This is a genomic window from Nocardioides proteolyticus (genome assembly GCF_051280635.3).
Lineage (GTDB): Bacteria > Actinomycetota > Actinomycetes > Propionibacteriales > Nocardioidaceae > Nocardioides.
This window is the reverse complement of the sequence record NZ_JBNBPO030000006.1, coordinates 1-55,859: the sequence shown is the minus strand read 5'-3', so window position 1 is coordinate 55,859 and position 55,859 is coordinate 1. Positions and strand designations below refer to the sequence as shown.

The 55,859-nt window shown below is 71.6% G+C and carries 58 protein-coding genes and 1 riboswitch (1 of these 59 running past the window's edge); of the genes, 31 read left to right on the top strand and 27 right to left on the bottom strand.

Annotated features, from left to right (window positions below; translation table 11 throughout):
* The 10 genes from ACPOLA_RS05185 to ACPOLA_RS05140 all read left to right on the top strand — a co-directional run.
* Positions 1–998, top strand: partial view of an AMP-dependent synthetase/ligase gene (locus ACPOLA_RS05185; RefSeq protein WP_435769332.1) — the 3' portion only. 793 nt of this gene lie to the left of the window's left edge; the window shows 998 of its 1,791 coding nt (coding positions 794–1,791); its start codon lies off the left edge, out of view; it ends in the stop codon at positions 996–998.
* Positions 999–1,216: 218 nt separating this feature from the next.
* Complete coding sequence (gene cpaB / locus ACPOLA_RS05180; protein ID WP_435769331.1) at positions 1,217–1,906, top strand: Flp pilus assembly protein CpaB; 690 nt, start codon at positions 1,217–1,219, stop codon at positions 1,904–1,906.
* 6 nt (positions 1,907–1,912) lie between these two features.
* A complete protein-coding gene (locus ACPOLA_RS05175; protein WP_435769330.1) occupies positions 1,913–3,100 on the top strand; it encodes a CpaE/TadZ family protein in 1,188 nt (395 codons plus the stop codon).
* Positions 3,100–4,626, top strand: coding sequence for a TadA family conjugal transfer-associated ATPase (locus ACPOLA_RS05170; RefSeq protein ID WP_435769329.1), 1,527 nt, complete (start codon positions 3,100–3,102; stop codon positions 4,624–4,626). Before ACPOLA_RS05175 ends, ACPOLA_RS05170 begins: the two co-directional genes overlap by 1 nt.
* The gene (locus tag ACPOLA_RS05165) at positions 4,626–6,545 is read left to right on the top strand and encodes a type II secretion system F family protein (protein ID WP_435769328.1); all 1,920 of its coding nucleotides are present in this window, start codon (positions 4,626–4,628) and stop codon (positions 6,543–6,545) included. The genes ACPOLA_RS05170 and ACPOLA_RS05165 overlap by 1 nt, the downstream gene beginning before the upstream one ends.
* Positions 6,545–7,465, top strand: coding sequence for a type II secretion system F family protein (locus tag ACPOLA_RS05160; protein WP_435769327.1), 921 nt, complete (start codon positions 6,545–6,547; stop codon positions 7,463–7,465). The genes ACPOLA_RS05165 and ACPOLA_RS05160 overlap by 1 nt, the downstream gene beginning before the upstream one ends.
* A gap of 18 nt (positions 7,466–7,483) precedes the next feature.
* On the top strand, positions 7,484–9,055 hold the full coding sequence (locus ACPOLA_RS05155; protein ID WP_435769326.1) for a sensor histidine kinase: 1,572 nt from the start codon (positions 7,484–7,486) through the stop codon (positions 9,053–9,055).
* Positions 9,052–9,702, top strand: coding sequence for a response regulator transcription factor (locus tag ACPOLA_RS05150; protein ID WP_435769325.1), 651 nt, complete (start codon positions 9,052–9,054; stop codon positions 9,700–9,702). The genes ACPOLA_RS05155 and ACPOLA_RS05150 overlap by 4 nt, the downstream gene beginning before the upstream one ends.
* 161 nt (positions 9,703–9,863) lie before the next feature.
* Positions 9,864–10,058, top strand: coding sequence for a Flp family type IVb pilin (locus ACPOLA_RS05145; protein ID WP_435769324.1), 195 nt, complete (start codon positions 9,864–9,866; stop codon positions 10,056–10,058).
* Between the two features lie 71 nt (positions 10,059–10,129).
* Positions 10,130–10,291, top strand: a complete 162-nt coding sequence (locus tag ACPOLA_RS05140; protein ID WP_435769323.1) for a Flp family type IVb pilin — start codon at positions 10,130–10,132, stop codon at positions 10,289–10,291.
* Positions 10,292–10,300: 9 nt separating this feature from the next.
* On the opposite strand, the gene ACPOLA_RS05135 is transcribed toward ACPOLA_RS05140, so the two are convergent.
* The 4 genes from ACPOLA_RS05135 to ACPOLA_RS05120 form a co-directional block, all read right to left on the bottom strand.
* Complete coding sequence (locus ACPOLA_RS05135) at positions 10,301–11,557, bottom strand: M48 family metallopeptidase (protein WP_435769322.1); 1,257 nt, start codon at positions 11,555–11,557, stop codon at positions 10,301–10,303.
* Complete coding sequence (locus ACPOLA_RS05130) at positions 11,554–12,777, bottom strand: hypothetical protein (protein ID WP_435769321.1); 1,224 nt, start codon at positions 12,775–12,777, stop codon at positions 11,554–11,556. The genes ACPOLA_RS05135 and ACPOLA_RS05130 overlap by 4 nt, the downstream gene beginning before the upstream one ends.
* Positions 12,774–13,772 carry a C40 family peptidase gene (locus ACPOLA_RS05125; protein WP_435769320.1) on the bottom strand — a complete coding sequence of 333 codons (999 nt, stop codon included), beginning with the start codon at positions 13,770–13,772 and terminating at the stop codon, positions 12,774–12,776. The genes ACPOLA_RS05130 and ACPOLA_RS05125 overlap by 4 nt, the downstream gene beginning before the upstream one ends.
* 27 nt (positions 13,773–13,799) lie before the next feature.
* Positions 13,800–13,950, bottom strand: a riboswitch (cyclic di-AMP (ydaO/yuaA leader).
* A 174-nt stretch (positions 13,951–14,124) separates the two neighbouring features.
* Complete coding sequence (locus ACPOLA_RS05120) at positions 14,125–14,355, bottom strand: hypothetical protein (RefSeq protein ID WP_435769319.1); 231 nt, start codon at positions 14,353–14,355, stop codon at positions 14,125–14,127.
* A 132-nt stretch (positions 14,356–14,487) separates the two neighbouring features.
* On the opposite strand from ACPOLA_RS05120, the gene ACPOLA_RS05115 reads away from it, so the two are divergent.
* Positions 14,488–16,242 carry a DEDD exonuclease domain-containing protein gene (locus ACPOLA_RS05115; protein ID WP_435769318.1) on the top strand — a complete coding sequence of 585 codons (1,755 nt, stop codon included), beginning with the start codon at positions 14,488–14,490 and terminating at the stop codon, positions 16,240–16,242.
* Positions 16,239–16,517, top strand: a complete 279-nt coding sequence (locus ACPOLA_RS05110) for an Lrp/AsnC family transcriptional regulator (protein WP_435769317.1) — start codon at positions 16,239–16,241, stop codon at positions 16,515–16,517. Before ACPOLA_RS05115 ends, ACPOLA_RS05110 begins: the two co-directional genes overlap by 4 nt.
* A gap of 18 nt (positions 16,518–16,535) precedes the next feature.
* Here ACPOLA_RS05110 and trpD read toward each other — a convergent pair whose 3' ends face one another.
* From trpD to ACPOLA_RS05095, 3 genes are read right to left on the bottom strand one after another with little or no spacing between them, the layout of a single operon-like run.
* The gene (gene trpD / locus ACPOLA_RS05105) at positions 16,536–17,567 is read right to left on the bottom strand and encodes an anthranilate phosphoribosyltransferase (protein WP_435769316.1); all 1,032 of its coding nucleotides are present in this window, start codon (positions 17,565–17,567) and stop codon (positions 16,536–16,538) included.
* Positions 17,568–17,574: 7 nt separating this feature from the next.
* Positions 17,575–17,976: an Rv3143 family two-component system response regulator gene (locus ACPOLA_RS05100; RefSeq protein ID WP_435769315.1), complete on the bottom strand. Its 402-nt coding sequence runs from the start codon at positions 17,974–17,976 to the stop codon at positions 17,575–17,577.
* A gap of 11 nt (positions 17,977–17,987) precedes the next feature.
* A complete protein-coding gene (locus ACPOLA_RS05095) occupies positions 17,988–18,914 on the bottom strand; it encodes a cytochrome c oxidase assembly protein (protein ID WP_435769314.1) in 927 nt (308 codons plus the stop codon).
* 93 nt (positions 18,915–19,007) lie between these two features.
* Between ACPOLA_RS05095 and ctaE the strand changes: the two genes are divergently transcribed.
* The 5 genes from ctaE to ACPOLA_RS05070 all read left to right on the top strand — a co-directional run bounded on the left by ctaE (position 19,008) and on the right by ACPOLA_RS05070 (position 24,255).
* Positions 19,008–19,661: an aa3-type cytochrome oxidase subunit III gene (gene ctaE, locus ACPOLA_RS05090; protein WP_435769313.1), complete on the top strand. Its 654-nt coding sequence runs from the start codon at positions 19,008–19,010 to the stop codon at positions 19,659–19,661.
* 72 nt (positions 19,662–19,733) lie between these two features.
* Positions 19,734–20,636 (top strand): cytochrome bc1 complex diheme cytochrome c subunit, encoded by a 903-nt coding sequence (gene qcrC, locus ACPOLA_RS05085; RefSeq protein WP_435769312.1) that lies wholly within the window; start codon positions 19,734–19,736, stop codon positions 20,634–20,636.
* On the top strand, positions 20,633–21,766 hold the full coding sequence (gene qcrA, locus ACPOLA_RS05080) for a cytochrome bc1 complex Rieske iron-sulfur subunit (protein ID WP_435769311.1): 1,134 nt from the start codon (positions 20,633–20,635) through the stop codon (positions 21,764–21,766). Before qcrC ends, qcrA begins: the two co-directional genes overlap by 4 nt.
* Positions 21,756–23,474 (top strand): cytochrome bc1 complex cytochrome b subunit, encoded by a 1,719-nt coding sequence (gene qcrB / locus ACPOLA_RS05075; RefSeq protein ID WP_435769310.1) that lies wholly within the window; start codon positions 21,756–21,758, stop codon positions 23,472–23,474. Before qcrA ends, qcrB begins: the two co-directional genes overlap by 11 nt.
* 40 nt (positions 23,475–23,514) lie before the next feature.
* A complete protein-coding gene (locus ACPOLA_RS05070; RefSeq protein WP_435769309.1) occupies positions 23,515–24,255 on the top strand; it encodes a L,D-transpeptidase family protein in 741 nt (246 codons plus the stop codon).
* Between the two features lie 18 nt (positions 24,256–24,273).
* On the opposite strand, the gene ACPOLA_RS05065 is transcribed toward ACPOLA_RS05070, so the two are convergent.
* The 4 genes from ACPOLA_RS05065 to ctaC all read right to left on the bottom strand — a co-directional run bounded on the left by ACPOLA_RS05065 (position 24,274) and on the right by ctaC (position 28,628).
* A complete protein-coding gene (locus ACPOLA_RS05065; protein ID WP_435769308.1) occupies positions 24,274–25,491 on the bottom strand; it encodes a L,D-transpeptidase in 1,218 nt (405 codons plus the stop codon).
* Positions 25,492–25,573: 82 nt separating this feature from the next.
* Positions 25,574–25,990, bottom strand: a complete 417-nt coding sequence (locus ACPOLA_RS05060; protein ID WP_435769307.1) for a cytochrome c oxidase subunit 4 — start codon at positions 25,988–25,990, stop codon at positions 25,574–25,576.
* The gene (gene ctaD / locus ACPOLA_RS05055) at positions 25,987–27,753 is read right to left on the bottom strand and encodes an aa3-type cytochrome oxidase subunit I (RefSeq protein WP_435769306.1); all 1,767 of its coding nucleotides are present in this window, start codon (positions 27,751–27,753) and stop codon (positions 25,987–25,989) included. Before ctaD ends, ACPOLA_RS05060 begins: the two co-directional genes overlap by 4 nt.
* Positions 27,750–28,628 carry an aa3-type cytochrome oxidase subunit II gene (gene ctaC / locus ACPOLA_RS05050; protein WP_435769305.1) on the bottom strand — a complete coding sequence of 293 codons (879 nt, stop codon included), beginning with the start codon at positions 28,626–28,628 and terminating at the stop codon, positions 27,750–27,752. Before ctaC ends, ctaD begins: the two co-directional genes overlap by 4 nt.
* 127 nt (positions 28,629–28,755) lie before the next feature.
* Here ctaC and ACPOLA_RS05045 point away from each other — a divergent pair, with 127 nt between their 5' ends.
* Both ACPOLA_RS05045 and ACPOLA_RS05040 read left to right on the top strand, forming a co-directional pair.
* Complete coding sequence (locus tag ACPOLA_RS05045) at positions 28,756–29,874, top strand: cysteine desulfurase family protein (RefSeq protein WP_435769304.1); 1,119 nt, start codon at positions 28,756–28,758, stop codon at positions 29,872–29,874.
* Positions 29,871–30,110 carry a sulfurtransferase TusA family protein gene (locus ACPOLA_RS05040; protein ID WP_435769303.1) on the top strand — a complete coding sequence of 80 codons (240 nt, stop codon included), beginning with the start codon at positions 29,871–29,873 and terminating at the stop codon, positions 30,108–30,110. The genes ACPOLA_RS05045 and ACPOLA_RS05040 overlap by 4 nt, the downstream gene beginning before the upstream one ends.
* Positions 30,111–30,117: 7 nt before the next feature.
* Here the strand turns inward: ACPOLA_RS05040 and ACPOLA_RS05035 are convergent, their stop codons facing one another.
* Positions 30,118–31,047: a carbohydrate kinase family protein gene (locus ACPOLA_RS05035; protein ID WP_435769426.1), complete on the bottom strand. Its 930-nt coding sequence runs from the start codon at positions 31,045–31,047 to the stop codon at positions 30,118–30,120.
* 167 nt (positions 31,048–31,214) lie between these two features.
* Here ACPOLA_RS05035 and ACPOLA_RS05030 point away from each other — a divergent pair, with 167 nt between their 5' ends.
* Entirely contained in the window at positions 31,215–31,424 is a 210-nt protein-coding gene (locus ACPOLA_RS05030; RefSeq protein ID WP_435769302.1) for a hypothetical protein, read from the top strand.
* A gap of 154 nt (positions 31,425–31,578) precedes the next feature.
* Here the strand turns inward: ACPOLA_RS05030 and erpA are convergent, their stop codons facing one another.
* The 4 genes from erpA to ACPOLA_RS05010 form a co-directional block, all read right to left on the bottom strand.
* On the bottom strand, positions 31,579–32,007 hold the full coding sequence (erpA, locus tag ACPOLA_RS05025; RefSeq protein ID WP_435769301.1) for an iron-sulfur cluster insertion protein ErpA: 429 nt from the start codon (positions 32,005–32,007) through the stop codon (positions 31,579–31,581).
* Positions 32,008–32,095: 88 nt separating this feature from the next.
* Positions 32,096–33,193: an NAD(P)-dependent alcohol dehydrogenase gene (locus ACPOLA_RS05020; RefSeq protein ID WP_435769300.1), complete on the bottom strand. Its 1,098-nt coding sequence runs from the start codon at positions 33,191–33,193 to the stop codon at positions 32,096–32,098.
* Positions 33,190–33,669, bottom strand: coding sequence for a DUF4334 domain-containing protein (locus tag ACPOLA_RS05015; protein WP_435769299.1), 480 nt, complete (start codon positions 33,667–33,669; stop codon positions 33,190–33,192). The genes ACPOLA_RS05020 and ACPOLA_RS05015 overlap by 4 nt, the downstream gene beginning before the upstream one ends.
* A gap of 91 nt (positions 33,670–33,760) precedes the next feature.
* Entirely contained in the window at positions 33,761–34,855 is a 1,095-nt protein-coding gene (locus ACPOLA_RS05010) for a glycerate kinase family protein (RefSeq protein WP_435769298.1), read from the bottom strand.
* Between the two features lie 34 nt (positions 34,856–34,889).
* Between ACPOLA_RS05010 and ACPOLA_RS05005 the strand changes: the two genes are divergently transcribed.
* Genes ACPOLA_RS05005 through ACPOLA_RS04990 form a run of 4 tightly spaced genes read left to right on the top strand, consistent with a single transcriptional unit; the run spans position 34,890 to position 38,322 of the window.
* Positions 34,890–35,762: a GNAT family N-acetyltransferase gene (locus tag ACPOLA_RS05005; protein WP_435769297.1), complete on the top strand. Its 873-nt coding sequence runs from the start codon at positions 34,890–34,892 to the stop codon at positions 35,760–35,762.
* A 55-nt stretch (positions 35,763–35,817) separates the two neighbouring features.
* A complete protein-coding gene (nadA, locus tag ACPOLA_RS05000) occupies positions 35,818–36,993 on the top strand; it encodes a quinolinate synthase NadA (protein ID WP_435769296.1) in 1,176 nt (391 codons plus the stop codon).
* A 21-nt stretch (positions 36,994–37,014) separates the two neighbouring features.
* The gene (locus tag ACPOLA_RS04995; protein WP_435769295.1) at positions 37,015–37,608 is read left to right on the top strand and encodes a DUF3043 domain-containing protein; all 594 of its coding nucleotides are present in this window, start codon (positions 37,015–37,017) and stop codon (positions 37,606–37,608) included.
* A gap of 51 nt (positions 37,609–37,659) precedes the next feature.
* Positions 37,660–38,322: a hypothetical protein gene (locus tag ACPOLA_RS04990; protein WP_435769294.1), complete on the top strand. Its 663-nt coding sequence runs from the start codon at positions 37,660–37,662 to the stop codon at positions 38,320–38,322.
* Between the two features lie 10 nt (positions 38,323–38,332).
* Here the strand turns inward: ACPOLA_RS04990 and ACPOLA_RS04985 are convergent, their stop codons facing one another.
* Entirely contained in the window at positions 38,333–39,343 is a 1,011-nt protein-coding gene (locus tag ACPOLA_RS04985; protein ID WP_435769293.1) for an aldo/keto reductase family protein, read from the bottom strand.
* 44 nt (positions 39,344–39,387) lie between these two features.
* Here ACPOLA_RS04985 and ACPOLA_RS04980 point away from each other — a divergent pair, with 44 nt between their 5' ends.
* From ACPOLA_RS04980 to ACPOLA_RS04970, 3 genes are read left to right on the top strand one after another with little or no spacing between them, the layout of a single operon-like run.
* On the top strand, positions 39,388–39,942 hold the full coding sequence (locus ACPOLA_RS04980) for a GNAT family N-acetyltransferase (protein WP_435769292.1): 555 nt from the start codon (positions 39,388–39,390) through the stop codon (positions 39,940–39,942).
* Between the two features lie 11 nt (positions 39,943–39,953).
* Positions 39,954–40,634, top strand: coding sequence for an AzlC family ABC transporter permease (locus ACPOLA_RS04975; RefSeq protein WP_435769291.1), 681 nt, complete (start codon positions 39,954–39,956; stop codon positions 40,632–40,634).
* Entirely contained in the window at positions 40,631–40,936 is a 306-nt protein-coding gene (locus ACPOLA_RS04970) for an AzlD domain-containing protein (protein WP_435769290.1), read from the top strand. Before ACPOLA_RS04975 ends, ACPOLA_RS04970 begins: the two co-directional genes overlap by 4 nt.
* A gap of 132 nt (positions 40,937–41,068) precedes the next feature.
* On the opposite strand, the gene dapB is transcribed toward ACPOLA_RS04970, so the two are convergent.
* On the bottom strand, positions 41,069–41,812 hold the full coding sequence (gene dapB, locus ACPOLA_RS04965; RefSeq protein ID WP_435769425.1) for a 4-hydroxy-tetrahydrodipicolinate reductase: 744 nt from the start codon (positions 41,810–41,812) through the stop codon (positions 41,069–41,071).
* Positions 41,813–41,914: 102 nt separating this feature from the next.
* Between dapB and ACPOLA_RS04960 the strand changes: the two genes are divergently transcribed.
* Positions 41,915–42,433 carry a class I SAM-dependent methyltransferase gene (locus ACPOLA_RS04960; RefSeq protein WP_435769289.1) on the top strand — a complete coding sequence of 173 codons (519 nt, stop codon included), beginning with the start codon at positions 41,915–41,917 and terminating at the stop codon, positions 42,431–42,433.
* Positions 42,434–42,445: 12 nt separating this feature from the next.
* On the opposite strand, the gene ACPOLA_RS04955 is transcribed toward ACPOLA_RS04960, so the two are convergent.
* The 4 genes from ACPOLA_RS04955 to ACPOLA_RS04940 form a co-directional block, all read right to left on the bottom strand.
* Positions 42,446–43,753: a M16 family metallopeptidase gene (locus tag ACPOLA_RS04955; RefSeq protein ID WP_435769288.1), complete on the bottom strand. Its 1,308-nt coding sequence runs from the start codon at positions 43,751–43,753 to the stop codon at positions 42,446–42,448.
* Between the two features lie 7 nt (positions 43,754–43,760).
* Positions 43,761–45,998: a polyribonucleotide nucleotidyltransferase gene (locus ACPOLA_RS04950; protein WP_435769287.1), complete on the bottom strand. Its 2,238-nt coding sequence runs from the start codon at positions 45,996–45,998 to the stop codon at positions 43,761–43,763.
* A gap of 262 nt (positions 45,999–46,260) precedes the next feature.
* Complete coding sequence (gene rpsO / locus ACPOLA_RS04945) at positions 46,261–46,536, bottom strand: 30S ribosomal protein S15 (RefSeq protein ID WP_136431519.1); 276 nt, start codon at positions 46,534–46,536, stop codon at positions 46,261–46,263.
* A gap of 220 nt (positions 46,537–46,756) precedes the next feature.
* A complete protein-coding gene (locus tag ACPOLA_RS04940; protein ID WP_435769286.1) occupies positions 46,757–46,987 on the bottom strand; it encodes a DUF6458 family protein in 231 nt (76 codons plus the stop codon).
* 116 nt (positions 46,988–47,103) lie between these two features.
* Here ACPOLA_RS04940 and ACPOLA_RS04935 point away from each other — a divergent pair, with 116 nt between their 5' ends.
* Together ACPOLA_RS04935 and arfB are read left to right on the top strand one after the other, a co-directional pair.
* Positions 47,104–49,200, top strand: a complete 2,097-nt coding sequence (locus ACPOLA_RS04935) for a molybdopterin-dependent oxidoreductase (protein WP_435769285.1) — start codon at positions 47,104–47,106, stop codon at positions 49,198–49,200.
* 3 nt (positions 49,201–49,203) lie between these two features.
* Positions 49,204–49,629 carry an alternative ribosome rescue aminoacyl-tRNA hydrolase ArfB gene (arfB, locus tag ACPOLA_RS04930; RefSeq protein WP_435769284.1) on the top strand — a complete coding sequence of 142 codons (426 nt, stop codon included), beginning with the start codon at positions 49,204–49,206 and terminating at the stop codon, positions 49,627–49,629.
* A 7-nt stretch (positions 49,630–49,636) separates the two neighbouring features.
* Here the strand turns inward: arfB and ACPOLA_RS04925 are convergent, their stop codons facing one another.
* On the bottom strand, positions 49,637–50,593 hold the full coding sequence (locus tag ACPOLA_RS04925) for a nucleoside hydrolase (protein WP_435769283.1): 957 nt from the start codon (positions 50,591–50,593) through the stop codon (positions 49,637–49,639).
* 8 nt (positions 50,594–50,601) lie between these two features.
* On the bottom strand, positions 50,602–51,549 hold the full coding sequence (locus ACPOLA_RS04920; protein ID WP_435769282.1) for a bifunctional riboflavin kinase/FAD synthetase: 948 nt from the start codon (positions 51,547–51,549) through the stop codon (positions 50,602–50,604).
* 67 nt (positions 51,550–51,616) lie between these two features.
* On the opposite strand from ACPOLA_RS04920, the gene ACPOLA_RS04915 reads away from it, so the two are divergent.
* On the top strand, positions 51,617–52,381 hold the full coding sequence (locus ACPOLA_RS04915) for a L,D-transpeptidase family protein (RefSeq protein WP_435769281.1): 765 nt from the start codon (positions 51,617–51,619) through the stop codon (positions 52,379–52,381).
* 3 nt (positions 52,382–52,384) lie between these two features.
* Here ACPOLA_RS04915 and truB read toward each other — a convergent pair whose 3' ends face one another.
* The 3 genes from truB to infB all read right to left on the bottom strand — a co-directional run.
* A complete protein-coding gene (gene truB, locus ACPOLA_RS04910; RefSeq protein ID WP_435769280.1) occupies positions 52,385–53,242 on the bottom strand; it encodes a tRNA pseudouridine(55) synthase TruB in 858 nt (285 codons plus the stop codon).
* Positions 53,242–53,742 carry a 30S ribosome-binding factor RbfA gene (gene rbfA, locus ACPOLA_RS04905; protein WP_435769279.1) on the bottom strand — a complete coding sequence of 167 codons (501 nt, stop codon included), beginning with the start codon at positions 53,740–53,742 and terminating at the stop codon, positions 53,242–53,244. Before rbfA ends, truB begins: the two co-directional genes overlap by 1 nt.
* 79 nt (positions 53,743–53,821) lie before the next feature.
* A partial coding sequence (gene infB / locus ACPOLA_RS04900) for a translation initiation factor IF-2 (RefSeq protein WP_435769278.1) occupies positions 53,822–55,859 on the bottom strand: 2,038 nt, incomplete at its 5' end.

Here is a 55,859-nt window from a genome sequence, read left to right as displayed (position 1 = left end):
CGACGTTCCGGCCGACGTTCATCCTCGCCGTCCCCCGGGTCTTCGAGAAGGTGTTCAACACCGCCTCGCAGCGTGCCACCGCGGACGGCCGGGGCAAGGTGTTCGACCGGGCGGCCGAGGTCGCGATCGCCTACTCGCGCTCGCTCGACGGCGGCCGGGTGCCGCTGCGGGTGCGGGCCCAGCACGCCGCGTTCTCGCGCCTGGTCTACGGCAGGCTCCGCACCGCGCTGGGCGGCGAGTGCCGGTTCGCCGTCTCCGGCGGCGCGCCCCTCGGCGAGCGGCTCGGGCACTTCTACCGCGGCATCGGGGTCACGGTGCTCGAGGGCTACGGCCTGACCGAGACGACGGCGGCCCTCACCGTGAACCTTCCCGACGCCCTGAAGGTCGGGACCGTGGGGCGGCCCCTACCCGGCACCGCGGTCCGCGTCGCCGACGACGGCGAGCTGCTGTTCCGTGGCGGCCAGGTGTTCCGCGGCTACTGGCGCAACCCCGACGCGACGGCGGAGACCCTCGACGCGGACGGCTGGATCCACACCGGCGACGTCGGCGAGGTCGACGACGAGGGCTTCGTCCGGATCACGGGCCGCAAGAAGGAGATCCTGGTGACGGCCGGCGGCAAGAACGTCGCGCCGACGGTGCTCGAGGACCGCGTGCGCGCCCATCCCCTGGTCAGCCAGTGCCTCGTCGTCGGCGACGGGCAGCCCTTCATCGGCGCGCTGGTGACGATCGACGAGGAGGCCCTCCCGTTCTGGGCCGAGCAGCACGGCAAGTCCGGCGGCGTCACCGACCTGATCGACGACGACGACCTCCGCGCCGAGGTCCAGGCGGCGGTCGACGAGGCCAACAAGGCGGTGTCGAAGGCGGAGTCGATCCGCAAGTTCACCATCCTGCCGACCGACTGGACCGAGGAGGCGGGGCAGGTCACCCCCAGCCTCAAGCTGAAGCGCAACGTTGTGATGCGGGAGTGCCGCGACGAGATCGCGGCCCTCTACGAGTGACCGTGGCCGAGGACCCGGGACCAGGGTCCCGATTCACGGCGGACCCGGCGCGGTAACTTTTCGGTTTTCAACCACCGTCCGACAGCCAGGGGTTACCCTCGGCGTGCGTCCCGGCTTGGGAGGGCAGGGCGCGTTCGGAGTAGCCGGCGAGCCTCTCGGAGGAGAGCAGGCCGCCGGCCCATGGGGAGCGGGAGGGCTCTGAAGTGGAACGACGCAGGTTGCTGCTCGTCGTCGCGGCGGTCATCGCCGCCCTCGGCGTGGCGCTCGTCTTCGTCTACGCCCGAGGGGCAGAGGCGCGGGCGGCGGACAGGTACGACTCGGTCGAGGTGCTGACGGCGTCGCAGAAGATCGCGCCCGGCGAGAGCATCGACGACGCACTCGAGTCGGGCAAGGTCCAGCTCGCGCACGTCGCGAAGGCGCAGCTGCTGGAGGGCGCCAGCAAGGACTCGAAATCGTTGCGCGGCAAGGTCGCTCTGACGACGATCCATCCGGGAGAGCAGCTCATCCCGGCGAAGTTCGGCGGAGCAGGGGATCCGCTCGACGTCGCAGCGCTTCCCATCCCGAAGGGTCTGCTGACGAAGACGGAGGACTTCAACCTGCCTTTGGGTGCATTCATCCTGCCGGGGTCCGAGGTCGCCATCTTCGCGACCGGAGTCGCGCAGAAGACCTGCCTCCTCCTGCCGCGTGTTGCCGTCGTGGCTGTCGGCACCGACCTGTCCAGTGCCAGCGAGGACGAAGCCGATCTGGAGGAGACCAAGGCGCCGCCGCTGACGATCGCCCTCAGCCAGGACGACTTCCAGGCTCTGGAGAGCGCGAAGCAGAACGGAGAGCTGTCGGTCGCGCTGCTCAACTCCGAGAGCAAGGTCCGACCGAGCTGCCCCGGCGCCGGCGGCGGAAACAACGGGTGACATCCCATGCCGGTTCTGGTGGAGCAGGAAGCTGCGCTCGTGGAGAGTTTGCTGCGCGCCATGCCTGCGGGCGCTCACGCTGTCCCTACCCTCGATCGCGTCCACGCCTGGCTCGAGCAGCACCCTGACGAGTACGCCGTCGTCCTCGGGGAGAGCGTTCCCCTGGAGACCGCGCTGGTCACGTCCGAGGACCTCCGGATCCGCCGCCCCACGGTCAGCGTGGTGCTGGTCCGGGACCAGTTCGACACCGACGTCCTCACCAAAGCCATGCAGGCCGGCGTGCGCGACGTCGTCGTGACGTCCGACGATGACAAGAGCCTCACCAAGGCTGTCGAGCGCGCTCAGCAGCTCTACGAGGCGCTGCGGGGACCGGGTGGCGTCCGTCAGCAGGGCCGGATCGTCACGGTGTTCTCGCCCAAGGGTGGTGTCGGCAAGACGACCTCCGCCGTCAACCTCGCTCTCGCGCTCGGAGACCGTGGTGCCCGCAAGGTCTGCCTGGTCGACCTCGACCTCGCGTTCGGCGACGTCGCCATCACCATGCAGCTCTTCCCCACCCACTCCATCGAGCAGGCGGTCGGGTCGGAGGACGCGATCGACCTCGCCATGATCGAGGGGCTGCTCACCCGGCACGAGGACTCGCTGACCGTGCTCGCCGCGCCGTCCCACCCCGACGTCCGGGAGCGAGTCACTCCCCTGCTGATCTCGCGCATCCTGCGAGCGCTGCGAGAGGGCTTCGACTACATCGTCGTGGACACGTCGCCGTCGTTCGACGACGCGACGCTCACCGCCCTCGACGAGACCGACGAGTGCGTGATCGTGGCCACCCTCGACGTGCCCACGCTCAAGAACGTCAAGGTGGCGCTGGAGACCATGGACATGCTCAACATCGCTCGTGGTCACCGGCATTTGATGCTGAACCGCGCTGACGACGCCGTGGGCATCAGCGTCGAGAAGGTCGAGAGCATCCTCGGGATGCCGGTGACCACCCGCGTGGCGACCGCCGTCGAGATCGCCGCCGCGACCAATGCCGGCACACCGATCGTCTCTCACAAGCCCGCCCACCCCGCCAGCGTCTCCTATGCGCAGCTCGCAGGTTCAGTCACGGGTGAGCCCGTCGGCGTGCCGGCTGGCATGGCCGCCGACGGCCCAGCGCCAGCTCGACAGCGCGGACTCTTCCGTCGAGGGAGGGCCTGATGACCAGCCTCTCGGACCGTCTCGCAGCAGCACGCCGCGATGCGACCGGCAACGCCGGGCCTGGTCATCCGGCGGCCACACCGCACGGCAGTGACGCGCCGCCGGCTGGCGCGGTCGCGGAGGACGGGCTGGCCGCCGCACCGGTCAACGTGACCCCATCGGAGGTCCGCTCCGGTGAGCCCGACGGCCCGCTGTCGAGCCGAGGCGCCGACGCCCGGCCCGCGTCCCGTCGCGCCTTGGTCAACCAGGAGCTCGACCGGATCGAGGAGCTGAAGGCCAGTGTGCACGTCGAGCTGCTCAAGCAGCTCGGCCCGCACCTGTACGACGCCGACATGGACCAGGACGAGCTCGACCAGACCGTCCGCAACGTGCTCTCCGAGGTGCTCGGCGCCCAGGACCGCCCGCTCAGCGCAGCCGACCGCGCTCGGGTGACCCAGGAGATCACCGACGACATCCTCGGCTACGGGCCGATCGACCCCTACCTGAGGGACCCGGAGGTCTCCGAGGTCATGGTCAACGGTCCCGACGACGTGTGGCTGGAGAAGAGCGGGCGCCTGATGAAGGCCGACGCCCACTTCGCCGACGAGGCACACCTGCGCCGCACGATCGACAAGATCGTGTCCCGCATCGGCCGCCGCGTCGACGAGTCCTCGCCCATGGTCGACGCCCGGCTCCCCGACGGCAGCCGGGTCAACGCGATCGTGCCGCCGCTGGCGATCGACGGCTCGGCCCTGACCATCCGCAAGTTCTCGACCGACCCGCTGACGGTGCAGGACCTGATCAACTTCGGGTCGCTCAGCCCGCAGACCGCCGACTTCCTCGACGCCTGCGTTCGCGGGCGGCTCAACGTCATCGTCTCGGGCGGCACAGGTGCCGGCAAGACCACGACCCTCAACGTGCTGTCGTCGTTCATCCCCACCGACGAGCGCATCGTGACGATCGAGGACGCCGCCGAGCTCCAGCTGAAGCAGGACCACGTCGTCCGGTTGGAGTCGCGGCCGGCCAACATCGAGGGCAAGGGAGCGGTCACCATCCGCGACCTCGTGCGCAACAGCCTGCGGATGCGTCCTGACCGCATCGTCGTCGGCGAGGTCCGGGACGCATCGGCCCTCGACATGCTCCAGGCCATGAACACCGGCCATGACGGCTCCATCTGCACCCTGCACTCGAACGGGCCGCGCGACACGCTCTCGCGAATGGAGACGATGGTCCTGATGGCCGGGATGGACCTGCCGATCCGGGCCATCCGCGAGCAGGTCGCCTCGGCCGTCGATCTGATCGTGCACCAGAGCCGGTTCAAGGACGGGTCCCGCCGGATCACCCACATCACCGAGGTCGAGCGCATGGAGGGCGACGTGATCACCCTCCAGGACATCTTCGTCTTCGACAACTCGGCCGGGTTCGACGAGAACGGTCGGATCCTGGGTCGACTCCGGTCCACCGGGCTGCGCCCGAAGTTCCTGGAGAAGCTCGCCTACGCCAATGTCACGGTCGACCCGATGACCTTCCGAACGGACACGATGTGATGCGTGCTCGACGGCTGCTGCTGTTGCTCGGCGCGCTGCTCGCCGCGTTCGTCCTCCCGGTCGGCCCAGCGGCGGCCGAGGAGGGCACCATCGCCCACGTCGAGTCCACGGGCGAGGGCATCCGCGTCCTCGTGAACGTGCCACCCGGCGTGCAGGTGATGCCCGCCGGCGTGACCGCCACCCTCGACGGCCAGGAGCTGCGGGCCGAGGCGGCGGACGCCACGGAGAGCTCGGCGGTCAAGCGGACCACCGTGCTCGCCATCGACACCAGCGGCTCGATGGCGCGTGGGGGGCGGTTCACGGCCGCCAAGGAGGCCGCCACGACCTATCTCGACACGGTTCCCGCCGACGTCGAGGTCGGCATCGTCACCTTCGACAACCAGGTGGAGGTCGCGCTCACGCCGACGACCGACCGGGCCGCGGCGCGGGCGGTCGTGGACGACCTGTCCCTGGCGCCGAAGGAGACCCTCCTCTACGACGGCGTGGTCGCCGCCGTGAAGGCTGCCGGCGAGGACGGACAGCGCAGTGTGCTCGTGCTCTCCGACGGAGCCGACACCGGCGGCACGGCCACCCTCCAGGACGTCACCGGCACCGTCGAGTCGACGAGCACCCTCGTGGACGTCGTCAGCCTGGGGCAGAGCGGCAAGGCTCTCGATCCCCTGCGCACCATGGCCGAGGCAGGCCGCGGGCGGGTGATCGAGTCGAGCGGAGCCGCGCTGGCCGACGCCTTCCGCACCGAGGCCGACGTGCTCGCCGGTCAGGTCCTGGTCACGGCGCCGTTGCCGAGCAGGTTCGACGCCACGGAAGCGACCGTCGAGGTCGTCCTTCCGACCGACGGGTCCGAGCCGATGGTCGCCCGAGCCTTCGCCACCATCCAGTCGGCGCCGAGCGAGGCACCCCTCGCGGAAGCACTCCCCACGCCCACCGCACCGGGCGGCTGGAACGCTCCGGGATGGCTTCTGTATGCCGGCATCGCGGTCCTGGCGGTCGGACTGATCTCTGTGGCAGTGCTCTTGGTGCCCGCCCGGCCAGCCCCGATGACGATCGCTGAACGCGTCGAGGCGTACAGCGGGCGGCCAGGAGCAGCCGACGAGAAGGTCACCAGCAAACACACCGCTGAGCCGGTTCTCGAGCAGGCCAGAGCGGCGGCTGAGGGCGTCCTGGAACGCAACAGCGGCCTCAACGACCGCCTCGTGCGGAAGCTGACCGCTGCGGGCAGCGAGTTCAAGCCCTCTGAGTGGCTGCTTGTCCACATCGGGACCGTGTTCGTCGCGGGCGTCGTCGGGTTCCTGATGGGTGGGGTGCTCGCGGGAGCCCTGATGATGGCGTTCGGGGCGCTGCTGCCGCCGTTCTACCTCCGCTTCAAGGCCGCGCGTCGTCGCCGAGCCTTCGAAGAGGCCCTTCCGGAGGTGCTGCAGCTTCTGGCGGGTGCGCTCAGCGCGGGGCTCTCCCTGGCGCAGGCGGTCGACACTGTGGTGCGCGAGGGCCCCGAACCGATTGCCTCCGAGTTCAGGCGCGTCCTGGTCGAGGCGCGGATCGGGGTCCAGCTCGAGGACGCGTTCGAGGGTGTCGCAGAGCGATTCCAGAGCCAGGACTTCGCCTGGGCCGTGATGGCGATCCGGATCCAGCGCCAGGTCGGAGGCAACCTGGCCGAGCTGCTGAAGACGGTGGCTGCGACGATGCGGGAACGCGCCTACCTCCGGCGTCAGGTGCGGACCTTGTCAGCGGAGGGACGGTTGTCTGCCATGTTGCTCTGTGCGCTACCCCCGCTGTTCGCCGGGTACCTGTTCCTCACGAACCGTACGTTCCTCGAGCCCCTCGTCGCGGACCCGCGAGGCTGGATGCTGAGTGCCGGCGGCGCTCTCTGGCTCGCAATCGGCGTGTTCTGGATGTCTCGACTGGTGAAGGTGGACATCTGATGCTTCTGCTTCTCGGCTTCGTTCTCGTTCTCGGCTCCGCCGCAACAGTCAGTGCGGCGTTGGCGAGGAACGAGCAACCGACCGGCCTGGCTCGTGCCCTCGACATCCTGGAGCAGCAGGGCCGCTCAGCCAGCGAGCTCGTCCCAGAGGTGGACCGGTCGTTCGGCGACCGGATCCTGGAGCCGTTGCAGGCACGGGCGCTCGGCTTGGGACGCCGGTTCACCGGCGCCGACAAGGCAGAGCGGATTCGCAAGAAGTTGGACTACGCCGGCAATCCCAGAGGCTGGACCGTAGACCGAGTCGTCTCGTTGAAGGTGATCGCCGCCGTGCTGCTGCCGGTCGCGACGCTCGTCTACGGTCTGCTGCTCGGCGCCTCCGCGAGCTGGCTCATCCTGTTGGTCGGCGGCGGAGCGGTGATCGGATTCTTCGCGCCCGACATCTACCTGTACCAGTGCGCCGAGAAGCGACGCGACCAGATCAAGCGATCGCTCGCCGACGCTGTGGACCTGCTCACGATCAGCGTGGAGGCCGGGCTCGGCTTCGACGCCGCCGTCCAGCAGGTCGCTAGGAACACCACCGGCGCACTCGCAGAGGAGTTCGCGAGAATGCTGCGCGAGATGCAGCTGGGGGTCGGGCGATCGGACGCGCTTCGCGCCATGGCCGACCGCACCGACGTCGAAGATCTGCACACCTTCGTCGGGTCGATGGTGCAAGCGGATGCCTTCGGCATCCCGGTCGGCCAGGTGCTCCGCGTTCAGTCCTCCGAGGTCAGGACCAAGCGGCGCCAGTACGCTGAGGAGAAGGCGCAGCAGGTGCCGGTCAAGATCATGATCCCGCTGATCCTGTTCATCCTTCCGTGCCTGTTCGTCGTGGTCATGGGCCCCGCCGTCCTCAACGCCATCGACAACTTCAACGGCTAGGCGGCCTAGGCTCGACACATGCCCACCAGCCAGACCCACGCCGTCGTGGGCGCAGCGCGCTTCTTCGCGCTGCTCGCCATCGGCATTCCGATTCTCTGGCTGCGCCAAGAAGAGGGGCTGGTTGCTCTCGTCGCACTGAGTGCCGTCTGGGTCTACCAGGGCGTCACGGCGACCCGGCGGGAGCTCGACCTGTCGCTGAGCCCGACCACTGAGGCGGCGGCGGTCGGAGTCATCTGCGCCCTCGGGATGACCTACGCCCCATCCATCCTCGCCGCATTGGTCGTTCCACCGCTCTACGCGACGGCGCTCGTCGGCGCTCGAACCATGGTTCGCACCGTCCTAGTCGAGCTCATCGCAGTGGTGGCCCTGGCACTGATGTGGTGGGAGGAGCTGACCGCCGAACAGGGTGTCTCCATCTTCACCTGGACCATGGCGGGAGTCGGTCTGAGCCTGATCGCCAGCGTGACGTTCACCAGCCGGGAGGCCGACCCGCTCGCGCCCTACCGGGACGCGCAGGCCCACCTCAAGCAGCTGCTCGACCTCTCCGGCAGCCTCAGCTCCGGGCTCGACGTCGGCGCCCTCGGTGGCGAGCTGCTCAGCCGGGTCAGTGACCAGATCCCGAACCGCGGCCTGGTGCTCTACGTGCCCCGCGGGGAGGCTCTCACCCCGGTGGCAGCCACCGTGGAGCTGGAGCCCGCCGACGCAACGGCGTGCGAGACGCTCGCCGGCGACGTCCGCAACATCGCCAAGGGCCAGCCGGAGACCATCCAGATCGGTCAGGGCTTCGCCTTCCGGGTGAGCGACCAGGCGATCGTCGCCGGCCTGAGGCCGGCGACCAACCACCGGAACAGTCGGCTCTACCTCCCCAAGCTGGCGCACGACCTAGGCGACAGCGCGGTCAAGCTGGACGCGGCCCTGCTGTTCGCGCAGTTCCGGGACGCCGCGACGGCGGACGAACGGCGGCGCTTGGCGCGGGAGATGCACGACGGCGTCGCGCAGGACATCGCCTCCCTCGGGTACATCATCGACGCGCTCGCCGCCCGCCCGGCCGACGAGCAGCAGGAGAAGTACTTCACCATGCTGCGCGAGCGGGTCTCGACCGTCGTCGCCGAGGTCCGCAGGTCGGTGATGAACCTGCGCACGAGCATCGGGGAGAACGAGAGCCTCGGTGGGGCCATCAGTGGCGTCGCCCGGCACCTCTCGGAGGCCTCCGGCATCCCGATCCGGGTGCGGCTGGACGAGCAGCCGCAGCGGCTGCGCCCCGAGGTGGAGGCCGAGCTCTTCCGGATCACCCAGGAGGCGATGAACAACGCCGTCAAGCACGCCCGCGCGACGGCGATCGACGTGCGCTGCCAGGTCTACGCCCCCGAGGCGCTCATCACGATCACCGACGACGGGGTGGGCCTCCAGTCCGCGCGCAGCGACTCGCACGGACTGAAGATCATGCGCGAGCGTGCCAGACTGATCGGTGCGGAGCTCGTCGTCCGCGACAACGCCAGCCGCGGGTTGACCGTCTCGGTCGCCTTGAAGACTCCGCGACCGACCGGGGCAGTCACCCGGCCGGCCACGACACGACAGGAGGCGCGATGAGCGAGACGATCAGGGTTCTGCTGATCGACGACCACGAGCTGATCCGGAGCGGGCTCGGGGCGGTGCTGGACCTGGAGCCGGACCTCGAGGTGGTCGCCACGGCCGGCTCGGTGGCCGAGGGCATCCAGCTATTCGAGGAGGTGGCGCCCGACGTCGTGGTGACCGACCTCCAGATGCAGGACGGCACCGGACTCGACGTCGTGCGCACCATCCGCAAGCAGAGCGACGACGTCGGCCTCATCGTGCTGACCATGCACTCCGGGGACGACCAGATCTTCGCCGCCATGCAGGCCGGCGCCTCCGGGTTCGTCGGCAAGGACGCCCCCTCGACCGAGGTGATCAAGGCGGCGCGCCACGCCGCGGTCTCTCCCAAGGCGTTCGTCTGCGCCGGCCTGGTCGGCGCGATGATGCGCCGACAGTCGGCGGAGTCGACGGCGCTGAGCGAGCGGGAGCACGACGTGCTGCTGCTGCTGGCCGAGGGTCTGAACGCCGCTGCGATCGGCCAGAAGCTCTACCTCTCCGAGTCCACCACGAAGTCGCACATCGCGCGGATCTACCAGAAGCTGGGCGCCGCCAACCGGGCTCAGGCCCTGGTCACCGCCATGCGCATCGGCCTCCTCTCCACGGTCCAGCCATCCGCGCGCTGACGCCGGTCTGACGCGTGTCGATCACCCCTCGGCTCGTAGTCCGAAGTGACTAGCGCGGAGCACACGAACTCCCGATCCGGTGGCGCTCCGAGTCCGGCAGAGTTCTGTTCATCGGGGAGCACTCCCCGGGGACACAGAACCAATGCTTAGGGAGCACCCCCATGATCCAGTACCTCCAGATCCTGCTGAACGCCCGCCTCGCCAAGGCTGACGAGCGCGGCGCGACGGCCGTCGAGTACGGCCTGCTCGTCGCCCTCATCGCCGCCGCGATCATCCTCGTGATCGGCTTCCTCGGCCAGGACATCCTCGGCGCCTTCAACACTGTCGAGGACAACATCGGCGGCAGCCAGGGCTGATCCGCCCACAACGTCGACGGCCGCGCTGGTTACCAGCGCGGCCGTTGCCATATCTGCGCTAGGACTGTGCTGTGAAACCACCGAACACGTCGGCTTGGACTCGCACCTCTGCGCGGGGGGCCACGGCGGTCGAGTACTCGTTGATCGCCCTCGCGATCGCGGCCGTCATCATCGGCGTCCTGACCTTCCTCGGTCCCGATGTGGTGACCCTCTACCAGTCCGTCGACTGGTAGAGCCGATCGTCATCGATCGCGAGCGAGGGCCACGCGCTCGAGCACCGTGGGGTGGGACCCGAACCACCAGTGCGACCACCGGGGCGGCGTCGGGTCGGCCACCGACCGCAGCGCGAGGCGACGCTGGAGCGCGACGAACGACTGTGGGGCGTCCGTCGCCTCCAGCGCATCCTGGTCGGCCCTGACCTCCAGCTGCCTGCTGATGCCGTTCTGCAGGGGCGCCACCAGCAGCGTGGCGACCGCCGCCAGCGCCAGCACCCGAGGCACCGCAGCCACGTCCGCGACACCCGCAGCCGGCCGGTCGGCTCCACGCGGCCCCCTCCTCCCGCCGGGCAGGACCGCGCCCAGCAGGCCGACGCCGACCAGCGCTCCGGCCGCCCCGAGCGCGGTGCCGGTCACCACGTCGCCGTGGCTCGCGTGGGCCAGCTCGTGCGCGACCACCGAGAGCGCCTCGTCCTCCGGGCTGCCTTCGACGAGCGTGTCGTACAGCACGACCCGTCGGGTCTGCCCGAACCCCGAGACGTAGGCGTTGAGCGTCGTCGTACGCCGGGAGGCGTCCGCGACGAGCACCTCGTCGACCTGCACCCCCTGCTCCCGGGCGAGCTCCAACACACCGGCACGCAGTGACCCGTCCGGCAGCGGCTCGAAGCGGTTGAACAACGGCTCCACGACCAGCGGATACACGAACGAGCCCACGACCACCAGGGCCGCCAGCCCGGTGCCGGCGACGGCCGGCCACGCCCGCGGCCAGCGCCGGGCGCACCCGACGAGCGCCAGGAGGGCCACCGACGTCGTCACGATGACGACCAGCTCCCCCTTCGCCAGGTCCACGGCCCACTGCGCCCAGCTTCCCGTCGCGAGCCCCTCCTCCAGGCGCAGCCGTCGTAGCGCCACTCCGAACGGCAACGTGACCAGACGACCGATCACGCTGAGCGCCGCGACGATGCCGATCACCTGCACCCACCAGCGGCCGGGCATCCGTCGGGCGAGGGCCTGCCCGCGCCGGGTGAATCCGAACCAGCAGGCGACCGCCACCGAGACCACCAGGGACGACCAGCTCCATACCCGCGACCAGAGTGCGAACCGCTCGGCCCGATCGATCTCCGCGGCCGAGAAGACCGACGATGCGGGGACAGGCTGGGGGATGCCTCCGGGCACCGGTTCCCACGGCACCCGGGCGACCGCCAGGAGGACGAAGGCTGCGGCGCCGATGAGTGCCGTGCCAAGGGCGACCCGGCGCGCGTCGGCGGCTCCTCCGGTCGTCACGGAGCCTCCGCCGGCACGTCGGCCACGTCGGCCACGTCGGCCAGCGTCGAGCGCCAGGCGGCGGTCAGCTCGGCGAGCGACCAGTCGAAGCGCTTCCGCAGCTCGCGCTCGAGGTCGCCGCCCCCGATCACCGCGTCGTAGAGACCCACGAGCGCCTCGCGCCCCCGGTGCTCGGCGAGGGTGACGCACGCCAACCACGCCGCCTCGTAGACGCTCCCGAGATGCCCGCTCGACGTGGCGAAGTCCGCCTCGGACGGAAGCGCGTCCGGCAGCCCGTCGGTCCGGACCTGCTTGATGATCTGCCCCGCGGTGCGGCTCAACGGCAGGTCGAGGTCGCGCAGGGCGATGTAGTCGGCGAAGCCCTCGACGAGCCACAGCGCGCTGGGCTCGGCTAGGGCAGCACCGGTGGCGGCGTGGACGGCCTCGTGCGTCATCACGACCTGCGCGGCGACCGGGTCGAGGTCGTCGTACACCGCCGGGTTGACGAAGACGTGCACCGGACTCTCGGGCGTGCGGCTTCCGTCGACCGGTGCCGTGACGGCGGCGATCGTCGCGTACTCGTCGCCGGCCACGCCGAGCGCGTCGTGCAGCCCCTCGACGTCCTCCGGGATCTCGACCACGAGCCGCGCCGGGCGGCGGAGCGCGGCGCGTACGTCGGCGACGGCGACCCTCGCCCACCGCGCGTAGCGGGCCATCTCCTCGGGCGGTCCCTGGCCGACCACCACGGCGCCCGGCGGACGGCGCACGACCACCGGGCCGTCCAGCCAGATGGGCAGCCGCTGGCCTGGTGCGCCGATGCCGGCGATCCTGCTGCCGCCTGCTGCGAAGGAGAACGGGACCTCGACCCGAGCCGCCTCCTCGTCGAAGCCGTCGACCCGCCAGGTGACGGCGACCAGCGCGTCCCAGGCGCCGGCGTCGCCGGTGCGCCCGGTCTCGGTCACGTATCGGAACGTGACGTCACTCAGTCCGATCTCCCGGGCGTTCGCCGCGACCGCCCCGAGGAGCTCCCGCGAACGGTCGTCGGAGCCGAGGTCCCGCGCCGCCGCGACGTCACCGGTCGACACCGCCTCCTGCAGGAAGGCCACGGTGGCGCCCGCAGCCGCCGGCCGGGCGACCTCGGACTGCTGCTCCGGTGGAGGCGCGACGTACTCGTCCGGCGAGCAGCCGCCCGCGAGGAGCGCGGCCGCAAGGAGGATCGCCGGGACGGTCCGTCGGTTCACCCAGGCCGGACCGCTCCGGCGTACGGCATGGAGTTGACGCCGGCCACCCGCACACCCGTGCTCGGGTTCGCCGCGTGCACGATCATGCCGTTGCCGATGTAGATGCCGACGTGGCTGATGGGGCTGTAGTAGAAGACGAGGTCCCCGGGCTGGAGCTGGCTCTGCGCGATGCGAGCGCCGCTCCCGTACTGCGCGCTCGACGAGTGCGGCAGACCGACGCCGGCCTGGCCCCAGGCGGCCATGGTGAGGCCCGAGCAGTCCCAGGCGTTGGGACCGGCCGCGCCGAAGACGTAGGCGTCGCCGACCTGGGCGAGCGCGAAGGCGACCGCCGCCTTCGCGCGGCCGGACGCCGGGATCGATGCGGCGTCGGGCGCGCGGGTCCCCCCGTCGCGAGAGATCACCTGCTCGCGCTCCTCGGCCTCGAGCTCGCCGAGCAGCTTCTCCGCCTCGGCCAGCTTGTCGTCGGCGGTGTCCTTCTCCTTCGCCAGCTTGGCCTCGAGCTCCGCGACGTCGTCGCGGCGCTTCTCGGTCTGGCTGCGCCGGATGTCGTAGGCCTCGCGCTCGTTGTCGTAGTCGGACAGGAGCGAGTCCTGCAGCCCGTCGATGGTCGACAGGGTGGCGAGCTGGTCCAAGAAGCCCTCGGAGTCGGCCGTCAGGAGCTCGCCGGTCGGACCGAGCGACCCGCTCTGGTAGCGCTGGATGATCGCGTCGCGCACGTCGGCGCGGACCCCGTCGAGCGCGTCGCCCTGACGGGCCTGGTCGGCCTCGAGGGAGTCGAGGTCCTTCTCGAGGTCGGCCAGCTCCAGGCGGGCGTCGTTGTAGCGCTCCGAGGCCTGCTCCGCCTCGTGGTAGAGGCGCTCGACCCGCTCGCGGACGGTGTCGATGTCGGGCTCGGCCTGCGCGGGGCTGACCGGGGCGCTCAGGGAGAGGCCGATGGATGCTGCGAGGGCGAGCGCGACGAGCGCTGCAGTGGTGCGGGTCCGGCCGTTCAGCACGGGCTGGCGGTCTCCTCTGGCTGTCGCACGCCTACCGGGTGAGCTGACGGGTTCGGGCACGACCTGCCCGTCCCGCACTCCTCGCTCCCCCACCGACGGTGGTGGCGCGCCTCGCGCGGGATTCACCCCAGAGTGGTTGGTTCCCCGGCTCCGGACTCCGAGCGGTCCGGACTCAGCGCGGTGCCCGCGCGGATCGGTCGACCCACTTCCACGGACACCTGAGCGAGCAGACTAATCCGCTGGCTGCACACGACCAAACCCTCCCCCGCGTGTTGCCGACGGCGCTGAGCCGCGGAGACCACATCAGTCACGGCGGTCACATCGGTTACACCGGCATCACCGGAGCGGGCGGTCAGGCCGACTCAACGTGCGGACCGTCGACGGGACCGTCCACCGGACCGTCGACCGGGCTGACCAGCCGGAGCGGCGGCACCAGGCCTCCCTCCGCAAGCGCGTCGAGCGCACGCAGCTCCTCGTCGTCGATGACCAGCTCCGGTGGCGGCCCGAGCAGGACGGTCACCACGCAGTCGTGGCACGCCAGGCCCCTCACCACACAGCTGTCGCAGTCGATCCTCGTCGTCATGCGACGAGGCTCCCAGGACCGGGCGACACAAAGCCGCCGGGCCGGGCGAGCGGGGCGCGCCCGGCAGTCCGCGTCCCGCGCTCCGCGCGTGGCTGCGCGGTCCTGTCGGGGGGTCGCCCTACGGTCGTGGCCATGAGCACCGCCCCCGTGACCGCCGCATCGGGCCGCTGGGACCGGCAACGCTCGTTCGACGAGCTGGGGCGGCCCTTGCACGACGTCACCTTCTGCGTCGTGGACCTGGAGACGACCGGCGGCTCGCCGGGCGACGGCGACCGGATCACCGAGATCGGCGCCGTGAAGGTCCGGGGCGGACAGGTCCTCGGCGAGTTCCAGACGCTGGTCAACCCGCACACCGCCATTCCCGCGTTCATCGCCGTGCTGACCGGCATCACCAACCGGATGGTCGCCGACGCACCACCCATCACCTCCGCGCTTCCGGCGTTCCTCGAGTTCGCATCCGGGTCGGTCCTGGTCGCGCACAACGCCCGCTTCGACGTCGGCTTCCTCAAGCACTTCGCCCAGGAGCAGGACATCCCGTGGCCGGCCTTCGAGGTGCTCGACACCGTGAAGCTCGCCCGCCACGTCGTGACCCGCGACGAGTCGCCGAACCACAAGCTGTCCTCGCTGGCGCGCGTCTTCCGCTCCGGCACGACGCCGAACCACCGTGCCCTCGAGGACGCGAGGGCGACCGTGGACGTACTCCACGGGCTGATGGAGCGCCTCGGCGGCCTGGGGGTGCACACGCTGGAGGAGCTGCAGGGCTACTCCTCCAAGGTCGCCTCCGCGCAGCGCCGCAAGCGTCACCTCGCCGACCGGCTCCCGCACGCCCCCGGCGTCTACCTCTTCCGCGACGAGAGGGAGCGGGTCCTCTACGTCGGCACCTCCAAGGACCTGCGTCGACGGGTCCGTTCCTACTTCACCGCCTCCGAGACGCGATCCCGCATCGGCGAGATGGTCCAGCTGGCGGCGGAGGTGACCGGCATCGTCTGCGCGACGCCGCTCGAGGCGGAGGTCCGCGAGCTGCGCCTGATCGCCGAGCACAAGCCGAGCTACAACCGCCGGTCCCGCCATCCCGAGAAGGTGACCTACCTCAAGCTCACCAGGGAGATCTGGCCGAGGCTGTCGATCGTGAAGCGGGTGCTCGACGACGATGCCGACTATCTCGGCCCCTTCTCCTCGAGAGCCTCGGCCGAGAGCACCCTCGCCGCCCTCCACGAGGTGTTCCCGATCCGGCAGTGCAACGACCGGCTCGGCCGACGGCCCTCCCGGTCTGCCTGCGTGCTCGCCGAGATGGCACGCTGCCTGGCCCCCTGCGACGGCAGCGTCGACGCCCACACCTACGCCGCCGTCGTCCGGCAGCTTCAGGACACGCTGCTGCGCCGCCCCGACGACGTGGTTGACCTGGTGAACGCCCGGATGACCGCTCTCGCCGAGCAGGAGCGCTTCGAGGAGGCCGCCCACCACCGCGACCGCCTCGCTGCCTTCATCCGCGCCGCGGCCCGGACGCAGCGACTCACGGCGCTGACCCGCTGCCCGGAGATCGTCGCCGTGCGCCGCGAGGAGGCCCTCGACGCGAGGCAGGACCACCGGCCGCAGTGGGTGGCCCACGTGGTGCGCCACGGTCGCCTGGCCGCCGCCGGCGTGATCCCGCCGGGCGCCGATGCGGTCGCCTACGTCGAGTCGCTGCGCGCCTCCGCCGAGACCGTGCTGCCGTCCGCCGGACCGGCACCCGCGGCCTCCGCGGAGGAGTCCGAGCGCATCCTCCGGTGGCTGGAGTCCCCCGGCGTCCGCCTCGTCGACGTCGTCGGCGAGTGGGCCTGCCCGGTCCGGGGCGCCGGCCGGCACGTGCCCCCGACCGGCCACGCACTCCCTAGAGTGACTCCATGATCACCGCCATCGTGTTCGTGCAGGCCGAGACCGACCGGATCCCCGAGGTCGCGGAGTCGATCGCGTCGCTGGACGGCGTGAGCGAGGTCTACTCGGTGACCGGCCAGATCGACCTCATCGCGCTGGTGCGCGTCAAGCGGCACGAGGAGATCGCCGACGTCGTCTCCGACCGGCTCAACAAGGTGGAGGGTGTCGTCGACACCGAGACCCACATCGCCTACCGGGCGTACTCCCGCCACGACCTCGAGGCGGCGTTCTCCATCGGACTCGACTGAGGCTGCCGCGGCCCGGACCTACGCCGACGCGGCCGCGACCCAGCGGTCCAGGGCAGCCTGGGCGGCGCCGGAGTCGATGGCCTCCGCGGCGCGCGCGATGCCCGCGGCGAGCGCCTCGTCGACCGGGTCGCCGGCGGCGTCGTACACCGCGAGGGCGGCACCGGCGTTGAGCAGCACCGCGTCGCGGACCGGCCCCTTGTCGCCGGCGAGCAGCCGCCGCACCACCTGCGCGTTGTGGTGCGCGTCGCCGCCGCGCAGGTCCTCGGTGGTCGCCGGCGCCAGGCCGTACGACGCCGGGTCGACGGTCGTGGTCGACACCTCGCCGTCGTGGACGACCCACAGCTGCGAGGTCGTGGTGGTCGTCAGCTCGTCGAGCCCGTCGTCGCCGCGGAACACCCAGGCGTCCACGCCGCGACGGGCGAACACGCCCGCCATCACCGGCGCCAGCCGCGGGTCGGCGCAGCCGATCGCCTGGGCGGCCGGCCGGGCCGGGTTGGACAGCGGCCCGAGGACGTTGAACGTGGTGCCGATCCCCAGCTCCTTGCGCGGCACCGCGGCGTGGCGCATGGCGGGGTGGAACGACGCGGCGAAGCAGAACGTGATCCCCGCCTCGGTGGCCACCCGTGCCACGCGGTCGGCGGGAAGGTCGAGCCGGACGCCGAGCGCCTCCAGCACGTCCGCCGTGCCGGCCTTCGAGGAGGCGGAGCGGTTGCCGTGCTTGACCACCCGGGCGCCCGCTCCCGCGGCGACGATCGCCGACATCGTCGAGATGTTGACCGAGAACGACCGGTCACCGCCCGTGCCCACCACGTCGAGCAGCCGCCCGGGCACCGAGATCGGGGTCATCACGGCATACATCGCGTCGACGAGGCCGGTGACCTCCTCGATCGTCTCCCCCTTGGCGCGCAGCGCGACGACGAAGCCGGCGATCTGGGCGGGCGTCGCCTCACCGGCGAGGATCTCCCCCATCGCCCAGGTCGCCTGGGCCGGGGTGAGGTCCTGCCCCGCGACCAGCGTGCCGAGAACGTCGGGCCAGGCCACGGCGCTCAACCGGCGCTCACGCCGGGACGCGCGTGCGGAGCAGCGAGACCACGGCCTCCGCGAGCTGGATCGGGTCGATCGGGTGGGGCACCGCGGCGTCGGCCCTCGACCAGGTGGCGAGCCACGCGTCCTGCGGGCGTCCGGTCAGGACCACGATCGGAGGGCAGTCCCGGATCTCGTCCTTGAGCTGCTTGGCGATGCCCAGGCCACCGGCCGGGACGGCCTCGCCGTCGAGGATCGCCAGTGCGACCTGGCCGGCGTCCAGGTTCTGGATCACCACCGGCTCCGTGGCGACCTCGACGTACTCCAGCTCCGGCAGGTCGGGGTGCGGCCGGCGGCCCAGCGCCAGGATGACCTGCTCGCGGGTGTGGACGTCGTCGCTGTAGACGAGCACCTTCAGGTTCTTCGGGGAGCTCACGCGGCGTGATGTTACTCCTGGGCGGCCCGCGCGCGAGCCTCCTCCCTGTCCAGCCGCCGGTCCACGCGGTCGGCCTCCTTCATCGACGCGCGCACCCACTGGACGAACAGCACCACGAAGAACAGCAGGCCCACCAGGTCGCCGGCACCCCACAGGATCCCGCCGGCGAGCTCCTGGTCGGCGTAGGGATCGGGCAGCCACGAGCCCATCGGCCCGTCGTGCAGCTCGGGATAGTGGTCGCCCCCGAGCAGCTGCTCCTGGCCCATGATCGTGACGCCGAGGAACGCGTGGAACGGGAGCGTCATCACGACGAGGAGCAGCCGGAAGGGGTGCGCCACCCGGCCCGGGAGCGGATCGACCCCGACGATGGGCCAGAAGAAGAGCGCCCCGACCGCGACGAGGTGGACGTGCATCATCTCGTGCACGTACGTCGAGCTCAGCGAGGCGTCGTACCAGCCGGTGAAGTAGAGCGCCCACGGCGAGACGACGTACAGGGCGAAGGTGAGCGGGGGGAACCCGAGCACCCGCGCCAGCCGGGAGTGCAGCACGGCGAGCAGCCACCTCCGTGGCGTCCGCGGCAGGGTCCGCAGCGCCAGGGTCACCGGCGCCCCGAGCGCCAGTGCCAGCGGCACGACCATGGACAGGACCATGTGCTGGACCATGTGGACGCTGAGGAGCACGGTGTCGTACGCGGCCAGCCCCGACGAGGTGGCGAGGTAGAAGGCGAGCATCCCACCGGCCCAGGCGAGCGTCCGTCCGACCGGCCAGCGGTCGCCGCGCCGCCGCAGCGCAGCGACCCCGATCGCGTAGAGACCGAGGCCCCAGACCGTCGCCACGAGCGGGATCGGCGCCAGCGACCACTCGGTCAGCAGCGCGCTCGCCCCGAACTCCGGAAGCGGCTCGACGGCCGACGCCGCCTGCGTCACCACCAGCCCCACGGGCACCTCCTCCGCCGCTTCGAGGGTAGGTCGCACCGGGGGACGCGCCAGAACGGGGGGTGCAGGATGCCGACCGAGACGGGTACCGCCATAATGTTGCCCGTGGCGACCACAGCAACGGCATCGATCCCGGCCTCGCGCCTGCACGGCCAGCACGACCGACCCAGCATGGTCGCCGTCGGCACCATCATCTGGTTGTCGAGCGAGCTCATGTTCTTCGCGGCGCTCTTCGCGTCGTACTTCACGATCCGCTCGGTGGCACCCGAGATGTGGGCCGAGAACACCGCGCTGCTCAACGTGCCGTTCGCGACGATCAACACGACCATCCTGGTGCTCTCGTCGTTCACCTGCCAGCTCGGCGTGTTCGCCGCTGAGCGTGGCCAGGTCGGTCGCGCCGGCGGGCTGCTCAACGTCGGCAAGTGGGGCCTGCGCGAGTGGTTCATCCTGACCTACGTCATGGGCGCGATCTTCATCGGCGGACAGGCGCTGGAGTACGCCGAGCTGATCCACGAGGGCGTCACGATCCCGAACGACGGCTACGGCACGATGTTCTACCTGACCACCGGGTTCCACGGGATCCACGTGACCGGTGGCCTGATCGCCTTCCTCTTCGTGCTCGGCCGCACCTACGTCGCACGGCGGTTCACCCACGAGCAGGCCGTCAGCGCCATCGTCGTCTCCTACTACTGGCACTTCGTCGACGTGGTCTGGATCGGCCTCTTCGCGACGATCTACCTGGTGAAGTGATCGCTTGACGGACACCATCTTGACCCGCCCCGGCGATCTCCCCGCCCCGACCCGGACCCGCAAGGACTGAACGTGCGCCTTCTGAACCGCTCCGCCGGTCGCCTCTCCCGGCACCGCCGCGGCCCGCTCGCCGGCCTCATGGTGCTGGTGTGCGGCCTCCTGCTTACCGGCGGCCTGTACGCCGCGTTCGCGCCGGCGCAGGCCGACAACGAGCAGGACCAGGACGCCCTCGTCCGGGAGGGCCGCGAGCTCTTCCTGGTGGGCTGCGCCTTCTGCCACGGCCAGAACGGTGAGGGGGTGCTCACCCAGGGCGGCTCGCAGTACGGTCCGCCCCTGGTCGACGTCGGCGCCGCCGCCGTGGACTTCCAGGTCGGCACCGGCCGGATGCCGATGGCCCAGCCGGGCGCGCAGGTGCCGCGCAAGGAGGTCGTCTACACCGAGGCGGAGATCGCCGCGATGGCCGCCTACGTCGACACCCTCGGCACCGGCCCCGGCATCCCCGAGGAGGAGCTCTACGACACCTCCAGCCCGGGCGACCTCGACGGTGACGGCGACGAGGACGAGGACGACCGCGACCTCCTCGTCACCCGCGGCAGCCAGATCTTCCTGGCCAACTGCACCGCCTGCCACAACTTCGAGGGCTCCGGCGGTGCCATGCCCCGCGGCGGCTACGCGCCGAAGATCCGCGGCGTGGACCCCAAGCACATCTACGAGGCCATGCTGACCGGCCCGCAGTCGATGGACACCTTCTCCGACGGCAACATCCCGCCCGCGGACAAGAAGGCCGTCATCGCCTACCTCGAGACCCTCGACGAGCAGCCCGGCTACGGCGGGTTCAGCTTCGGCAGCCTCGGCCCGGTCAGCGAAGGCATCATCGCGTGGATCGTCGGGCTCGGTGGCCTGGTCGGCTTCGCCGTCTGGATCGCCGCCCACACCACTCGCTCGAGCAAGCAGAAGGACGAGGCGCAGGCGTGAGCGACGCACACGACAACCCCACCGACGCGCCGGGCAGCGGCCTGGAGCCCGTCGGCCCGATCGCGGACCCGGGGCTGCCCGCCCACCAGTGGCGACCGACCGACGTCGACCCGGGCCAGGAGAAGCGGGCGGAGCGCCAGGTGGCGCTGCTCTTCGGCCTCTCGGCGCTGAGCACGATCGCCTTCCTCGTCGCCTACTTCACCCTCGACATCGAGGACAACTGGCACGTCATCGCCGGGTTCGGCGCGTCCACGATGGCGCTGGGGCTGACCCTCGGGCTCGCGCTGCTGTTCATCGGCATCGGTGTGATCCACTGGGCCCGCCGCCTGATGGCCGACCACGAGCTGGTGGAGATGCGTCACCCGGCCCGCTCCAGCGACGAGGACCGCGAGGCCAGTGTCGCCGCTCTCGGTGCCGGCCTCGAGGAGTCCGGCATCGGGCGACGCCCGCTCATCCGCAACTCGATGCTCGGCGCCGTCGGACTGCTCGGGCTGCCCGCCGTCGTCATGCTCCGCGACCTCGGCCCGCTCCCCGGCGACAAGCTCTACCACACCATCTGGGCGCGCGGCGGCGAGACCATCGTCAAGGACGGCGAGAAGGTCACCCTGCCCCTGATGCGCATCTCGCGGGATGCCATCGGCACGCCGATCCTCGCCTCGGACCTGGAGGTCGGCGACCTGGTGAACGCCCAGCCGGAGGTCCTGTTCAACCCCGAGCGCTACGAGGTGGACCCGGAGGAGGTCGAGGGCATCAGCCTGCAGGTCCACAAGGCCAAGGCGTCCCTCATCCTGCTGCGGATGAACCCCAAGGACATCAAGCACGGCAAGGCTGCCGACGGCAGCAGCCGGGAGAACTGGCACGTCGACGGCATCGTCGCCTACTCCAAGATCTGCACCCACGTCGGCTGCCCGATCTCGCTGAACGAGCGGACGACCCACCACCTGCTCTGCCCGTGCCACCAGTCCACCTTCGACCTCGCCGACGCCGGCAGGGTCGTCTTCGGCCCCGCGGGCCGGCCGCTGCCCCAGCTGCCGCTGGCAGTCGACGAGGAGGGCTACCTGGTCGCGCAGAGCGACTTCGACGAGCCGGTCGGCCCGAGCTTCTGGGAGCGTGACTACTATGAGCGTTGATGTGAGCAAGGTCGCCACGACCAACGGCTCCGAGCCCGCGACGCCGAAGAAGGGTGCCGGCCGCGCCGGCGCCGTCGCCAACTGGGCCGACGAGCGGCTCGGTCTCGGCACGGCCATGAAGAAGAACCTGCGCAAGGTCTTCCCGGACCACTGGTCCTTCATGCTCGGCGAGATCGCGCTGTGGAGCTTCGTCGTCCTGCTGCTGACCGGTGTCTTCCTGACGCTGTGGTTCGACCCGTCCATGACCGAGGTCCAGTACGACGGCTCCTACGACCCCCTCCGCGGGGTGCACATGTCGGCCGCGTTCGCCTCCACGCTCGACATCTCCTTCGACGTGCGCGGTGGCCTGCTGATGCGGCAGATGCACCACTGGGCGGCCATGATCTTCATCGCCTCGATGATGATCCACCTGCTGCGGGTCTACCTGACGGGAGCCTTCCGCAAGCCGCGCGAGCTCAACTGGGTGATCGGCTGCCTGCTGCTCCTGCTGGGCACCATCGAGGGCTTCACCGGCTACTCGCTGCCCGACGACCTGCTCTCGGGCACCGGCGTCCGCGCCGCGGACGGCTTCATCAAGGCCACGCCGGTGGTCGGCACCTACATGTCCTTCTTCCTGTTCGGCGGGGAGTTCCCCGGCGACGCGATCATCCCGCGCCTCTACGCCATGCACATCCTGCTGATCCCGGGGCTGCTGCTGGCGCTGATCGCGGCCCACATGCTGCTGCTCGTCTACCACAAGCACACCCAGTGGCCCGGTCCCGGCCGCACCGAGCAGAACGTCGTGGGCTACCCGATGCTCCCGGTCTACGCGGCCAAGGCGGGCGGCTTCTTCTTCATCGTGTTCGGTGTCACCGCGCTGATGGGCGGGCTGTTCTCGATCAACAACGTCTGGAAGCTCGGGCCCTACGACCCGTCGAAGGTGACCGCGGGGTCGCAGCCGGACTGGTACATGGGCTGGCCCGACGGCCTGCTGCGGATCATCCCGCCGTGGGAGACCCACCTGTGGGGCGTCACGATCTCGTGGAACGTGATCCTCCCGATCCTGGTCGCCCCGCCGCTGCTGCTGACGATCCTGATCCTGCTGCCCTTCCTGGAGTCCTGGATCACCGGCGACAAGCGGGAGCACCACCTGCTGCAGCGTCCGCGCAACGCGCCGACCCGGACCGCGATCATGGCCGCGCTGATCACCTTCTACGGCCTCTCGTGGGCCGCGGGCGGCAACGACATCATCGCGATCAAGATGCACCTGAGCATCAACCAGATCACCTACTTCCTGCGGGCGGCGGTGTTCATCGGCCCGGTGATCGCGTTCATCGTCACCAGGCGCTGGTGCATCTCCCTGCAGCGCCACGACGAGGAGAAGCTGCTCCACGGCTACGAGTCCGGCGTGCTGGTCCGCTCCCCCGAGGGCGGGTACGCCGAGAAGCACCTGCCGCTCCCGATCACGACGGCCTACGAGCTCACCGCTCGTGACGACGACCCGGCCCCCGAGCCGGTCGAGGAGATCGACGCGTCGGGGCTCGAGGGCCGCAAGCTCCGGCTCCGCAAGCTGCGGGCCCGGCTGCAGGCGCTGTTCTTCGCCGACAACGTGCAGAAGCCGACGGCCGAGGAGCTGCATGAGGCGCAGCACCACGCCGAGCACGAGCTCCACGAGCTCGAGGCGCAGATCGCGGCGGGTCCCAACAAGCACGGTCCTGCCGAGCACTGATCCGGCCCACGGTCGTCCGACGGGCGCCGTCCCTCCTCGCGTGCGAGGATGGGCGGCGCCCGTCGGCTTCCAGGAGGTCCCGTTGCGTCGGCTGCTGCTCCTCGTCGTACCCGTGCTCGCCCTGCTGGCCCCGCTGCTGCCCTCCCCCGCCGTGGCCGACGCGGTGGTGCTGAAGGCACAGCGCCGCCTCAACGACCTGCGCTGCGACGCGGGCCCCGCGGACGGCGACATGGGCATGCACACCCGCGCCGCGGTCGCGCGGTTCCAGTCCCGCCATCGCCTGGACCAGACCGGACGGCTGAACGCGACCACCCGTCGCGTCCTGCACTCGTCGCGGGCCCGCCGGTGTGACCGCCGCCCGCTGCCGGCCCGCTCGGGCTCCGGGCGCAGGATCGTGATCAGCCAGGGCCAGAACTGGATCTGGCTCGTCGGCCCGGCCGGGCGGGTGCGTGCCCAGGGCGGAATCGTCGACAACCCGCGTGTGCTGCACAAGGGCACCTGGCGCACCGGCTCCTACTGCGGTCGTCCGGCGCGGGTGCGTCTCAACCGCAGCGCGAGCGGCGCGTACTGGCTCGACCACTTCGTCCGCTTCGCGCCGTGCGGGATCGGCTTCCACCGGATCCCGCGCCACATGTCCACCGGCCGCCAGCTGCACCCGGACTGGTACCTCGGCACCAACCTGGTCCGCGACTCCGCCGGGTGCGTCCGGTTGAGCAGGGCGATGGCGACCCGCGTCTGGGACTTCACCGCCCGGCGTCGTACGACGGTGCGGGTGGTCTGAACCGGTGCCGTCCGGGCGCTACTGCAGCGCGGAGCCCTCGACGTAGTCGGCCCAGGCGAGGTTCCAGTCGCCGTAGCCGTTGTCGGGCTCCATCGGCCGGTCGGTGCCGGTGTACTCGACGACGTCTCCCCTGCGACTCATCGCATACAGCCAGCCGGCGTCCTCGGTGCTCATGCCCGTGCAGCCGTGCGAGACGTTGGCCCGGCCCTGGGAGCCGACGGACCAGGGCGCGGCGTGGATGAACTCACCGGACGACGTCAGCCGCATCGCCCACCGCACGTTCGCGATGTCGTAGGCCTCGGCCGACCCGCTCGGGATCCCGACCGTCTCGGAGTTCATCCGCTTGCGCTCGTGCTTGCCCATGATCACCTTGACCCCGGACCGGGTGGTGAAGCCCGGCTTACCGGTGGTGATCGGGAAGGTGCGCAGCAGCCGGCCGTTCTCGAAGACCTTCATCCGGTGCGCGGCGGCGTCGACGCGGTAGACGTGGGCGTCGCCGATCTGGAAGTCGACCCGACGGTCCTCCTGGCCGTAGATGCCACCCCCGGCGTGGAGCCCGTTGACGTCGATGTCGACGCTGACGTCGGTGCCGGCCTTCCAGTAGCGCCGCGGGCGCCAGCGGGCCTCGTTGTCGCTGACCCACCGCCACGACCCCGCCTGGCGCGGCGAGGAGCTGACGCGCATGTGCTTCTCGAAGGTCGCCTTGTCGGTCACCGGCACGTCGAACCGGACGACGACCGGCATCCCGATCCCCACCGTCTCGCCGTCCAGCGGCGCCACCGACGGGTAGGTCTGCTGGTCGAGGGTCAGCGGCGCGGTGGTGAACGACGACACGTTCCTCACCCGCTCGCCGTCGGCACCCGCCGCGACCGCCCGCACCCGGTAGCGGATGCCCGGCTCGAGCCGGTCGGAGGCGACCCACCGGGCACCGTCCTCGACGAGCTCGCCCGGCAGCCGCCCACCGGCAGACCGGACGACCACCGAGCGTAGGGTCGCGTTCTCCGCCACCACGCGCAGGACCTTGTCGACCGGGACGTCGGTGGCCCCGGCGCGCACGTTGGTGCGGACCACGGTCTTGCCGCCCGCGACACCGGTCGTCTCCGCTGCCGCGTCGGCCGGGCCGTCGCCCGGATCGCGGTCGGCGCCGGCGCAGCCGGCCAGGGTCACGGCGACGAGACCGAGCACGGCGAGCCCGGCCGCCAGGCGGGTGGTTCGGGGGAGGTCGTCGTACGGCATCAGGAGAGCCTAACCGCCGCTGGTCCCGAATCAGGACTTCACGCGACGCCCGCCCCGGTCCGGGACGGGCGCGACCCCGCCGTCAGTGGGCGTAGTCGCCGCGGTAGTACTCGAAGATCCAGCCGCTGAGCGCGATCGCGCCGAGCACGCAGCCGATGATCATCAGCCACCAGGCCAGCACGGCCACGGCGAAGACGATCAGGCTGAGGCACAGGGCGCACCACAGCGGCCACCAGGAGTACGGCGGGAAGAAGCCCAGCTCGCCGGCGCCGTCGGGGATCTCGCCGTCCTTGCGGTCCTCGGGGCGCGCGTCCATCCGGCGGGCGTGGAAGCCGAGGTAGAGGGTGACCATCGCGCACAGCAGCGTGGTCATCACCAGCGCCGACGTGCCGGTCCAGTCGGCGCCGGAGTCACCGGCCTCGGTGATGAACCAGTACGCGGGGCTGACCAGCAGCAGGAAGAACGTCGTGATCCCGAAGATCCATGCCTCGACCTTCATCGGTCGTCATCCTCCCTCTTCGGCTGCTGCTCCGGGTCCATCTGGTCCGCGAGGTGCTCGGCGCGACCCTGGGTCTCGGCCACGTCGCCGGCCTCGTCGTCCATCTCCGCGGGGTTCTCGTACATCTCGATGGCCGCGATCTCCGGGTGGTGGAGGTCGAACGCCGGCGACTCGGAGCGGATCCGCGGGATGGTGTGGAAGTTGTGGCGCGGCGGCGGGCAGCTCGTCGCCCACTCCAGCGACCGTCCCCAGCCCCACGGGTCGTCGGTGTTGACCAGCGGCGCCTTGCGGGAGACGTAGACGTTGTAGAAGAACGGGAGCATCGACGAGGCCAGCACGAACGAGCCGATGGTCGAGACCTGGTTCATGAACTCCCAGCCGTCGCCGGGCAGGTAGTCGGCGTAGCGCCGCGGCATGCCCTCCACGCCCAGCCAGTGCTGGATGAGGAACGTGGTGTGGAAGCCGATGAACAGCAGCCAGAAGTGGATCTTGCCGAGCCGCTCGTCGAGCATCCGACCGGTCAGCTTGGGCCACCAGAAGTAGAAGCCCGCGAACATCGCGAACACGACCGTGCCGAACACCGTGTAGTGGAAGTGGGCCACCACGAAGTAGGAGTCGGACACGTGGAAGTCCAGCGGCGGGCTGGCGAGGATGATGCCGGTCAGGCCGCCGAACAGGAAGGTCGTCAGGAAGCCGATCGACCACAGCATCGGCGTGTCCATCCGCACCGACCCGCCCCACATGGTGCCGATCCAGTTGAAGAACTTCACGCCGGTCGGGACCGCGATCAGGAAGGTCATGCCCGCGAAGAAGGGCAGGTTCACCGCACCGGTCACGAACATGTGGTGGGCCCACACGGCGACCGACAGGATCGCGATCGCGAGGGTGGCGCCGACCAGGCCGATGTAGCCGAAGATCGGCTTGCGGCTGAACACCGGGAGGATCTCGGTGATGATCCCGAAGAACGGCAGCGCGATGATGTAGACCTCGGGGTGGCCGAAGAACCAGAACAGGTGCTGCCACAGGATCGGCCCGCCGGTCGCGGCGTCGAACACGTGCGCGCCGAGCTGGCGGTCGGCCTCGAGGGAGAGCAGCGCACCGGCGAGGATCGGGAACGCGATCAGCACCAGGATCGAGGTGATCAGCACGTTCCAGGTGAACAGCGGCATCCGGAACATGGTCATGCCGGGCACCCGCATGCAGATGATCGTGGTCAGGAAGTTGACCGCGCCGAGGATGGTGCCCAGACCGGCCATCCACAGACCCATGATCCACAGGTCGCCGCCCACGCTGGGGCTGTTGACCGAGTCGGAGAGCGGCGTGTAGGCGAACCACCCGAAGGACGCCGCTCCCTGCGGCGTCAGGAAGCCCGCGGCGACGATCAGCCCGCCGAAGAGGTACAGCCAGTAGCTGAACATGTTCAGCCGTGGGAACGCGACGTCCGGCGCGCCGATCTGGAGCGGCATGATCGCGTTGCCGAAGGCGAAGAACAGCGGCGTCGCGAACAGCAGCAGCATGATCGTGCCGTGCATCGTGAAGAGCTGGTTGTAGAGCTCCTCGTTGACCACCTGGCTGCCCGGGTAGGCGAGCTCGGAGCGGATCACCAGGGCCATCACACCGCCGGCGAGGAACCACCCCATCGCGGTGACGAAGTAGAGGTTGCCGATCAGCTTGTGATCGGTGGTGGTCATCATGCGGACGAGCAGCTTGCCCAGCGGCTTCCGCTCGGTGACCTCCGCGGAGCGGGCGACGTACGCGGTCACTCGTGGTCTCCCTGGTCGTTGTCGATGAGCTCGGAGGAGTACAGCCCGCCCGTGACGGGCTCCTCCGAGACGTGCTCGGGGTCGTTGGCGAGGTCCAGCAGGTAGGCGTCGTACTCGGACTCGGTGACGACCGCGACGTTGAACAGCATCCGGGAGTGGTACGTGCCGCAGAGCTCGTAGCACTTGCCGGCGTAGACGCCGGTCTCGGTCGGGGTGACCTGGTAGGCGTTGTCGTTGCCGGGGATGACGTCCATCCGCATGGCGAACGCCGGGATGCCGAAGTTGTGCACCACGTCGGGGCTGTAGAGCTGGAACTCGATGGTCTTGTCGACCGGGATCACCAGCGTGGGGATCTCGTCGCCGGTGCCGGAGACGTAGACGTTGGACCCCTGCGGGGTGTCGACCGAGTCGGGGTAGTTGAAGGTCCACGACCACTTCTGGCCGACGACCTGGACGACCACCTCGGGCTCGGGCTCCAGCTCCAAGGCGAGGTTCTGCACGCGGACGGTCTGGGAGAAGAACGCCACCACCACGACGATCGGGAAGATCGTGTAGAAGATCTCGATCGGCAGGTTGTAGCGGGTCTGGATCGGGACCTCGTCGTCGCTGCGCCGCCGGAACCACAGCGGCACGCCGATGATCAGGGCCCAGACGATCACGCCGGTGACCAGCGCCGCCACCCAGGCGCCCTGCCAGAGGAGGAGGATGTGCTCGCCCTGCTCGGACTTGATCGCCGGCATGCCGAACCGCTCCCACTGGGAGTCGGTGGAGCAGCCGGACAGCGCGAGCGCGAGTACGACGAATCCGGCGAGCGGGATCGCGCGACGGGATCGCCGACGCGGTCCCCGCGAGCGCTCGGGGTGCCACCAGCCCACGAACGAGCCTTCCTCTCAAGGATCAGAACAATTGCGAACAGTACCGGAGAGCGGCGCCGGTCCGAGCGGCGGGTCGGCGCTTCCGGACCGCCGTGATCCGGCCCCCAGTCGCCACTATCGTCACAGTGTGAGCAGCACGCCGGAGGTGTACCTCGATGCGGCCTCGTCGTCGCGGCTGCACCCCGCCGCGCGGGAGACGCTGCTCGCCGCGCTCGAGCGGGGCTTCGCGGACCCGCGGCGGCTGCACCGGGCCGGCCGCGACGCGCGACTGCTCCTCGACAACGCCCGCGCAGTGGTCGCGGAGTGCCTTCGGGTGCACGCCGACGAGGTGGGCTTCACCGCCTCGGGCACCGACGCGGTGCACCGCGGTCTGCTCGGGCTGGTGGCGGCGAGCCGGGCCGACGGCGTGGTCCACAGCGCCGTCGAGCACTCCTCGGTCCTCCATGCCGTGGCCTGGCGCCCCTCCCCCGCGCACACCACCATCCCCGTCGACGGCGCCGGCCGGGTCGACCCGGTGGAGGTCGGCACGGCGGCCCGTCGGCCCGGCGTCGCGGTCGTGGCACTGCAGGCCGCCAACCAGGAGGTCGGGACCCTGCAGCCGGTGGACGAGGTGGACCTGCCCGACGGCGTTCCGCTGTTCGTGGACGCCTGCGCGGCGGTCGGGCACGTGCCGCTCTCCGACCGGTGGGACGCGCTGGCCGGCTCCGCCCACAAGTGGGGCGGTCCGGCCGGCGCCGGCGTGCTCGTCGTACGCCGCTCGGCGCGCTGGACCAACCCGTTCCCCGGCGACGACGGCCTCGACCAGCTCGGCGGGTTCCCGGACGTGCCCGCCGCCCTCGCCGCCGCCGCTGCCCTGCAGGCGGTGCTGGCCGAGCGGGAGCTCGTCGCCGACCGCCAGTTCCGGCTTGTGGAGCGGATGCGCGCCGCCGTCTCCGCTCTCCCCGACACAGAGGTGGTCGGCGACCCCGTCGCCCGGCTCCCCCACCTGCTGACCTTCTCCTGCCTGTACGTCGGCGGCGACGAGATCGTCGACGCCCTCGCCCGGCGGGGGTACGGCGTCGCCAGCGGCTCGGCCTGCACGGCCTCCACCCTCGAGCCCAGCCACGTGCTCGCCGCCATGGGCGCGCTCACCCACGGCAACGTGCGGATCTCGCTCGAGCGTGCGACCACCGACGACGAGGTCGACGGGTTCTGCGCCGCCCTGGCCGACGCCGTGGGCGAGATCAGGGCGAGGGCGGGCCTGTGAGCGAGCCTGCCGTCGTCGAGCTCGACTGCCGGGACCTGCCCTGCCCGCGGCCCGTCATCGAGCTCGCCAAGGCGCTGCCGGGCGTGGCGGTCGGCGAGCTGCTGGCGGTGGTCGCCCGTGACCCGGCCGCGCGCCACGACGTGCCGGCGTGGTGCCGGATGCGCGAGCAGGAGTACGTCGGCGAGGACACCGCCGAGGACGGCGTCCCGCGCTACGTCGTGCGCCGCCTCGGCTGAGGCCGACCTACAGGTGCTGGCCGATCTCGTCCGCGGCCGCGTCGCCGTAGGAGCCACGGACCCGCTCCACGAACTCCGCGTGGGTGAACTCGTACTCCTGGGTGCCGACCGTCTCCACGACGTAGGCGGCGAGCACGCAGCCGACCTGCGCGGCGCGCTCGAGGGAGGTGCCCCACGACAGCGCGGCCAGGAAGCCGCCGCGGAACGCGTCGCCCACGCCGGTGGGCTCCACCGCGTCGACGCCCTTGGCCGCCGGGACCTCGAACGACGTGCCGTCCTTGGTGGTGACCCGCACCCCGTCCTTGCCGAGGGTGGTGACCTGGATGTCCACCCGCGCGAGCACCTCCTCGGCGCTCCAGCCGGTCTTCTTCTCGATGACGTGGGACTCGTACTCGTTGGAGAAGAGGATGGCGGCGCCCTCGATGAGGTCGCGGATCAGGTCGCCCTCCGCGAAGGCGAGCTGCTGGGAGCAGTCGGCGATGAAGCGGTAGCCGCGCTGCCGGCACTCCTCGGTGTGCCGCTTCATCGCGTCCGGGTCGTCGGCGCCGATCAGGACGTAGGCCGGCTCACCGACCCGCTCGACGATGGGCGCCAGCTCGATCTGGCTGGCCTCGCTCATCGCACCGGGGTAGAAGGAGGCGAACTGCGCCATGGTGGAGTCGGTGGTGCACACGAACCGCGCGGTGTGCTTGCTCTCGGAGATGTGGACCGAGTGGCAGTCGACGCCGTGGCGCTCCAGCCAGGAGCGGTAGTCGGCGAAGTCCTCCCCCGCCGCACCCACGAGCACCGGTCGCAGGCCCAGCTTGGCGAGGCCGAAGCACATGTTCGGCGCCACCCCGCCGCGGCGGATCTCCAGGTCGTTGACGAGGAACGACACCGACAGCTTGTCGAGCTGCTCGACCACCAGCGAGTCCGCGAACCTCCCCGCGAAGGTCATCAGGTGGTCGGTGGCGATGGAGCCGGCGATGAGCAGGGAGCCGGTGGGCCCGGTGGATCCCGTGGATCCGGTAGAGGCAGTCACGACACGGAACCCTAACTGAGCCGCGCCGGAGCTACCGGCCGGTACCACTGGGTCTACCCCGCGGTAACGCCTAGCGTCGAGACATGCCCTACGAAGAGCTGTCCTCCCCCAGCGAGATGCAGGCCGACTGCGAGGCCGTCAGCCGGCGCCTCGAGCAGGCGGCCGCCCGGGCCACCCGGCCCGCGCCCAGCATCCACTACGACGAGTTCCCGCGCGACGTGCCGAAGCGTGAGATCGAGATCTCCGAGGCCGCCCAGCGCCTGGCCAACGCCCTGCACCTCCACCTCGACTGACCGGCGGCCGACCGCGGCCCGGCCGACTGACAAGGAGACGACGGGCACGACAGAGACGACAGGGACGACAGGGACGACAATGCCCCCCGCCGACGGCGGGGGGCATTGCTGCTGCTCGGGCTGCTTCTCGTCCCTGGCTCGGATGCTGCTCGGATCAGTGGAAGCTGTCTCCGCAGGCGCACGAGCCGGTCGCGTTGGGGTTGTCGATCGTGAAGCCCTGCTTCTCGATGGTGTCGACGAAGTCGATCATCGCCCCGTTGAGGTAGGGGACGCTCATCCGGTCGACGACGACGGCCACGCCGTCGAAGTCGGTGACCACGTCGCCGTCGAGGCTCCGCTCGTCGAAGAACAGCTGGTAGCGCAGGCCGCTGCAGCCACCGGGCTGCACGGAGATCCGCAGCTGGAGGTCGTCGCGACCCTCCTGCTCCAGCAGGCTCTTGACCTTGGCGGCCGCCACCGGGCTCAGGTTGATCTGGTCCTCACGGCGCTCGACGGTCACGGGCGCCTGGACGGTGGCGGTGGTCGCCGTCGCGCCGGGGGCCTCGTGGCTGTGGCCCGCGCCGCAGCCGCACTGGTCGCTCATTGCTCACTCCAGGTTGTCAGGTCGGGGTTCGACTAGTCCCAATCGTCGCACACCGCCGGTTATTCCTCAGTCTCGCGGCGCAGGACCCTCACCACACCAGGACCGGCTTGACCACCCTGCCGGCCCTCGAGTCGGCCACGGCGTCGGCGAGCCTCTCGAACGGGTAGGTGGTGACCAGGTGGTCGACGTCGAACCTCCCCGCCTCACGCAGCGCGATCAGCTCCGGGATGGTCACCAGCGGGTCCGCCTCCCCCTCGATGGAGGAGCGCACGACCTTGCCGGACTGGAGGAGGTCGATCGCGTCGATCCGGTACTCCGGGGCGCCGAGCCCCAGGGCGACGAGCATCCCCTTCGGTCGCAGCGCGTGCTGCGCCTGGAGCACGACCTCGGGGATGGCCGTGGTGTCGATGGCGTACGACGCCCCGCCGGCCGTGATCTCCCTGACCCGCTGCTCGACCGGCTCCGCGCCCTCCTCGAGCGGGTCCAGCACCACGGCGCCGTACGCCTCGGCGGCCTCGCGCCGCGACGGCGTGGGATCCACGGCGACGACCGTCTCGACGCCGAGACCGCGGGCGGCCGCGGCGGCGGCGAGGCCGACCGCGCCCGCGCCGAAGACGACGATGCTGTCGGTCGGCGCCGGGGCCAGCACGTTGAGCACCGTGCCGGCGCCGGTCTGGAAGCCGCAGGCGAAGGGCGCCAGCCTGGTGAGGTCCAGCCCCTTGTCGACGACGACGCAGTTGTCCGCGTAGGCCAGCGCGTGGCGGGCCAGGCTGGACTGCCCGAAGAAGGAGCCGAACACCGTCTGGTCGCCGCGCTTCATGGTCGTCGAGCCGTCGGCCCGCATCCCCATGTAGTTGAGCAGCAGGCTCTGCTCGCAGTAGCCGACGTCGCCGGCGCGACACGGCTCGCAGGCCCGGCAGGAGCGGAAGCTCATCACCACGTGGTCGCCGACCTCGATGCCGCTGACCGCGGCCCCCACCTGCTCGACCACGCCCGTGCCCTCGTGGCCCACCACGGTCGGCATCATCTCGGCGGGCAGCATCGTGGGCACCGTGAGGTCGGTGTGGCACAGTCCCGTGGCGACGATCCGGACGAGCACCTCGTCGTCCCTCGGCTCGTCCAGCTCCACCTCGGCGAGGACGAACTCGCCGCCCGGCTCCTCCACCATCGCGACCGTGGTCCTCATGCCTCGCGCTCCAGCCAGAAGTAGTAGAGGTCGTCGATGCCGAACGCGCTGGAGAGCTTGCCGTTCATGATGCCCACCAGGGTGTCGTCGTCGACCTTCTTGAAGTGGTCGAGGACCGGCATCCTGTCGTAGACCATGGTGGCGGTGACCTCGCCGCGGAAGCCGACCGGCCACAGCGACGCCTCGCCGCCGCCGGCCGCCTCGCGATTGGAGTAGAGCTCGCCGGCGTCGTCGCGGCACACCAGCGGGACCGCCTCGAGCGGGCTGTCGAAACGCTTGCCGTGCCACCCCACCTTGCGCAGGACGGTGCTCGCCACGTGGCCGGTGGCGAAGTCGCCGCCGCGCCAGGCGCCGAGGATCTCCTCGACGGTTGTGGTGGCCAGGTCCGCCCACAGGGCGTCCAGGTCGGCGGGGTCGACCGGGCCGGCCGCGTCGCCGGCCCGGAGCTTCTCGAAGCGCTGCCTCAGTTCGGTCACGGAGCGCAATCTAGAACATGTTCACCGACAGGTGTGTCGGTTACGGCGTGTCTCTCGGGTGCCCCGGCCCGCTCGGCCGGCTGCAGTCGGCTCAGCCGGCTCCGTCCGACCAGGTCCGCGCCACCCGCGCCGCGAGGTCGGCCAGCGCACCCCGCGGGTCGGCGAACGCCCGCTCCTCGCCGACGCTGTCCACCAGCGAGTAGGCTGCGTCCATCCCGAGCGCCCGCATCTCGCGCGAGCCCACCAGCACCTGCCCGGCGAGCGCCACGCACGGCCGGAGCGCGTCGGCGGCGATCGCCGCGACGCCGTACGGCACCTTGCCGGCCCGGCTGCTGAAGTCGAAGGCGCCCTCGCCGGTGACGACCAGGTCGGCGGCCCTCGCCTGCTCCGCGAGGCCGACCGCGTCGGCGACCAGCTCGATGCCGGGCACCCGCGTCGCGCCCAGGAGCATCAGCGCGAACCCGATCCCGCCCGCGGCGCCGGCGCCCGGCTCGAGGGCGAGCCGGCGGTCGGTCGCGGCCGCGAACTGCTCCAGGAAGCCGTCGAGCGTGGCCAGGAAGTCCTCGGCGATGCCCTTCTGCGGTCCGAAGGTCTTCGTCGTCCCGAACAGCCCGGTCAGCGGGTTGTCCACGTCGGTCGCGACCACCAGCTCCACGCCGGCCACCATCTGCCGGGGCAGGGTGAGGTCGACCGTCGTCACACCGTCGAGGAACACGCCCCCGACGTCGAGGGACCGGTCGGAGTCGGCGCCCAGGGCGGCCAGCAGCCCCGCTCCGCCGTCGTTGGTGCCCGAGCCGCCGAGGCCCACCACGATCCTGCGGGCCCCCGCGTCCATGGCTGCCAGCACCAGGGTGCCGACCCCCACCGTCGACCCGAACTCCCCGCCCTCACCGCGGGTGAGGTGGACGCCGCAGGCCTGCGCGCTCTCGACGTAGGCGGTGTCGCCCACGACGAGCAGCGTCGCCGGGACCTCCTCGCCGTGGGGCGACTCCACGGTGACGGCCAGGATGTCGCCGCCGAGGGTCGCGTGGAGCACGTCGACGAAGCCCGGGCCGCCGTCGGACATCGGGGCGAGCACGACCTCGTCCCCGGGGGCCTGCCGCCGCCACCCCGTCGCGATCGCCTCGGCCGCCTCCACGGCCGACAGCGTGCCGGCGAACTTGTCCGGCGCCACGAGAACTCGCATGCGCCCATTGTGGTGGACGCCTAGGGTCGCCGCCGTGGGCGACGTGCGGATCCGGCCGATGACGGTGGACGACCTCGCGACCGCGGAGCGGATCAGCGACGAGGCGTTCTACGAGCTCGACCTGGGGACCACCCCGCCGGCGGGCCGCCCACCCGAGCGTCGTACCCCCGAGAGGTCGGCGCTGTGGATCGATCGCACCGGGCTGCTGCTGGGGACCGATCCCGGCGGTGCGTGGGTGGCGGAGGACGACACCGGCGTGGTCGGCTTCGCGAACGGCTTCCGGCGTGGCGATGTGTGGGCGCTGGCGACCTTCGCCGTGCAGCCCGGTCGGCAGGGTGCCGGCATCGGTGCACCGCTGCTGCGGGCCGCCACGGAGTACGGCGCCGGCTGCCCCCGGTGGATGCTCTCCACGTCGGACGACCCGCGGGCGCTGCGGCGCTACCACCGGGCCGGTCTGGCTCTGCACCCCCAGATGCAGCTCGCCGGCGCCGTGGACCCCAGCACCCTCCCCGCCGTGCGAGGGCTCCGGGAGGGCACGCCGGAGGACCGGGAGTGGATGGACGAGCTCGACCTGGCCCTTCGGGGGGCGCCGCACGGACCCGACCACGAGGCGCTGTCCCGCTCGGGGACGCTGCTCGTGAGCTCCGACCGCCGGGGCTACGCCTACGCCGGCGGCGACTGGCTGCACCTCCTCGCCGCGCGCGACGTGAGCACCGCCCGGACCCTGCTGTGGGAGGTGCTCGCGCGGTCGGGCGCCCGCATCACGATCCCGCACGTCACGGCCGCGAACCGCTGGGCGGTCGGGATCGGGCTCGACGCCCGGCTGGAGCTGACCACCTCCGGCTACCTGGCACTGCGCGGAATGGAGCCCCCGGCGCCGTACGTTCACAACGGTGCCCTGCTCTGAGAGCGCGCGTGCCGCGGAATCTGTCCCGCGGACCGGCGCGGAATAGGATTCGCCCATGACCACCGTCGACCTCCCGCTGCTGCCCCTGGGCCGCGGCTCCGACCCGCTCTCCGAGCGCGGCGTCGAGTGCCCCGGCGACCTGCCGGCCGCGTCCGACCCGGACCTGGTCGCCCGCGCGCTGGCGGCCAAGGAGAAGCTCGGCGAGCGGGTGTTCGTGCTCGGGCACCACTACCAGCGCGACGAGGTCATCCAGTTCGCCGACGTCACCGGCGACTCCTTCAAGCTCGCCCGCGACGCGGCGGCGCGGCCCGAGGCCGAGTACATCGTCTTCTGCGGCGTGCACTTCATGGCCGAGTCGGCCGACATCCTCACCGGCGCCCACCAGCAGGTGGTGCTCCCCGACATGGCGGCCGGGTGCTCGATGGCCGACATGGCGCGGATCGCGCAGGTCGAGCGTGCCTGGGAGGCGCTCGCCGCCGCCGGCGTGCAGGACCTCGTCGTCCCGGTCACCTACATGAACTCCAGCGCCGCGATCAAGGCGTTCTGCGGCCGCAACGGCGGCGTGGTGTGCACCTCCTCCAACGCCGAGGTGGCCCTGGACTGGGCGTTCCAGCAGAAGGGCACCGACACCAAGGTGCTGTTCCTCCCCGACCAGCACCTGGGCCGCAACACCGCGGTGCTGAAGCTGGGGTACTCCCTCGACGACTGCGTGGTGTGGAACCCGCACAAGCCCGACGGCGGCCTCACTCCCGAGGAGCTCGACCGGGCCCGGGTGATCCTGTGGAAGGGCCACTGCTCGGTGCACGGCCGGTTCTCGGTCGACGTGATCGAGGACCTCCGGGCGAAGGTGCCCGACCTCAACGTCCTGGTGCACCCGGAGTGCCAGCACGAGGTGGTGCTGAACGCCGACTTCGTCGGCTCCACCGAGTACATCATCAAGACGATCGAGGCCGCTCCGGCCGGGTCGAGCTGGGCGATCGGCACCGAGCTCAACCTCGTCCAGCGCCTGGCGAACGCCCACCCCGACAAGAACATCATGTTCCTCGACCGCAACGTCTGCTACTGCTCCACGATGAACCGGATCGACCTGCCGCACTTCGTGTGGGCGATGGAGAGCCTCGTCGAGGGCGTCGTGGTCAACCGGATCGAGGTCGACCCCCAGACCGAGGCGGACGCGCTCACCGCGCTGCAGCGGATGCTCGACCTGCCGGGGAGGACCCACCGTGACTGACGCCCAGCAGGGCAGGAAGGCGTGAGCGTGTTCAAGCGCAGCAAGTCGACGGTCGCCGAGCAGCCGGCGGCGCCGGCCAAGCCGGGCGGCAAGGGCCGGCCCACGCCGAAGCGCAAGGAGGCCGAGGCCGCCGCGCGCGCCCGCGCCAAGACCCCCCGCGACCGGCGCGAGCTGGCGAGGAAGCAACGGGAGTACCGCGCCGAGGAGAGCCGCAAGATCCGCTCGGCGATGAAGAGCGGCGACGAGCGCTACTTCCTGCCCCGCGACCGCGGCCCGGTCCGGCGGTTCATCCGCGACTACGTCGACGCGCGCTTCTCCATCGTCGAGATGGTCATCCCGCTGATGATCCTCGGCCTGGTGCTCGGCTACACCGGCAACCCGGCGCTCGCGCAGGCCAGCAGCCTGATCCTGCTCGCCACCGTGCTGTTCGTCGTGGTCGACATGGTCCTGCTGCGGTGGCGGCTGCGACGCGAGCTCCGGCGCCGCTTCCCCGACGAGCCGCTGAAGGGCACCACCTACTACGCGCTCACCCGCGCGATGCAGATGAAGTTCATGCGGCTGCCGAAGGCCCGGGTCAAGATCGGCCAGTCGCTCCCGGAGGACTACGCGCGGTAGCTGCGGCCCAGGTGGTCCCGGATCGGCCGCGCCTGCTCTAGGTTGCGAGGCGTGAAGCTGATCCTCGCCCTGCACCGACCCGACCTCGGACCGACCCTGCTCGGGCCGGAGCTGCGCTCGGCCGTCGCCGCGGCCGGCGCCACGCGGCTGCAGGTCAACCTCGACGACGAGCACGTCGCCGCAGCGATGCGGTTCGGCCCCGGACCGCGGATCACCGCGGTGGTCGGCGTCTGGACCGATGCCGACCCCGCCGCGGTCGCGGGCGTCGTACGAGACGTGGACGGGACGGCCGACGGCTGGCTGGTCGAGGAGCGGCAGCCGCTCCCCCCGCCGGACGTGCCCGACGGTGCGCGCGCCGACGCACTGGCCAACGTCGCGTTCCTGCGCCGCCCCGCCGCGATGCCGTACGACGCCTGGCGGGCCGACTGGCTCGACCGGCACACGCAGGTGGCGATCGAGACCCAGGGCACCTTCGGCTACGTGCAGAACCCGGTCGTCGAGCCGCTCACCGACGGCGCACCGGACGTCGCCGGGATCGTCGAGGAGCTGTTCCCGATGGCGGCGATGAGCGACCACCACGCGTTCTACGGAAGCGGCGGCGACGAGGAGGAGTTCCAGCGCCGGTTCGCGACGCTGATGGACAGCTGCGCCCGGTTCGGGGCCGACCAGGGCCTCGACCTGGTCCCGACCTCCAGGTACGTGTTCGCGCTCTGACCGAGCGCGGTCAGCCCAGCACCTCGGAGCGCCGGGGCGACTTGGTCATGGCCGGGTCGGTGGTGACCACGCCCTCGAGCACCTCGTCGATGGCGCGCATGGTCGCCTCGTCGAGGCGGACGCCCGCTGCCTTCGCGTTCTCGGTGACCTGCTCGGGCCGACTGGCACCGATGATGGCGGCCGACACGTTGTCGTTCTGCAGCACCCACGCCACCGCGAGCTGTGCCAGCGACAGCCCGGCCTCGTCCGCGACCGGCTTGAGCCGCTGGACGCGCTCGAGGACGTCGTCCTGCAGCCACCGCTTCACCATGTCGGCGCCGCCCTTGTCGTCGGTGGCGCGCGAGCCGGCCGGGGGCGGCTGCCCGGGGAGGTACTTCCCGGTCAGCACGCCCTGCGCGATCGGCGACCAGACGATCTGCCCGATGCCGAGCTCCGCGCAGGTCGGCACCACCTCGGCCTCGATGACCCGCCAGAGCATGGAGTACTGCGGCTGGCTGGAGATGAGCGGCACCCGCAGCTCCCGCGCGAGCTCGGCGGCGGCGCGGATCTCCTCGGCCCGCCACTCCGAGACCCCGATGTAGAGCGCCTTCCCGGCGCGGACGACGTCGGCGAACGCCAGCATCGTCTCCTCCAGCGGCGTCTCGTGGTCGAAGCGGTGGGCCTGGTAGAGATCGACGTAGTCGGTGCCGAGGCGGCGGAGCGAGGCGTCGATCGACTCGAAGATGTGCTTGCGGGAGAGCCCGTGGTCGTTGTGCTTGCCGGGGCCGGTGGGCCAGAACACCTTGGTGAGGATCTCGAGGCCCTCGCGGCGCTCCCCGGCGAGCGCCTTGCCGAGGACCGTCTCGGCAGCGGTGTTGGCGTAGACGTCGGCGGTGTCGAAGGTGGAGATGCCCTCGTCGAGTGCCCGCTGCACGCACGCGATCGCCGCGTCCTCCTCGACCTGGGAGCCGTGGGTGAGCCAGTTGCCGTAGGCGATGGCCGAGATCCTCAGCCCGCTCGCCCCGAGGTTGCGGATTTCCATGTCCCCGACCCTAGCGGCGTCGGCCAGCCTGTCAGGATGGCGGCATGGTCGCTGCAGACGTCTCGGTCCGGGTCGCGTGGCCGGCGGACGCCGCCGGCATCGCCGCGGTGCAGCTCCGCGCCTGGCAGCAGCGGTACGACGACCGGCTCGCCCCGCTGCTGGCCGACCGCGGCATCGGCCCGGACACCGCGTCGGACACCCTGTCGGACGCCTGGCGCGAGTCCCTCGCCCGTCCCCCCGAGGCTCGCCGGCGGGCGCTCGTCGCCCTCGCGGAGGACCGGGTCGTCGGCTTCGCGCTGACCGGCCCCAGCGACGACCCCGACGCCGATCCGTCCACCGACGGTGAGGTCGCGGAGTTCACCGTCGACCCCGAGCAGACCCGACGCGGCCACGGCTCACGCCTGCTGCAGGCGTGCGCCGACACCCTGGCGGCCGACCGCTTCACCCGCGGGGTCTGCTGGGTGGAGACCACCGACGACGCGCTGCGGGCCTTCCTGACCAGCGCGGGCTGGGCGGCCGACGGAGCGGCCCGCGAGCTCGCCGACGAGCACGGCACGGGCACGGTCAAGCAGGTGCGGCTCCACACCGCGCTTTCCTGAGCGGGACACGCGTGGAGACCACCACCCGCCGCGCCGTCGTGCGCGACAGCCTCGGCGTGGCCGTCGCCACCGGCACCTACGGCCTGAGCTTCGGCGCGGTCGGCGTCGCCTCGGGGCTCGACGTCGCCCAGACCTGCGTGCTCTCGCTGCTCATGTTCACCGGCGCCTCGCAGTTCGCCCTGGCGGGCGTGCTCGGCTCGGGAGGCACGCCCGTCGCCGGCGCCCTCACCGCGCTGCTCCTCGGCACCCGCAACACGCTCTACGGCCTGCGGATGGCGCCGTTGCTCGGCTACCGCAGCTGGCGCCGCACCGCGGCGGCGCACATCCTGATCGACGAGTCCACCGCGATGGCGGTGACCCGGCCCACTCGGGAGCTCGCGCGGACGGGCTTCGTCACCACCGGCGCCACGATCTTCGTGCTCTGGAACCTCACCACCCTCGTGGGCGCCGTCGCCGGCGAGCAGCTCGGGGACCCGCGCGACCTCGGCCTCGACGCGGCCGTGGGCGCGGCCTTCCTCGCGCTGCTCTGGCCGCGGCTGGACTCCCCCACCGCCCGGCTGGTGGCCGTCCTCGCGGCGCTGGTCGCGGCCGGCGCGGTCACCGTCACCCCCGCCGGTGTGCCGGTGCTGGTGGCGGCCGGCGTGGCGGTCCTGGTCGGAGCGCTCGCCCGGCGGCGAGAGGCGCCGCAGTGATCTGGTGGGCCGTGGTCGGCGCCGGGGTCGGCTGCTACCTGCTCAAGCTGGCCGGCCTGTCGGTGCCCGCGACGGTGCTCCGCAACCCGGTCGTCGCCCGGATCGCCGACTCGATCCCGGTCGCGCTGCTCGCAGCGCTGGTCACCGTGCAGGTGCTCGCCGCACCCGAGGGGCGAGCGCTGGTGCTCGACGCCCGCGCGGCCGCCCTCGTGGTCGCCGTGCTGCTCCTCCTGGCCCGCGCGCCGTTCCTCGTCGTGGTGTTCGGCTCCGCGGCCGCCGCCGCCCTCCTCCGCCTCCTCTGACCCCACGAGGTGGCAGGTTTCGCACCGCGAGGTGGCAGGTTCCGCACCACGAGGTGGCAGGTTCCGCACCACGAGGTGGCAGGTTCTGCACCACGAGGTGGCAGGTTCTGCACCACGAGGTGGCAGGTGAGGTCAGCCCAGGTCGAGGAAGTGCTCCAGCCCGACCGTCAGCCCAGGGTGGTCGCCGATCCGGCGGACACCGGCCAGCACGCCGGGGGTGAACGACGCTCGGTCGAGCGAGTCGTGCCGGATGGTCAGCGTCTCGCCCAGGCCGCCGAGGACCACCTCCTGGTGCGCCACCAGGCCCCTGATCCGCAGGCCGTGCACGCGGATCCCGTCGACGTCGGCGCCGCGCGCGCCCTCCAGTGCCGTGGACGTCGCGTCGGGGACCGGCGGGCAGCCCGCCTCGCGCCGGGCGGCCGCGATCAGCTCCGCCGTACGACGCGCCGTGCCGCTCGGCGCGTCGGCCTTGGTCGGGTGGTGGAGCTCGACCACCTCGACGGACTCGAAGAACGGAGCGGCGATCGCCGAGAACCGCATCATCAAGATGGCCCCGATGGAGAAGTTGGGGGCGACCAGCACGCCGGTGCCCGGGCTCCCGGCCAGCCACCCGCGCAGCGTCTCCAGGCGCGCGTCGTCGAAGCCGGTCGTCCCCACGACCGCGTGGATGCCGTTGTCGATGCAGAAGCGCAGGTTGTCCATCACCACGTCGGGGTGGGTGAAGTCGACCACCACCTGCGTGCCGCCGTCGGTGAGCGACGTGATCGAGTCGTCCTGGTCCACCTCCGCGGCGAGCTCCAGGCCCTCGGCGTCTCGGACCGCCCGGACGACCTCCGAGCCGACCTTCCCCCGGGCGCCGAGGACCCCGACGCGCAGAGGCGTTCCGCCCTCGTCAGCGGCTGCTTGGCTCGCGACACGTCTGACCACGGCACCAAGGTAGTGCGTGACGCCGTGACCGGTTCTGGCAGGCTGGCCCCCATGGCGGTGCAGAAGGTCCCGGCCCGGATCCGGTGGGCAGTGGATTTCATGGACGTCCAGCCCAACGACCACGTGCTGGAGATCGGGTGCGGCAACGGGGCCGCTGCCGACCTCATCTGCCGGCGGCTCGAGGGCAAGGGCAAGATGTTCGCCATCGACCGCTCCGAGGCGGGTGTCGACCGCACCAAGGCCCGGTGCGCTGCCCACGTGGAGGCCGGCCGGCTGACGGTGCGCCAGATCGACCTGGCGACCCTCCGGGTGCCGGTGAAGCGGCTGACCAAGGTCTTCGCCTTCGACGTCAACCTGTTCTGGGTGCGGGACGCGACGGAGGAGATCGCCCTCCTGCACGAGCGGATCCTGCCCGGCGGCTCGGTGAACCTCTTCTACGACACCAGCCGACCGGAGCAGGTGCCGAACATCCTCAGCAAGGCCTCTGCGCAGCTGCGCCAGGCCGGCTTCCGGGTCTACATCGTGGACTCCAAGGAGCCGCCGGTGATCGGGATCATCGGCCGCCGCTAGCGAGCCGCGGCGTCAGGCCGGTCCGACGACCGCCAGCAACTCGGGCCGGGAGAACACCTCCGCCGCCACGGCCTGCACGTCGTCGAGGGTGACGCCCTCGATCCGGGCGATCACGTCGTCGATGCCCAGCACCTCGCCGTGGACGAGCTCGCTCTTGCCCAGCCGCATCATCCGCGAGCCGGAGTCCTCGAGCCCGAGGATCATCCCGCCGACCAGCTGCCCCTTGCCGCGAGCGAGCTCGTCGGCGGTGATGCCTTGCGCTGCGATCTGCGCCAGCTCCGCGCGCACCACCTCGAGCACCTCGTCGCGCCGGTCGGGGAGGCAGCCGACCGCGACGCCCACCAGGCCGGAGTCGGCGTAGTGGCTGGCGAAGGAGTAGACGGAGTAGGCCAGCCCGCGGTGCTCGCGGACCTCCTGGAACAGGCGGCTCGACGTGCCGCCGCCCAGTGCGGTGTTGAGGACGCCGAGCGCGAAGCGTCGCTCGTCGTCGCGGGTCAGGCCCTCGCGGCCGATGACCAGGTTGACCTGCTCGAAGGGCCGAGCCACGTGCTCGGAGCCACCGCCGACCCGCGGCCGTGGCCGGCTGTCCCGCGGCGAGACGGGCGCGCCGTCGCCGTCCAGCCAGCCGTGTCGCGCGAAGGACCGGCGGACGGCCTTCACCACGGTGGCGTGGTCGACCGCGCCGGCCACGGAGATCACCGTGTTGGCCGGCACGTAGTGCCGGCGGTAGAACCGCTTGATCTGCGCGGGCGTCATCGCCTCGATCGACTCGGTCGTGCCGGCGATCGGCCGGCCCAGCGGCCGGTCACCGCCCCAGGCCAGCTCCGCCAGCAGGTTCTGTACGGCGTCGTCGGGGTCGTCGTCGTGCATCGCGATCTCGTCGAGGATCACGTCCCGCTCGGCGTCCACGTCGCGAGGCTCGAGCAGCGAGCCGGTGACCATGTCGCCGAGCACGTCGACGGCGAGCGGCAGGTCGTCGGCGAGCACCCTGGCGTGGAAGCAGGTGTACTCCTTCGCGGTGAACGCGTTGAACTCACCGCCCACCGCGTCGAGCGCGATGGAGATCTCCAGGGCCGAGCGCTCCCCCGTGCCCTTGAAGAGCAGGTGCTCGAGGAAGTGGGACGCCCCGTGGCTGGTCGCGGACTCGTCGCGCGAGCCGACGCCGACCCACACCCCGATCGAGGCCGACCGGGCGCCGGCCATGTGCTCGGTGACGATGCGCAGTCCGGACCCGAGCTGGGTCCTGCGGACCTGCGACGTCACCTGGCCGGCGCTGTCCCGGACGGTCTCGAGGGTGCGCGTGGTCGGGCGTCGGCTCACGCGGCTGTCACGCCTCCGGCTGCTCGGAGTCGGAGCCGGCCTCGGCCGCGTCCGCAGCGCCCTCGTCCTCGACGACCGGGACCAGCGACAGCTTGCCGCGGTCGTCGATCTCGGCGATCTCGACCTGGAGCTTCTGGCCGACCGCGACGACGTCCTCGACGCTCTCGACGCGCTTGCCACCGGCCAGCGAGCGCAGCTTGCTGATGTGCAGCAGGCCGTCCTTGCCGGGCATCAGGGCGATGAAGGCACCGAAGTTGGTGGTCTTCACCACGGTCCCGAGGTAGCGCTCGCCGACCTCCGGCATCGTCGGGTTGGCGATCGCGTTGATGGCCTGGCGGGCGGCCTCGGCGGCCTCGCCGTTGGTCGCCCCGATGTAGACGGTGCCGTCGTCCTCGATCGACAGGGTCGCGCCCGTGTCGTCCTGGATCTGGTTGATCACCTTGCCCTTGGGGCCGATCACCTCGCCGATCTTGTCGACCGGCACGCGGACCGTGATGATCCTCGGCGCGTGGACCGACATCTCCTCGGGCTCGTCGATGGCCTCGGCCATCACGTCGAGGATCGCCATCCGCGCGTCGTAGGCCTGGCTCAGCGCGGAGGCGAGGACCTCGGCCGGGATGCCGTCGAGCTTGGTGTCGAGCTGCAGCGCGGTGACGAACTCGCGGGTGCCGGCGACCTTGAAGTCCATGTCGCCGTAGGCGTCCTCGGCTCCGAGGATGTCGGTCAGCGCGACGTACTCGGTGCGGCCGTCGATCTCACCGGAGATCAGACCCATCGCGATGCCGGCGACCGACGCCTTCAGCGGCACGCCCGCCTGCAGCAGCGAGAGGGTGGAGGCGCAGACCGAGCCCATCGACGTGGAGCCGTTGGACCCCATCGCCTCGGAGAGCTGACGGATCGCGTAGGGGAACTCCTCGCGGGACGGGAGCACCGGCAGCAGCGCCCGGCGGGCGAGGGCGCCGTGGCCCACCTCGCGGCGCTTGGGCGAGCCCACGCGGCCGGTCTCGCCCGTCGAGAACGGCGGGAAGACGTACTTGTGCATGTAGCGCCGCTGCTTCTCCGGCGACAGCGTGTCGAGCTGCTGCTCCATCTTGAGCATGTCGAGGGTGGTGACGCCGAGGATCTGGGTCTCGCCGCGCTCGAACAGCGCCGAGCCGTGCACCCGCGGGATCACGCCGACCTCGGCGTGCAGCGGGCGGATGTCGGCCAGGCCGCGGCCGTCGATCCGGACCTTCTCGCGGAGCACCCGCTCGCGGACGAGCTGCTTGTTGAGCGAGCGGAACGCCGCGCCGATCTCCTTCTCGCGGCCCTCGAACCGGCCGGCGAGCTGGTCGAGCAGGGAGGCCTTGATCTCGTCGAGGCGGTTCTCGCGGTCCTGCTTGCCGACGATGGTCAGCGCCTCGGCGGTCTCGGTGCGCACAGCGGCCTCGACGGCGTCGTACACGTCGTCCTCGTAGTCGAGGAAGATCGGGAACTCCTGGACCGGCTTCGCGGCGGCCTTGGCGAGCTCGGCCTGCGCCTCGCACAGCTGCTTGATGAACGGCTTCGCGGCGTCGAGTCCGCCGGCGACCACGCTCTCGGACGGGGCGGTGGCGCCGGACTGGACGAGCTCGAAGGTCTGCTCGGTGGCCTCGGCCTCGACCATCATGATCGCGACGTCGCCGCTGTCGGTGACCCGACCGGCCACGACCATGTCGAAGACGGCCTTCTCGAGCTGGCTGTGGCTGGGGAAGGCGACCCACTGGCCCTCGATCAGGGCGACCCGGACGCCGCCGACCGGACCGGAGAACGGCAGGCCGGAGAGCTGGGTGGAGATCGACGCGGCGTTGATCGCGAGCACGTCGTAGGGCTGGTCGGCGTCCAGCGCGAGCACCGTGATGACGACCTGGACCTCGTTGCGCAGGCCCTTCTTGAAGGTGGGGCGCAGCGGGCGGTCGATCAGGCGGCAGGTGAGGATCGCGTCCTCGGAGGGCCGGCCCTCGGAGCGGAAGAAGGAGCCGGGGATCTGGCCCACGGCGTACATCCGCTCCTCGACGTCGATCGTCAGGGGGAAGAAGTCGAAGTGGTCCTTCGGCTGCTTGCCGGCCGTGGTGGCCGAGAGCAGCATCGTCTCGTCGTCGAGGTAGGCGGTCACCGAGCCGGCGGCCTGCCGGGCCAGCAGGCCCGTCTCGAACTTGACGGTGCGGGTGCCGAACTTGCCGTTGTCGATGACGGTCTCAACGGCGGAGATGACGGGTTCAGTCACGTGTTGACTCTTTCGTTCGCGGTGCGATCCGCGACCCCCGCGTCGTGTGCCGATCTTCGATCGAAGCCGCCGCTGCTGCGCTCGTGCGCCCAGCGGGAGCTACTACCGAGGACCGGGCCGTGGTGACGCGGATCGCTCCAGATTGATGTCGTGTTCAGTTGTACGACGCCGGGCCGGCGTCGCTCGGGCGGCCGCTCGGACCGTCCCTCAGACCGAATGTAGCGAAGGGACCCACCGAGGCGGTGGATCCCTTCGCACGAGGTCAGCGGCGGAGGCCGAGACGCTCCACGATCGAGCGGTAGCGCTCGATCTCGGTCTTCTTCAGGTAGTTCAGCAGCCGGCGACGCTGGCCCACGAGGAGCAGCAGGCCGCGACGGCTGTGGTGGTCGTGCTTGTGCTGCTTGAGGTGCTCGGTCAGGTGACTGATCCGGTGGCTCAGCAGCGCGATCTGCACCTCCGGCGAGCCGGTGTCGCCCTCGGTGGTGCCGTACTCGGCGATGATCTTCTTCTTGGTCTCAGCGTCGGTTCCGACAGCCATGGACGTCCCTTCCAGCTCACTCGTTGCGCGGCGCCCCAGCCTGAACACCTGGAGCACTCTCGATCCGCGGCCGATCTGACGGCGGTAGCCGCCGCCGGTCAGTCCGGCGGCAACCTGTCAAGGCTAACAGCGAGCGTCCGACGGCGCCCAATCCCGCACGCCAGCAGGCGGGCCCGGCGGGTGCTTCCGCCGAGCCCGCCCGCGTGCGACGGTGAAGCCGTCAGGCCGGCGGCGGGGTGCGGTGGTGCTCCTCCACCCGGGTGCCGTCGGCGTAGGTGCGGGTCGAGCGCGAGCGCATCGTGCTGGCAGCCGTCAGGACCAGGCACAGGACACCTGCTCCCGTGAGGATCCAGCCCACCATGGTCAGGTCGACGCCCTCGACCATGTCCTGCACGGCGAGTGCGAGGATCAGTCCCAGCGCGAGCAGGAACACTCCGAGTCCGTAGCCCATGTCAGGTCTCCTTCCTGGGTCTTCCGGTCACCTGCGCGGTACCCCGCCGCCCGGAGCCGATACATCGGCACGGCGGAGGGCTGGTGGGGTCCGCCACCGCGTGTGACGATGCACGGATGGAGCAGCGGATCGGCGTGTGCAACCTGTGCGAGGCGATCTGCGGCCTCGTCCTGACCATCGAGGACGGCCGGGTCACCGGCGCGCGGGGCAACCCCGCGGACCCGCTGTCGCGCGGACACGTCTGCCCCAAGGGCGTCGCCATCGGCGACGTGCACGCCGACCCCGACCGGCTGCGCCGCCCGGTCCGGCGCGTCGGCGACTCCTGGGAGGAGATGGGGTGGGACGAGGCCCTGGACCTGGTCGCCGACCGGATCGCCGCCACGATCAACGAGCACGGCGACGACGCCCTCGCGACCTATCTGGGCAACCCGAGCGTGCACAGCCTGGGGGCGCTGACGCACGGCATCGCGATGCTGCAGTCCTTCCGCACCCGCAACAAGTACAGCGCCACGTCCGTCGACCAGCTCCCCCACCAGCTCGTCGGCCGCCTGCTCTACGGCCACCAGCTGCTGCTGCCGGTCCCGGACATCGACCGGACGTCCTACTTCCTGGTGTTCGGCGCCAACCCGATGGCGTCCAACGGCTCGCTGATGACGGTGCCGGACTTTCCCGGCCGGCTCCGTGAGCTCCGCGCGCGCGGTGGCCGGATGGTGGTGTTCGACCCGCGGCGGACCGAGACCGCGAAGGTGGCCCACGAGCACCACTTCGTGCGCCCCGGCACCGACGCCTGGGTGCTGCTCGCGATGCTGCGCACGGTGCTCGTCGAGGGGCTCGCCCGGCCGGCGTCGTACGTCGACGGGCTGGACGAGCTCGAACGCGTCCTCGCCGACTTCACCCCCGAGGCGGCCGAGCGCGCGAGCGGGGTGCCCGCCGAGGTGGTCGAGCGGGTGGCACGAGAGCTCGCCACGGCCGACGGCGCGGCCGCCTACGGCCGGATGGGCGTCTCCACCCAGGAGTTCGGGCTGGTCTGCCAGTGGGCGGTGCAGGCGCTCAACCTCGTCACCGGCAACACCGACCGCGTGGGCGGGGCGATGCTGACCAGCCCTGCGATCGACGCGGTCGGGCGCGGCCTGCTGGGGCGCGGTCACTACGACCGCTATCGCTCGCGGGTGCGCGGGGCGCCGGAGTTCGCCGGCGAGCTGCCCGTGTCGGTGCTGCGGGAGGAGATCGAGACGCCCGGCGAGGGCCAGGTCCGGGCGCTCCTGACCAACGCCGGCAACCCCGTGCTCTCCACCCCGGACGGGGTGGCGCTGGACCGCGCGCTCGCGGGGCTCGACTTCTACGCCGCCATCGACATCTACGTCAACGAGACCACCCGCCACGCCGACGTGATCCTCCCGCCGACGACGCACCTCGAGCGCGACCACTACGACCTGGCGTTCCACGTGCTCGCGGTGCGCGACACCGCCCGGTTCAGCGAGGCCGTGTTCCCCCGCGCCGAGGACCAGCGGCACGACTGGGAGATCTACCGCGACCTGCACGCGCGGATCGTCCGTCGGCTGCGGCGGAAGCCTCCGCTCGCCCGGCGCCTGGTCACGTCGGCCAGGCTGCGGCTCAGCCCCGCCTGCATCGTGGGCGCCCTCCTGCGCACCGGCCGGTCGGGGGTGACGATCAGCGCGTTGCGCAGGCACCCCGAGGGCGTCGACATCGGGCCGCTGCGCCCGGGCCAGCTCCCGCGGCGGCTGTTCACCCGGGACAAGCGGATCCAGGTGCTTCCGACACTCGTGGTGGAGGACCTCGACCGGCTGCGGGCACAGGAGCTGCCCGCCGACGGCGAGCTCGTCCTGATCGGCCGCCGGCACCAGCGCGACTGCAACTCGTGGCTCCACAACACCGACCGGCTGGCCCGGGGCCGGTCCCGCCACCACCTGCTGATGCACCCCGACGACCTCGCCGCCCGCGGCCTGGCCGACGGCGACACGGTCACGGTGAAGTCGCGCGTCGGGGCGGTGGTCGTCGAGGTGCGGGCGAGCGAGGACCTGATGCCCGGTGTCGTCTCCCTGCCCCATGGCTACGGTCACCAGCGCGACGGCGTGCTGCTGGGCGTGGCGCAGCAGGTGACGGGCGTGTCGATCAACGACCTCACCGACCCCGAGCGGCTCGACGTCTCCGGCAACGCGGCGCTGTCCGGGGTGCCGGTCACGGTCAGCTGACGCGTGCGGGACCTCGTGATCCAGGCCGGACCGGGCCTCCCCGCCGGTCTGCTGATCCCCGACGCCGAGCTGGTGGAGCGGTTCTCCCGCTCCCCCGGGCCCGGCGGTCAGTCGGTCAACACGACCGACACCCGGGTGGAGCTGGTGTGGGATCCAGCGAGCTCGGCGGCGCTCGACGAGACGCAGCGCCGCCGGATCGTCGACCGCGCCGCGGGACCGCTCGTCGTGGTGGCGCACGAGCATCGGTCGCAGCACCGCAACCGCGTGGCCGCGCGGGCGCGACTGGCGGACCAGGTGCGCGAGCTGCTCGCGCCGCCGCCCCCCGCGCGGCGGCCGACCAGGCCGACGCGAGGGTCGAAGGAGCGGCGCCTGGAGGACAAGCGGCAGCGGGGCCGGACGAAGCAGTTGCGCGGCCGGGTCGAGGACTGAGTCGGCCTCACGGCTGGGCCGGACGAGCCGCGGGGCCGCCCAGCACCGAGCACAGCAGGTCGACGTACCGCACCCGGTCGGCCGCGACGGCCACTGCCGCGGCGCCCTTCGCGTCGTCGACCTCCGCGGTGAACCGGGTCGCGCCGTAGGTCGTCGGGTCGCTGCGCTCCACCGTGACCCCCGCGCGGAGCACCGTCAGCAGCTCGGGCGCCACCAGCGCAGCCACGGCCAGCGGGTCGTGCAGCGGGGCGCCACCCGCAGCTGCCATGGCCGGGTCGCTGCGGTACCAGCCGATCCTCTGCTCCACGAGGCTCGCCGCCGCCACGGCCGCGGGCGTGCCGAGGGCACGAAGCCGTGCGGCGTCGGCTCCGGTCAGGGGCGCCGCGAACGTGGCGTCCATGGTGACCAGCAGGAGGTCGCGCCAGCGAGCGGCGAGCACGTCGCCGGCCGCCTCGGGGTCGCACCACACGTTGCGCTCGGCGTACGGCGTCACGCCGGCGCGCCGGTGGCTGCCACCCAGCACGACCAGCCTCCCGACCGAGGCGACCAGCCGCCGGTCGGCCGCGAGGGCCGCGGCCAGGTTGGTCAGCGGCCCGGTCGCGACGAGGGCCACCGGCTCGGCGGCCGCGCGGAGCGTCTCCACCAGCCAGTCGACGGCATCGCCGGCCGGAGCGGACACCGGCGCCGGCAGGTCGATCGTCGGCTCCAGGTCCGCCCGCCCGCTCGGCAGCGGCTCGATCCGGGGCCGGACCGGAGCGTTCCGGCCCGGATGCACCCCCACGTCGCCGCGACCGACGAGGTCGAGGACCCGCAGCGTGTTGTCCGTGGTGTGGCGGACGTCGTGGTTGCCCCAGACGGTGGTGACCCCGAGCAGCTCCAGGTCGGGGTGGAGGGCGGCGAGCAGGATCGCCACCGCGTCGTCGGTCCCGGTGTCGCAGTCGAGGATGACGGGGAGACCGGTCATGGCACGCCTCAGGCGTCGAGGATCTCTCGCGCGCGCTCCACGTCGCCCGCCATCGCGGCCAGCAGGTCCTCGACGGAGTCGAAGCGGACCATGCCGCGGAGCCGCTCGACGAAGGCGACCTCCACCATCCGGCCGTAGAGGTCGAGGTCGGTGCGTCCGAGGACGTAGGACTCCACCCGCCGCTCCCGCTCGCCGTCGAAGGTGGGGTTGGTGCCCACGCTGATCGCGGCGGGGTGGGTCGCGCCCTGCTCGGGGCCGTCCAGCACGGTGAGCCGCCCGGCGTAGACCCCGTCGGCGGGCGCCGCGGCGCCCGGACCGACGGGCACGTTGGCCGTCGGGTAGCCGAGCTCCCGGCCCCGCCTGTCGCCCTCGACCACGACGCCCCGCGTCGTGAACGGACGGCCCAGGGCCTCCGCGGCACCGGCGACGTCACCGGCGGCGAGACAGGTCCGCACGTAGGTCGACGACCAGACCTGGGGACCCCCGTCGAGCGTGACCTCCTCGACCACGAAGTCGTGCTCGGCGCCGGCCCGGCGAAGGAGGTTGCAGTCGCCGGCCGCCCGGTTGCCGAACCGGAAGTTGGCGCCCACGACGACCGCTCTCGCATGCAGGGTCGCGACGAGGATGCGGTCGATGAACTCGTCCGGCGTCCAGGCCGCGATCTCCCGCGAGAACGGGATGACCAGCACGTCGTCGACCCCCGCCTGCGCCATCAGCCGCAGCCGGTCGTCGATGCTGGTGAGGGTCGGCGGTGCGTGCTCCGGTCGCAGCACGGCGATGGGGTGGGGGTCGAAGGTGACGGCGACGACGGTGTCGACGCCGACCTCGCCGGCCACCTCGCGGGCCCGGCGCACGACGTGCTGATGGCCCAGGTGCATGCCGTCGAAGTTGCCGATGGTCAGCACCGTCCGGCCGAGCTCTGCCGGGACCTCCTCCAGCGATCGCCACACACGCACGGCGGCAACTCTCCCACACCGCCGGATCCGCCGGCGCACCCCAGGCGGCCGTGCGATCATCGAGCACATGCGGGGAGGCGGGTGGCGCAGGCACGTCGTACTGCCGGCGATCGCCGCGGCCCTGGCGCTGACCGGATGCGCAGCGCCCGTCGAGCCGGGCGTCGGTGCGCCCCGGCCGGAGAGCTCCGCCACCGTCGGCACGGACCCCGCGAGCCGGACGCCCGGCGACGAGGCGGCCCCCTGGGCGGCCCTGGTGCCGCCCGCCACCAGGCAGGTGGTGCGGACCGTCTCCAGCACGCGGTGGTGCCGCCGGGTGCACTGCACCGTCACCCAGGCCTGGGTCAGACGGGACGGGCGGTGGGCGCTGGTGCGGGAGTTCCGCTCGTCGATCGGGCCGGGTGGATGGGGCAAGCGGCGGCAGGACGACGGCCGTACTCCCGAAGGCGTCTTCGAGATCAGGACCACCTTCTCGACGACGCCCCAGAACCCCGGCCGGATGCCGTGGCGCCGCAGGCTGCCCACGAGCAACGTGACCGACGAGGCGGGCCCTTTCTACAACACCTGGCTGGAGGAGCCGGACCGCACCGACGGCGACCGCCCGTCCATGCGCTGGGGGTTCGTCGTCGACTTCAACAATGTGCGGCTCGCGCCGGGTGTCGGCCCGGCGCCGGTTCCCCGCGCGGGCAGCGGGATCTTCTACCACACCTCACGTCCCGGGCACCGCTGGGAGCCGAGCGCCGGCTGCACCCGGGTCGGCGACCCCGCCGACATGCGGTGGCTGCTGACCTGGCTTCGGCCGGACGCGCACCCGCGCGTGGTGCAGAAACTCTAGCGGTCAGCCGACGAAGACGGCGACCGGGCGGGCCTTGCCGCCCTCGGGCCGGTAGAGCGCGAGGAACTCCCCGTCGGGGGCGAACAGCCCGGTGACCTCGTCGATCGCGAGGCCGAGCGGCCGGCCGTAGCGCACCGCCTGCGCCTGGTCGGGGTCCAGGTCGAGTGCGGGGAACGCAGCGCGCGCGGCGTCGGGAAGCGGCGTGAGGAGCAGGTGGTCGAGGTCGGTGTTGGCGCCCTCGAGGGTGAACGGGCCGACGGAGTGGCGCCGGAGCGCCGTGAGGTGACCACCCACCTCGAGCGCGGAGCCGAGGTCGCGAGCGATGGCGCGGATGTAGGTCCCGCTCGAGCACGCCACGCGGAGCTCCAGGTCGAGAGCGTCACCGGCACGACGGAAGCTGCCCGCCTCGATGGCGCGGATGGTGACCGGCCGCGGCTCCAGCTCGACCGCCTCACCCGCGCGCGCCCGCGCGTAGGCCCGCCTTCCGTCGACCTTGATCGCCGAGACCGTCGAGGGCACCTGCAGGATCTCGCCCTCGAACGCGCGAAGCGCGTCGCGCACGTCGTCCTCGCTGACGTGCGCGGCGGAGGTCGTCGAGGTCACCTCTCCCTCCGCGTCGTCGGTGGTCGTGCTGGCGCCCAGCCGGACCGTCGCCGTGTAGGTCTTCTCGGCCAGCACCAGGTGCCCGAGCAGGCGGGTCGCCCGCTCCACGCCGAGCACCAGCACGCCGGTGGCCATCGGGTCGAGGGTGCCGGCATGCCCCACCTTGCGGGTGCCGAGCGTACGACGCACGCGCGCCACCACGTCGTGCGAGGTCATTCCGCCGGGCTTGTCGACGACCACCAGGCCGGAGTCGGCCATCAGGCGTCCTCGGGCCCGCCGTCCTCGACGGGTCCGTCGTCCGGCTCCTCGCCCGGCTCTTTGTCCGGCTCTTCCGCGGAGACCTCACGAGGCTTGCGGTAGGGGTCCGGCTCGCCCGCCGGCCGCGCCCCCTCCCGGGCGGCTGCGACCGCGGCGTCGGCCTCCTTGGCACGCGCCAGCACCTCGTCGAGGTGACGGGCCGACTCGGGGATGCCGTCGAACTCGAACGCCAGCGACGGCACGTGCCGCATGCCGAGCTGCTTGCCGACCTCCGACCGGAGCAGCCCCTTGGCCGACTCCAGCGCCTTGGCCGTCGACTGCTGGTCGGCGTCCTCGCCGAGCACCGTGTAGTAGATCGTGGCGTTCTGTGCGTCACCGGTGAGGCGGACGTCGGTCACCGTCACGAAGCCGAGCCGCGGGTCCTTGATCCGCCGCTCCAGCATCTCCGCGACGATCACCTGGATCCGGTCGGCGATCTTGCGCACGCGCGGGCTGCTCATTCCAACTTCCTATCAGTAGGACGGCTGTGCCGCCCGACCCGGAACGGGGCGGACGGCACAGCGGTTGTCTTGCGACGACCTAGCTGCGCGGGATCTCCCGCATCTCGAAGGCCTCGACGATGTCGCCCTCCTTGATGTCCTGGAAGTTCCGCAGCACCAGACCGCACTCGAAGCCCTCGCGGACCTCGGCTGCGTCGTCCTTCTCCCGCTTGAGCGAGGCGAGGTCGAGGTTGTCGGCGATGACGGCACCGTCGCGGAGCACCCGGACCTTGGCGTTGCGCCGGATGACACCGCTGGTGACCATGCAACCGGCGATGTTGCCGATCTTCGACGAGCGGAAGATCGCGCGGATCTCCGCCTGGCCGAGGGTCTGCTCCTCGTACTCCGGCTTGAGCATGCCCTTCAGGGCCGCCTCGATCTCCTCGATCGCCTGGTAGATCACCGAGTAGTACTTGATCTCGACGCCCTCGCGGTCGGCGAGCTCGGCGGCCTTGCCCTGCGCACGGACGTTGAACCCGATGATGATCGCGTCCGACGCCGCCGCCAGGTTGACGTTGGCCTCGGTGATCGCACCGACACCGCGGTCGATGACCCGCAGCGAGACCTCGTCGCCGACCTCGAGCGCCGCCAGGGCGTCCTCGAGGGCCTCGACCGAACCGGAGACGTCGCCCTTGAGGATGAGGTTGAGCTCCTGGCTCTCCCCCTTCTCCATGGAGGCCATGAAGTCCTCGAGGGTACGACGCACGCGGCGCTTCGCCTGCAGGGCGGCCCGCTCGCGAGCCTCCCGCTTCTCGGCGATCTGGCGCGCCATCCGGTCGTCCTCGACCACGATGAAGTTCTGTCCGGCACCGGGCACCGCCGAGAGGCCCAGCACCATCGCCGGGCGACCCGGGTCGGCCACGGTCATCTCCACGCCGTGCTCGTCGAGCATCGCCCGGACACGCCCGTGAGCGGGTCCGGCCACGATCGAGTCACCGACGCGCAGCGTGCCGCGCTGGACGAGGATGGTCGCCACCGGGCCGCGCCCGCGGTCCAGGTGTGCCTCCACGACGAGCCCCTGGGCGTCCTGGCGGGGGTTCGCCCGCAGGTCCAGGGACGCGTCGGCGGTGAGCACGACCGCCTCGAGCAGCTTGTCGAGGTTGAGGCCCGCCTTGGCGGACACGTCGACGAACATCGAGTCGCCGCCGTACTCCTCGGGGACCAGGCCGTACTCGGTGAGCTGGCCGCGGACCTTGGTCGGGTCGGCCTCCGGCTTGTCGATCTTGTTGACCGCCACCACGATCGGCACACCCGCCGCCTTGGCGTGGTTGAGCGCCTCGACCGTCTGCGGCATCACGCCGTCGTCCGCCGCGACCACGAGGATCGCGATGTCGGAGGACTGCGAGCCGCGGGCTCGCATGGCGGTGAACGCCTCGTGACCCGGGGTGTCGATGAACGTGATCCGACGGTCCTCGCCGTCGACGTCGGTGTGCACCTGGTAGGCACCGATGTGCTGGGTGATGCCACCGGCCTCGCCCGCCACGACGTTGGCGCCGCGGAGCGCGTCGAGGAGCTTGGTCTTTCCGTGGTCGACGTGACCCATCACGGTCACCACCGGCGGCCGGACGACCAGGTCCTCCTCGTTGCCCTCGTCGGCACCGAACTCGATGTCGAAGGACTCCAGGAGCTCGCGGTCCTCGTCCTCGGGGGAGACGACCTCGACGTTGTAGTTGAGCTCCTCCCCCAGCAGCTGCAGGGTCTCGTCACCCACGGACTGGGTGGCGGTGACCATCTCGCCCAGGTGGAACAGCATCTGCACCAGCGAGGCGGCGTCGACGCCGATCTTCTCGGCGAAGTCGGTCAGCGAGGACCCACGGGCGAGACGGACCGTCTCGCCGTTGCCCTTGCGGACCCGCATCCCACCGATCGTCGGGGCCTCCATGGCCTCGAACTCCTGGCGACGCGCCCGCTTGGACTTGCGGCCACGACGGGCCGGACCGCCGGGACGGCCGAAGGCGCCCTGGGTCTGGCCGCGCTGGCCGGGGCGGCCGCCGCCGGGGCGGCCTCCGCCACCGGGACCGAAGCCACCGGGACCGGGGCCGCGGCCGGGAGCACCGGCTCCGGCGCCACCGCGGCCG

Coding starts and splice junctions, on each gene's coding strand:
- ACPOLA_RS05175 (WP_435769330.1), top strand. CDS start 1,913: ATGCCGGTTCTGGTGGAGCAGGAAGCTGCGCTCGTGGAGAGTTTGCTG.
- ACPOLA_RS05170 (WP_435769329.1), top strand. CDS start 3,100: ATGACCAGCCTCTCGGACCGTCTCGCAGCAGCACGCCGCGATGCGACC.
- ACPOLA_RS05165 (WP_435769328.1), top strand. CDS start 4,626: ATGCGTGCTCGACGGCTGCTGCTGTTGCTCGGCGCGCTGCTCGCCGCG.
- ACPOLA_RS05160 (WP_435769327.1), top strand. CDS start 6,545: ATGCTTCTGCTTCTCGGCTTCGTTCTCGTTCTCGGCTCCGCCGCAACA.
- ACPOLA_RS05155 (WP_435769326.1), top strand. CDS start 7,484: ATGCCCACCAGCCAGACCCACGCCGTCGTGGGCGCAGCGCGCTTCTTC.
- ACPOLA_RS05150 (WP_435769325.1), top strand. CDS start 9,052: ATGAGCGAGACGATCAGGGTTCTGCTGATCGACGACCACGAGCTGATC.
- ACPOLA_RS05145 (WP_435769324.1), top strand. CDS start 9,864: ATGATCCAGTACCTCCAGATCCTGCTGAACGCCCGCCTCGCCAAGGCT.
- ACPOLA_RS05120 (WP_435769319.1), bottom strand. CDS start 14,355: ATGACGACGAGGATCGACTGCGACAGCTGTGTGGTGAGGGGCCTGGCG.
- ACPOLA_RS05115 (WP_435769318.1), top strand. CDS start 14,488: ATGAGCACCGCCCCCGTGACCGCCGCATCGGGCCGCTGGGACCGGCAA.
- ACPOLA_RS05110 (WP_435769317.1), top strand. CDS start 16,239: ATGATCACCGCCATCGTGTTCGTGCAGGCCGAGACCGACCGGATCCCC.
- ctaE (WP_435769313.1), top strand. CDS start 19,008: ATGTTGCCCGTGGCGACCACAGCAACGGCATCGATCCCGGCCTCGCGC.
- qcrB (WP_435769310.1), top strand. CDS start 21,756: ATGAGCGTTGATGTGAGCAAGGTCGCCACGACCAACGGCTCCGAGCCC.
- ACPOLA_RS05065 (WP_435769308.1), bottom strand. CDS start 25,491: ATGCCGTACGACGACCTCCCCCGAACCACCCGCCTGGCGGCCGGGCTC.
- ACPOLA_RS05060 (WP_435769307.1), bottom strand. CDS start 25,990: ATGAAGGTCGAGGCATGGATCTTCGGGATCACGACGTTCTTCCTGCTG.
- ACPOLA_RS05035 (WP_435769426.1), bottom strand. CDS start 31,047: ATGACCTTCGCGGGGAGGTTCGCGGACTCGCTGGTGGTCGAGCAGCTC.
- ACPOLA_RS05030 (WP_435769302.1), top strand. CDS start 31,215: ATGCCCTACGAAGAGCTGTCCTCCCCCAGCGAGATGCAGGCCGACTGC.
- erpA (WP_435769301.1), bottom strand. CDS start 32,007: ATGAGCGACCAGTGCGGCTGCGGCGCGGGCCACAGCCACGAGGCCCCC.
- ACPOLA_RS05020 (WP_435769300.1), bottom strand. CDS start 33,193: ATGAGGACCACGGTCGCGATGGTGGAGGAGCCGGGCGGCGAGTTCGTC.
- ACPOLA_RS05010 (WP_435769298.1), bottom strand. CDS start 34,855: ATGCGAGTTCTCGTGGCGCCGGACAAGTTCGCCGGCACGCTGTCGGCC.
- nadA (WP_435769296.1), top strand. CDS start 35,818: ATGACCACCGTCGACCTCCCGCTGCTGCCCCTGGGCCGCGGCTCCGAC.
- ACPOLA_RS04985 (WP_435769293.1), bottom strand. CDS start 39,343: ATGGAAATCCGCAACCTCGGGGCGAGCGGGCTGAGGATCTCGGCCATC.
- ACPOLA_RS04980 (WP_435769292.1), top strand. CDS start 39,388: ATGGTCGCTGCAGACGTCTCGGTCCGGGTCGCGTGGCCGGCGGACGCC.
- ACPOLA_RS04960 (WP_435769289.1), top strand. CDS start 41,915: ATGGCGGTGCAGAAGGTCCCGGCCCGGATCCGGTGGGCAGTGGATTTC.
- rpsO (WP_136431519.1), bottom strand. CDS start 46,536: ATGGCTGTCGGAACCGACGCTGAGACCAAGAAGAAGATCATCGCCGAG.
- ACPOLA_RS04940 (WP_435769286.1), bottom strand. CDS start 46,987: ATGGGCTACGGACTCGGAGTGTTCCTGCTCGCGCTGGGACTGATCCTC.
- ACPOLA_RS04935 (WP_435769285.1), top strand. CDS start 47,104: ATGGAGCAGCGGATCGGCGTGTGCAACCTGTGCGAGGCGATCTGCGGC.
- ACPOLA_RS04925 (WP_435769283.1), bottom strand. CDS start 50,593: ATGACCGGTCTCCCCGTCATCCTCGACTGCGACACCGGGACCGACGAC.
- ACPOLA_RS04915 (WP_435769281.1), top strand. CDS start 51,617: ATGCGGGGAGGCGGGTGGCGCAGGCACGTCGTACTGCCGGCGATCGCC.
- truB (WP_435769280.1), bottom strand. CDS start 53,242: ATGGCCGACTCCGGCCTGGTGGTCGTCGACAAGCCCGGCGGAATGACC.
- rbfA (WP_435769279.1), bottom strand. CDS start 53,742: ATGAGCAGCCCGCGCGTGCGCAAGATCGCCGACCGGATCCAGGTGATC.